The sequence below is a fragment of the Nocardia niigatensis NBRC 100131 genome, assembly GCF_000308655.1.
In the GTDB taxonomy this organism is placed as follows: domain Bacteria; phylum Actinomycetota; class Actinomycetes; order Mycobacteriales; family Mycobacteriaceae; genus Nocardia; species Nocardia niigatensis.
This window is the reverse complement of sequence record NZ_BAGC01000041.1, coordinates 339,925-385,926: the sequence shown is the minus strand read 5'-3', so window position 1 is coordinate 385,926 and position 46,002 is coordinate 339,925. Positions and strand designations below refer to the sequence as shown.

Annotated in this window: 58 protein-coding genes (1 of these 58 only partly in view); 46 read left to right on the top strand and 12 right to left on the bottom strand. The window is 68.7% G+C overall.

All coding sequences use genetic code 11. The annotated features are described in order from the left end of the window. The 18 genes from ftsY to ON33_RS16810 all read left to right on the top strand — a co-directional run. Positions 1-991 (top strand): signal recognition particle-docking protein FtsY (gene ftsY / locus ON33_RS16890; RefSeq protein ID WP_040859832.1); only part of this gene is annotated, 991 nt, incomplete at its 5' end. Positions 992-1,188: 197 nt separating this feature from the next. Next, positions 1,189-2,601, top strand: a complete 1,413-nt coding sequence (locus tag ON33_RS16885) for an ammonium transporter (protein ID WP_085996768.1) — start codon at positions 1,189-1,191, stop codon at positions 2,599-2,601. A 5-nt stretch (positions 2,602-2,606) separates the two neighbouring features. Continuing rightward, entirely contained in the window at positions 2,607-2,945 is a 339-nt protein-coding gene (locus tag ON33_RS16880) for a P-II family nitrogen regulator (RefSeq protein ID WP_040859831.1), read from the top strand. Between the two features lie 122 nt (positions 2,946-3,067). Then, positions 3,068-5,518: a [protein-PII] uridylyltransferase gene (locus ON33_RS16875; protein ID WP_040859830.1), complete on the top strand. Its 2,451-nt coding sequence runs from the start codon at positions 3,068-3,070 to the stop codon at positions 5,516-5,518. Positions 5,519-5,714: 196 nt separating this feature from the next. Then, positions 5,715-6,023 (top strand): hypothetical protein, encoded by a 309-nt coding sequence (locus ON33_RS16870; RefSeq protein ID WP_040859942.1) that lies wholly within the window; start codon positions 5,715-5,717, stop codon positions 6,021-6,023. A gap of 121 nt (positions 6,024-6,144) precedes the next feature. Further along, on the top strand, positions 6,145-7,716 hold the full coding sequence (gene ffh / locus ON33_RS16865) for a signal recognition particle protein (protein ID WP_040859829.1): 1,572 nt from the start codon (positions 6,145-6,147) through the stop codon (positions 7,714-7,716). A gap of 63 nt (positions 7,717-7,779) precedes the next feature. Continuing rightward, on the top strand, positions 7,780-7,947 hold the full coding sequence (locus ON33_RS41305) for a hypothetical protein (RefSeq protein WP_157184572.1): 168 nt from the start codon (positions 7,780-7,782) through the stop codon (positions 7,945-7,947). 45 nt (positions 7,948-7,992) lie between these two features. Further along, positions 7,993-8,265, top strand: a complete 273-nt coding sequence (locus tag ON33_RS16860; protein ID WP_040859828.1) for a fumarylacetoacetate hydrolase family protein — start codon at positions 7,993-7,995, stop codon at positions 8,263-8,265. 33 nt (positions 8,266-8,298) lie between these two features. Then, positions 8,299-9,036: an MBL fold metallo-hydrolase gene (locus tag ON33_RS16855; RefSeq protein WP_040859827.1), complete on the top strand. Its 738-nt coding sequence runs from the start codon at positions 8,299-8,301 to the stop codon at positions 9,034-9,036. 124 nt (positions 9,037-9,160) lie between these two features. Further along, on the top strand, positions 9,161-10,261 hold the full coding sequence (locus tag ON33_RS16850) for an amidohydrolase family protein (protein ID WP_040859826.1): 1,101 nt from the start codon (positions 9,161-9,163) through the stop codon (positions 10,259-10,261). A 93-nt stretch (positions 10,262-10,354) separates the two neighbouring features. Further along, positions 10,355-10,960: a hypothetical protein gene (locus ON33_RS16845; RefSeq protein ID WP_040859825.1), complete on the top strand. Its 606-nt coding sequence runs from the start codon at positions 10,355-10,357 to the stop codon at positions 10,958-10,960. Further along, on the top strand, positions 10,944-11,234 hold the full coding sequence (locus tag ON33_RS16840; RefSeq protein ID WP_040859824.1) for an LppU/SCO3897 family protein: 291 nt from the start codon (positions 10,944-10,946) through the stop codon (positions 11,232-11,234). Before ON33_RS16845 ends, ON33_RS16840 begins: the two co-directional genes overlap by 17 nt. A 427-nt stretch (positions 11,235-11,661) precedes the next feature. Further along, a complete protein-coding gene (rpsP, locus tag ON33_RS16835; RefSeq protein WP_040859823.1) occupies positions 11,662-12,105 on the top strand; it encodes a 30S ribosomal protein S16 in 444 nt (147 codons plus the stop codon). Continuing rightward, positions 12,105-12,347, top strand: a complete 243-nt coding sequence (locus tag ON33_RS16830; protein ID WP_029930032.1) for an RNA-binding protein — start codon at positions 12,105-12,107, stop codon at positions 12,345-12,347. Before rpsP ends, ON33_RS16830 begins: the two co-directional genes overlap by 1 nt. Continuing rightward, positions 12,348-12,884, top strand: coding sequence for a ribosome maturation factor RimM (rimM, locus tag ON33_RS16825; RefSeq protein ID WP_040859822.1), 537 nt, complete (start codon positions 12,348-12,350; stop codon positions 12,882-12,884). A 4-nt stretch (positions 12,885-12,888) separates the two neighbouring features. Beyond that, positions 12,889-13,572, top strand: coding sequence for a tRNA (guanosine(37)-N1)-methyltransferase TrmD (trmD, locus tag ON33_RS16820; RefSeq protein ID WP_040859821.1), 684 nt, complete (start codon positions 12,889-12,891; stop codon positions 13,570-13,572). Between the two features lie 24 nt (positions 13,573-13,596). Next, positions 13,597-13,923 carry a DUF732 domain-containing protein gene (locus ON33_RS16815; protein WP_040859820.1) on the top strand — a complete coding sequence of 109 codons (327 nt, stop codon included), beginning with the start codon at positions 13,597-13,599 and terminating at the stop codon, positions 13,921-13,923. A 181-nt stretch (positions 13,924-14,104) separates the two neighbouring features. Next, positions 14,105-16,417 carry a Tex family protein gene (locus ON33_RS16810; RefSeq protein ID WP_040859941.1) on the top strand — a complete coding sequence of 771 codons (2,313 nt, stop codon included), beginning with the start codon at positions 14,105-14,107 and terminating at the stop codon, positions 16,415-16,417. A gap of 180 nt (positions 16,418-16,597) precedes the next feature. Here ON33_RS16810 and ON33_RS16805 read toward each other — a convergent pair whose 3' ends face one another. Next, positions 16,598-16,807, bottom strand: a complete 210-nt coding sequence (locus ON33_RS16805; RefSeq protein WP_040859819.1) for a TOBE domain-containing protein — start codon at positions 16,805-16,807, stop codon at positions 16,598-16,600. Between the two features lie 166 nt (positions 16,808-16,973). On the opposite strand from ON33_RS16805, the gene ON33_RS16800 reads away from it, so the two are divergent. The 12 genes from ON33_RS16800 (at position 16,974) to ON33_RS16745 (ending at position 27,825) form a co-directional block, all read left to right on the top strand. Beyond that, positions 16,974-17,918 carry a hypothetical protein gene (locus ON33_RS16800; protein ID WP_373281040.1) on the top strand — a complete coding sequence of 315 codons (945 nt, stop codon included), beginning with the start codon at positions 16,974-16,976 and terminating at the stop codon, positions 17,916-17,918. 186 nt (positions 17,919-18,104) lie between these two features. After that, the gene (rplS, locus tag ON33_RS16795; RefSeq protein ID WP_040859818.1) at positions 18,105-18,446 is read left to right on the top strand and encodes a 50S ribosomal protein L19; all 342 of its coding nucleotides are present in this window, start codon (positions 18,105-18,107) and stop codon (positions 18,444-18,446) included. A 119-nt stretch (positions 18,447-18,565) separates the two neighbouring features. Then, positions 18,566-19,387 carry a signal peptidase I gene (lepB, locus tag ON33_RS16790; protein WP_373281036.1) on the top strand — a complete coding sequence of 274 codons (822 nt, stop codon included), beginning with the start codon at positions 18,566-18,568 and terminating at the stop codon, positions 19,385-19,387. 21 nt (positions 19,388-19,408) lie between these two features. Continuing rightward, entirely contained in the window at positions 19,409-20,164 is a 756-nt protein-coding gene (locus ON33_RS16785; RefSeq protein ID WP_281033219.1) for a ribonuclease HII, read from the top strand. A gap of 43 nt (positions 20,165-20,207) precedes the next feature. Continuing rightward, complete coding sequence (locus tag ON33_RS16780; RefSeq protein ID WP_040859817.1) at positions 20,208-20,513, top strand: DUF2469 domain-containing protein; 306 nt, start codon at positions 20,208-20,210, stop codon at positions 20,511-20,513. An 86-nt stretch (positions 20,514-20,599) separates the two neighbouring features. Next, positions 20,600-20,956, top strand: a complete 357-nt coding sequence (locus ON33_RS16775; protein WP_040859816.1) for a YraN family protein — start codon at positions 20,600-20,602, stop codon at positions 20,954-20,956. A 1-nt stretch (position 20,957) separates the two neighbouring features. Next, complete coding sequence (locus tag ON33_RS16770) at positions 20,958-22,466, top strand: YifB family Mg chelatase-like AAA ATPase (RefSeq protein ID WP_040859815.1); 1,509 nt, start codon at positions 20,958-20,960, stop codon at positions 22,464-22,466. A 236-nt stretch (positions 22,467-22,702) separates the two neighbouring features. Beyond that, positions 22,703-23,920 carry a DNA-processing protein DprA gene (gene dprA / locus ON33_RS16765; RefSeq protein WP_051152348.1) on the top strand — a complete coding sequence of 406 codons (1,218 nt, stop codon included), beginning with the start codon at positions 22,703-22,705 and terminating at the stop codon, positions 23,918-23,920. A 209-nt stretch (positions 23,921-24,129) separates the two neighbouring features. Further along, entirely contained in the window at positions 24,130-25,173 is a 1,044-nt protein-coding gene (locus tag ON33_RS39700; protein WP_218001447.1) for a ferredoxin reductase domain-containing protein, read from the top strand. A gap of 85 nt (positions 25,174-25,258) precedes the next feature. After that, a complete protein-coding gene (locus ON33_RS16755) occupies positions 25,259-26,182 on the top strand; it encodes a tyrosine recombinase XerC (protein WP_051152347.1) in 924 nt (307 codons plus the stop codon). 5 nt (positions 26,183-26,187) lie between these two features. After that, on the top strand, positions 26,188-26,979 hold the full coding sequence (locus ON33_RS16750) for an N-formylglutamate amidohydrolase (RefSeq protein WP_040859813.1): 792 nt from the start codon (positions 26,188-26,190) through the stop codon (positions 26,977-26,979). An 84-nt stretch (positions 26,980-27,063) separates the two neighbouring features. Next, on the top strand, positions 27,064-27,825 hold the full coding sequence (locus tag ON33_RS16745) for a siderophore-interacting protein (protein ID WP_040859812.1): 762 nt from the start codon (positions 27,064-27,066) through the stop codon (positions 27,823-27,825). 123 nt (positions 27,826-27,948) lie between these two features. On the opposite strand, the gene ON33_RS16740 is transcribed toward ON33_RS16745, so the two are convergent. After that, positions 27,949-28,629 carry an ankyrin repeat domain-containing protein gene (locus tag ON33_RS16740; RefSeq protein ID WP_040859811.1) on the bottom strand — a complete coding sequence of 227 codons (681 nt, stop codon included), beginning with the start codon at positions 28,627-28,629 and terminating at the stop codon, positions 27,949-27,951. A gap of 32 nt (positions 28,630-28,661) precedes the next feature. On the opposite strand from ON33_RS16740, the gene ON33_RS16735 reads away from it, so the two are divergent. Beyond that, entirely contained in the window at positions 28,662-29,024 is a 363-nt protein-coding gene (locus tag ON33_RS16735) for a GatB/YqeY domain-containing protein (protein ID WP_040859810.1), read from the top strand. A gap of 256 nt (positions 29,025-29,280) precedes the next feature. Here ON33_RS16735 and ON33_RS16730 read toward each other — a convergent pair whose 3' ends face one another. Both ON33_RS16730 and ON33_RS44415 read right to left on the bottom strand, forming a co-directional pair. Further along, complete coding sequence (locus ON33_RS16730) at positions 29,281-29,787, bottom strand: DUF1990 domain-containing protein (protein WP_085996775.1); 507 nt, start codon at positions 29,785-29,787, stop codon at positions 29,281-29,283. A 2-nt stretch (positions 29,788-29,789) separates the two neighbouring features. After that, positions 29,790-30,812 (bottom strand): M23 family metallopeptidase, encoded by a 1,023-nt coding sequence (locus tag ON33_RS44415; RefSeq protein ID WP_373281035.1) that lies wholly within the window; start codon positions 30,810-30,812, stop codon positions 29,790-29,792. Here ON33_RS44415 and ON33_RS16725 point away from each other — a divergent pair. Then, complete coding sequence (locus ON33_RS16725; protein ID WP_157184571.1) at positions 30,799-30,996, top strand: hypothetical protein; 198 nt, start codon at positions 30,799-30,801, stop codon at positions 30,994-30,996. The genes ON33_RS44415 and ON33_RS16725 overlap by 14 nt on opposite strands. Positions 30,997-31,023: 27 nt before the next feature. On the opposite strand, the gene ON33_RS16720 is transcribed toward ON33_RS16725, so the two are convergent. Continuing rightward, positions 31,024-31,527 (bottom strand): GNAT family N-acetyltransferase, encoded by a 504-nt coding sequence (locus tag ON33_RS16720; protein WP_051152335.1) that lies wholly within the window; start codon positions 31,525-31,527, stop codon positions 31,024-31,026. 257 nt (positions 31,528-31,784) lie between these two features. On the opposite strand from ON33_RS16720, the gene rpsB reads away from it, so the two are divergent. Together rpsB and tsf are read left to right on the top strand one after the other, a co-directional pair. Beyond that, the gene (rpsB, locus tag ON33_RS16715; protein WP_040859807.1) at positions 31,785-32,636 is read left to right on the top strand and encodes a 30S ribosomal protein S2; all 852 of its coding nucleotides are present in this window, start codon (positions 31,785-31,787) and stop codon (positions 32,634-32,636) included. Between the two features lie 108 nt (positions 32,637-32,744). Then, a complete protein-coding gene (tsf, locus tag ON33_RS16710; RefSeq protein ID WP_040859806.1) occupies positions 32,745-33,560 on the top strand; it encodes a translation elongation factor Ts in 816 nt (271 codons plus the stop codon). A gap of 72 nt (positions 33,561-33,632) precedes the next feature. Here the strand turns inward: tsf and ON33_RS16705 are convergent, their stop codons facing one another. Then, complete coding sequence (locus tag ON33_RS16705; protein WP_040859805.1) at positions 33,633-34,001, bottom strand: hypothetical protein; 369 nt, start codon at positions 33,999-34,001, stop codon at positions 33,633-33,635. Positions 34,002-34,081: 80 nt separating this feature from the next. Then, the gene (locus ON33_RS16700; RefSeq protein ID WP_218001446.1) at positions 34,082-34,606 is read right to left on the bottom strand and encodes a cupin domain-containing protein; all 525 of its coding nucleotides are present in this window, start codon (positions 34,604-34,606) and stop codon (positions 34,082-34,084) included. Between the two features lie 648 nt (positions 34,607-35,254). On the opposite strand from ON33_RS16700, the gene pyrH reads away from it, so the two are divergent. The 3 genes from pyrH to ON33_RS16680 all read left to right on the top strand — a co-directional run bounded on the left by pyrH (position 35,255) and on the right by ON33_RS16680 (position 37,590). Further along, positions 35,255-35,989: a UMP kinase gene (pyrH, locus tag ON33_RS16690; protein ID WP_040859803.1), complete on the top strand. Its 735-nt coding sequence runs from the start codon at positions 35,255-35,257 to the stop codon at positions 35,987-35,989. Positions 35,990-36,025: 36 nt separating this feature from the next. Then, on the top strand, positions 36,026-36,583 hold the full coding sequence (frr, locus tag ON33_RS16685; RefSeq protein ID WP_040859802.1) for a ribosome recycling factor: 558 nt from the start codon (positions 36,026-36,028) through the stop codon (positions 36,581-36,583). 125 nt (positions 36,584-36,708) lie between these two features. Continuing rightward, the gene (locus ON33_RS16680) at positions 36,709-37,590 is read left to right on the top strand and encodes a phosphatidate cytidylyltransferase (RefSeq protein ID WP_051152376.1); all 882 of its coding nucleotides are present in this window, start codon (positions 36,709-36,711) and stop codon (positions 37,588-37,590) included. 25 nt (positions 37,591-37,615) lie between these two features. On the opposite strand, the gene ON33_RS16675 is transcribed toward ON33_RS16680, so the two are convergent. Beyond that, positions 37,616-37,999, bottom strand: coding sequence for a LapA family protein (locus ON33_RS16675; RefSeq protein WP_040859934.1), 384 nt, complete (start codon positions 37,997-37,999; stop codon positions 37,616-37,618). 76 nt (positions 38,000-38,075) lie between these two features. On the opposite strand from ON33_RS16675, the gene rlmN reads away from it, so the two are divergent. The 5 genes from rlmN to ON33_RS16660 all read left to right on the top strand — a co-directional run bounded on the left by rlmN (position 38,076) and on the right by ON33_RS16660 (position 40,199). Then, positions 38,076-39,185, top strand: coding sequence for a dual-specificity RNA methyltransferase RlmN (gene rlmN, locus ON33_RS16670; RefSeq protein ID WP_040859800.1), 1,110 nt, complete (start codon positions 38,076-38,078; stop codon positions 39,183-39,185). A gap of 95 nt (positions 39,186-39,280) precedes the next feature. Beyond that, positions 39,281-39,427 carry a hypothetical protein gene (locus tag ON33_RS41300; RefSeq protein WP_157184570.1) on the top strand — a complete coding sequence of 49 codons (147 nt, stop codon included), beginning with the start codon at positions 39,281-39,283 and terminating at the stop codon, positions 39,425-39,427. A gap of 106 nt (positions 39,428-39,533) precedes the next feature. Then, positions 39,534-39,713 (top strand): hypothetical protein, encoded by a 180-nt coding sequence (locus tag ON33_RS16665; RefSeq protein ID WP_040859799.1) that lies wholly within the window; start codon positions 39,534-39,536, stop codon positions 39,711-39,713. Between the two features lie 118 nt (positions 39,714-39,831). Continuing rightward, positions 39,832-39,975: a low temperature requirement protein A gene (locus tag ON33_RS42770; RefSeq protein ID WP_218001445.1), complete on the top strand. Its 144-nt coding sequence runs from the start codon at positions 39,832-39,834 to the stop codon at positions 39,973-39,975. Continuing rightward, positions 39,972-40,199, top strand: coding sequence for a hypothetical protein (locus ON33_RS16660; RefSeq protein WP_040859798.1), 228 nt, complete (start codon positions 39,972-39,974; stop codon positions 40,197-40,199). The genes ON33_RS42770 and ON33_RS16660 overlap by 4 nt, the downstream gene beginning before the upstream one ends. On the opposite strand, the gene ON33_RS16655 is transcribed toward ON33_RS16660, so the two are convergent. Next, positions 40,196-40,630 (bottom strand): DUF8021 domain-containing protein, encoded by a 435-nt coding sequence (locus ON33_RS16655; protein WP_174391537.1) that lies wholly within the window; start codon positions 40,628-40,630, stop codon positions 40,196-40,198. The two genes, ON33_RS16660 and ON33_RS16655, sit on opposite strands and share 4 nt — an antisense overlap. Next, positions 40,627-41,031, bottom strand: coding sequence for an alpha/beta hydrolase (locus ON33_RS16650; RefSeq protein WP_040859796.1), 405 nt, complete (start codon positions 41,029-41,031; stop codon positions 40,627-40,629). Before ON33_RS16650 ends, ON33_RS16655 begins: the two co-directional genes overlap by 4 nt. A gap of 99 nt (positions 41,032-41,130) precedes the next feature. Here ON33_RS16650 and ON33_RS16645 point away from each other — a divergent pair, with 99 nt between their 5' ends. Then, positions 41,131-41,781, top strand: a complete 651-nt coding sequence (locus ON33_RS16645; protein ID WP_040859795.1) for a DUF3159 domain-containing protein — start codon at positions 41,131-41,133, stop codon at positions 41,779-41,781. 1 nt (position 41,782) lies between these two features. Here the strand turns inward: ON33_RS16645 and ON33_RS38285 are convergent, their stop codons facing one another. After that, the gene (locus tag ON33_RS38285; protein WP_051152330.1) at positions 41,783-42,100 is read right to left on the bottom strand and encodes a Rossmann-fold NAD(P)-binding domain-containing protein; all 318 of its coding nucleotides are present in this window, start codon (positions 42,098-42,100) and stop codon (positions 41,783-41,785) included. Positions 42,101-42,226: 126 nt separating this feature from the next. Here ON33_RS38285 and ON33_RS38280 point away from each other — a divergent pair, with 126 nt between their 5' ends. From ON33_RS38280 to ON33_RS16630, 3 genes are all read left to right on the top strand, one after another. Further along, a complete protein-coding gene (locus ON33_RS38280) occupies positions 42,227-42,445 on the top strand; it encodes a hypothetical protein (protein WP_157184569.1) in 219 nt (72 codons plus the stop codon). A gap of 119 nt (positions 42,446-42,564) precedes the next feature. Continuing rightward, positions 42,565-43,893 carry a hypothetical protein gene (locus ON33_RS16635; protein ID WP_040859794.1) on the top strand — a complete coding sequence of 443 codons (1,329 nt, stop codon included), beginning with the start codon at positions 42,565-42,567 and terminating at the stop codon, positions 43,891-43,893. 45 nt (positions 43,894-43,938) lie between these two features. Beyond that, the gene (locus tag ON33_RS16630) at positions 43,939-44,601 is read left to right on the top strand and encodes a DedA family protein (RefSeq protein WP_040859932.1); all 663 of its coding nucleotides are present in this window, start codon (positions 43,939-43,941) and stop codon (positions 44,599-44,601) included. Between the two features lie 28 nt (positions 44,602-44,629). Here the strand turns inward: ON33_RS16630 and ON33_RS16625 are convergent, their stop codons facing one another. Further along, a protein-coding gene (locus tag ON33_RS16625) for an MMPL family transporter (RefSeq protein WP_040859793.1) crosses the window boundary here: on the bottom strand, positions 44,630-46,002 show its 3' portion. The gene runs 799 nt beyond the window's last position; 1,373 of the gene's 2,172 nt are visible here — the last part of the coding sequence; its start codon lies off the right edge, out of view; the stop codon is at positions 44,630-44,632.

Here is a 46,002-nt window from a genome sequence, read left to right as displayed (position 1 = left end):
GCACGCGGGCGCTCCCGCCGCCGCACCCGAAACCGCGCCCCCCGCTGCCGCCCCCGCGATCGCCGAGATCGAGCCGACCGCGGGTCGCCTGACCCGGCTGCGCGGTCGCCTGTCCCGTTCTCAGAACGCCGTCGGCAAGTCGCTGCTCGGCCTGCTGGGCGGTGGCGATCTGGACGAGGACTCCTGGGAGGAGATCGAGGACACCCTGGTCATGGCCGACCTGGGCACCGCCAGCACCGCCGCCATCGTGGAACGCCTGCGCGAGGAGATGGCGGCCCGCAGCGTCCGCACCGCCGCCGACGCCCGTGCCCTGCTGCGCGAGGTGCTCGTCGAGGCGCTACGCCCGGAGCTGGATCGCTCCATCCGGGCCCTACCGCACGCCGATCACCCGTCGATCCTGCTGGTCGTGGGCGTGAACGGCACCGGAAAGACCACCACTACCGGCAAATTGGCGCGCGTGCTGGTGGCCGACGGCCGTCGCGTGCTGCTGGGCGCGGCCGACACCTTCCGTGCCGCGGCCGCCGATCAGCTGCAGACCTGGGGTGAGCGCGTGGGCGCGGAGACCGTGCGCGGCAAGGAGGGCGCGGATCCCGCGGCCGTCGCCTTCGACGCGGTGTCGGCCGGCATCGATCGCGGTGTGGACGCGGTGCTCATCGACACCGCGGGCCGCCTGCACACCAAGACCGGTCTGATGGACGAGCTGGGCAAGGTCAAGCGCGTGGTGGAGAAGAAGGCCGCGGTCGACGAGGTCATCCTGGTGCTCGACTCGACGGTCGGCCAGAACGGCCTGATGCAGGCGCGGGTCTTCGCCGACGTCGTGGACATCACCGGTGTCGCGCTGACCAAGCTGGACGGAACCGCGAAGGGCGGCATCGTCTTCCAGGTGCAGCATGAGCTGGGCGTTCCAGTCAAACTGGTCGGTTTGGGTGAGGGTGCGGATGATCTTGCTCCCTTCGAGCCCGGCGCCTTCGTCGACGCCCTGCTCGGTTAACCCGTACTGAACAGCATCGATATCGAATTCAACATCATCCTCACAATCTGGTCGTAACAGTGGTGCGGTTCGGGAAATGTGACCGCAACACTGCAAGCTCACCCGTTCACCTAGGCGAAACGCCGCAGGATCACGGCTGAAACACCGACTGGTGAATCTCATTGCAGGCTTATTCGCAGGTTGCTGCGGGGCCAGAGATGAGGAGGACAAAGGTGGCGTATCCACTCGTTGATTTGCCGAACACCGGCGACACAGCCTGGATGTTGGCGAGTTCAGCACTGGTGCTTTTAATGACCCCGGGGCTCGCGTTCTTCTACGGCGGCATGGTCCGTAGCAAGAACGTGCTCAACATGATCATGATGAGTATCAGCGCCATGGGCATCGTCGGCGTGCTATGGGCGATCTTCGGGTTCTCGGCAGCGTTCGGTGACAACAAGTTCGGACTGATCGGCAACCCGAAGCAGTTCTTCGGGCTCAAGGGCCTGATTGGCGCCGACTCTCACCCGGCCGTGGCCGCCGACCCGTCCAAGGGCGTCGACGCTGTCAAGGCGATCGGCATTCCACTGGCTGGTAACACCGCAATCCCGATGACCGTGTTCGTCGCGTTCCAGCTGATGTTCGCGATCATCACCGTCGCCCTGATCTCGGGTGCGGTCGCCGACCGACTGAAGTTCGGTGCCTGGGCGCTGTTCGCCGCGGTCTGGGCCACCGTCGTCTACTTCCCGGTCGCGCACTGGGTCTTCGACGCCAATGCCACCGACCCCGACACCGGCGATGTCATCCACGAGGGTGGCTGGATCCTCAACAAGCTGCACGTGATCGACTTCGCCGGTGGTACCGCGGTCCACATCAACGCCGGTGCCGCGGGTCTCGCGCTGTGCCTCGTCCTCGGCAAGCGCAAGGGCTGGCCGAAGACCCCGATGCGTCCGCACAACCTGCCCTTCGTCATGCTCGGCGCCGGTTTGCTGTGGTTCGGCTGGTTCGGATTCAACGCCGGTTCGGCGCTGTCCTCCAACGGCACCGCGGGTTCCACCTTCCTGACCACCACCTTCGCTACCTGTGCCGCCATGCTCGGCTGGCTGCTCGTCGAGAAGCTCCGCGATGGTCACGCCACCTCGCTGGGCGCCGCGTCCGGTGTGGTCGCGGGTCTGGTCGCCATCACCCCGTCCTGCTCTTCGGTGAACGTCCTCGGCGCGCTGGCCATCGGCGCGGTCGCCGGTGTGTCCTGCGCCCTGGCCGTCGGCCTGAAGTTCAAGCTGGGCTTCGACGACTCGCTCGACGTGGTGGGCGTTCACCTGGTCGGCGGCATCATCGGCACCCTGATGGTCGGCCTGGTGGCCACCAAGGAGGCGCCGGCCCATGTCGCGGGTCTGTTCTACGGCGGCGGTTTCGACCAGCTGTGGCGTCAGGCCGTGGGAGCCGGTGTGGTGCTTGCCTTCTCGTTCGTCGTGACGCTGATCATCGCCCTGGCCATCAAGTACACCATCGGCCTCCGCGCAACGGAGGAAGAGGAGTTCGTGGGCATGGACGAGTCGGACCACGCTGAAACGGCATACGATTTCGCTGCTGTGGGTGGTGCGGCGCGCACCGCCGCCGTCAAGGAGGCATGACGATAATGAAACTGATCACTGCGATCGTGAAGCCGTTCACCCTGGAGGACGTGAAGACCGGCCTGGAGCAGGCGGGCGTGCTCGGCATGACCGTCAGCGAGGTTCAGGGTTACGGCCGCCAGAAGGGCCACACCGAGGTCTACCGCGGCGCCGAATACTCCGTCGACTTCGTCCCGAAGGTTCGGGTCGAGGTGGTCGTGGACGACGCTTCCGTCGACAAGGTCGTCGAGGTCATCGTGGAGGCCGCCCGCACCGGCAAGATCGGTGACGGCAAGGTCTGGGTGACCCCGGTCGACGCCATCGTCCGGGTGCGCACCGGCGAACGTGGTTCCGACGCTCTGTAATTCCGTGACGCGGTAACCAGAGCGGAACCAGTGGCGGCCCCGGCCACCGTCGGTGTCGAACCGGCGGTGGCGGGGCCGCCCCCATGTGCGGCGACGAACTGAATTCATGAGGGGTGGTTGGTGTGGGTTTCCAACAGGCACGCGACGACAAGTCCGAAGGCGAGAAAGTCGCCGTCGGCGGAGCCTCGGACCTGGTCCGGGCCCGCGACCAACTGCTCGCCGAGCACAGCGTGCAGGGTCGCTCGTCCCGCCTGGACCCCGAGGCGCTGCGCGAGGCGCTGGTGGATCTGTACGAACTGTGGCTGACCACCAAGGGCCACGAGGTCGGCATCACCGCCGACAGCGGGCTCGCGCTCGTCGCCGTGGGCGGACTGGGCCGCCGGGAGATGCTGCCCTATTCCGATCTGGATCTGGTGCTGCTCTACGACGGCGTCGACCCGCAGCGGGTCGCCGAGGTCGCCGATCAGCTCTGGTATCCGCTGTGGGACGCCCACATCAAGCTCGATCACAGCGTGCGCACCGTCCCGCAGGCGTTGCGCGTGGCCGCCGACGATCTCACCGCCGCCCTCGGCATGCTCGAGGCCCGGCACATCGTCGGCGACGACGGTTTGAGCAACCTGCTCATCAGCGGCGTCCGCCGGGACTGGCGCGCCGGAATCCGGTCCCGTTTCGACGCCCTGCTGGAGCAGACCCAAACCCGCTGGCGCAGAAGCGGAGACGTCGCGCACCGCGCCGAGCCCGATCTCAAGAACGGGCGCGGCGGGCTGCGGGACATCCAGCTGCTGGACGCCCTCGCCATCGCACAGCTGACCGACGCCATGCCGGGGCTCGGTCCGGAGGTGCCCGGTGGCGGGTTGCGGCAGGCGCATCGCCGCCTGCTCGATGTGCGGACCGAGCTGCACCGCGTGGCCGGGCGGGCCCGCGACCAGTTGCGGGCCCAGGACGCCGACGAGATCGGGGCGGCCCTGCGCATCGGGGACCGCTTCGATCTGGCCCGCACGCTCAGTGATGCGGCCCGCACGGTGAGTTATTCGACCGACGTCGGGCTGCGGACCGCGGGAAACGCGCTGCCTCGGCGCGGGCTCGCGCGCTTGCGCCGCGCCCCGGTGCGCCGACCACTCGATGAGGGGGTGGTCGAGCATTCCGGGGAAGTGGTGCTCGCCCGCGATGCCCGGCCGCAGCGCGACTCCGGGCTGATACTGCGGGTGGCCGCCGCCTCGGCGCAGACGGGACTGCCCATGTCGGCGACCACCCTCAACCGGCTCGGCGAGGACGCGCCCGAGCTACGCGAGCCGTGGCCCAAGGATGCCCTCAACGACCTGCTGGTCCTGCTGGGCACGGGCCGCGGCGCCGTCGACGCTGTCGAGGCCCTGGACCGGACGGGCCTGTGGGGCAGGCTGTTTCCCGAATGGGGTGTGGTGCGCGACCTGCCGCCGCGCGACGCCATGCACACCTGGACCGTGGATCGTCACCTGATGGAGACCGTCGCCCAGGCCGGGGCGCTGTCCACCCGGGTCGCCCGCCCGGACCTGCTGCTGCTGGGCGCGCTGCTGCACGATATCGGCAAGGGCCGCACCGGGGATCACAGCGTGGTCGGCGCGGAGCTGGCCGTCTCCATCGGAAATCGCTTGGGGCTGTGGCCTTCCGACGTGCAGACGCTGGCGGGCGTGGTGCGTCACCACCTGCTGCTGCCCGATACGGCAACGCGCCGTGACACTTCCGATTCCGACACCGTGAAGATGGTGATCGACGCCCTCGGCGGCGATTCGAACCTGCTGGAGCTGTTGCACGCCCTGGCCGAGGCCGACGCGCTGGCCACCGGGCCCGGCGTGTGGAACGACTGGAAGGCCTCGCTCATCGGCGATCTCGTGCGCAACTGCCGCACGGCCATGGCGGGCGAACCGCTGCCCGAGCCCACCCCGATTCCCGACGAGCTGCGCGCCCGCGCGGAAGCCGGTGGCGTGCATGTGGATCTGAAGCCGGGGGAGGGCCGCTTCCACCATGTGGTGACCGTGGTCGCGCCCGACACGCCGGGTCTGCTCTCCGATGCGGCGGGTGTGCTGGCCGTGCATTCGCTGCGCGTGCTGTCGGCGGAACTCGCCGGCGTCGGCGACTCGGCCATCGACACCTTCGTGGTGGCGCCGCGTTTCGGTGATCCGCCGGACCCGGGCCTGCTGCGCCAGGAGCTGATCCGCGCCATCAACGGCGATCTGGATCTGGCCTCGGTGCTGGCCCGCAAGGAGCGCGACGCGGGTGGCACGCAGCCGAGTCCGTTCGCTCAGGCGCGACCGCGGGTGTTCTGGCACGAGACCGCCGATCCGGGGCGGGTGCTGCTGGAATTGCGTGCCGAGGATCGCATCGGATTGCTGAGCCGATTGGCCGCGGCGCTGGCCGCGGCCGGGGTGAATGTCTGCTGGGCGAAGGTGGTGACCATGGGTTCGGCGGTCGTCGACTCGTTCTGCCTGGATCTGGGCGATTCCGACACGCCCGGGCGGCGCGCGGAGATCGAGGCGGCGCTGCTGGCGGTGGTGCCGCCGCAGCAACCGAAGAAACCTCTCGAATCGGACAGCTGAATCGGATCTTCCAGCTATTTTCCAATGGTTTGCCAGGGATCGGTATTTGCTGGCAAACCAGCCGATTGCCAGTTAATCATAATGTTGCAGGCTATTTGCTGTAATACCGGTTGGGTGCTCGGCGGCAAACCCTAATATTCGCGTGCAAGGTCAAAAGGAGATCACCAGCTGTCGCGAGCATGAGGGGAGCAGGTCTGTGGCAATCGAAGTCGTGTCCGAGTCGATGATGACGAGTGATCTGACCGCACACATCGCCCGCTGCGTCGGCGGCGATCGCTGGGTGGTGTCCTGGCTGCCAGGGCGCACCCTCAGTGGTCAGCAGGCGGTGACCGCCATGACCATCGCCTCCACCGTCAGCGAGCAGGAGCCCACCCAAACGGAGTGGGCCATGCTCGACGGGCTCGCTCTTGCCCTGGGCCTCACCGCCCGCGAGGCCATCGGCATGGTGGCAAGCGAGGAGCACGACCTCCGGCGGCCGGGCCCACGGCCGCGCTCGCTCGAATAAGCGGCCCGGAACCGCTTGCGGCTGTACCCGGTTCGCGCAGGTCCGAGCCTGGCGCAACGGCATCACGCGGATCCCACTACCCTGGTATCTCGAGTGACGTCCCTCGAGATCAGGAGCATCGGTGTTCGAATCCCTTTCCGACCGGTTGGCCGGTGCCCTCAAGGATCTCCGTGGCAAGGGACGCCTGTCGCCGGCGGACATCGATGCGACCGCCCGTGAGATCCGTCTCGCCCTGCTCGAGGCCGACGTCGCACTGCCCGTGGTGCGCGGTTTCATCGCCAAGATCAAGGAGCGCGCCAAGGGCGCCGAGGTCTCCGCGGCGCTGAACCCGGCCCAGCAGGTCGTCAAGATCGTCAACGAGGAGCTCATCAATATCCTCGGCGGCGAGACCCGGCGGCTGCGCCTGGCCAAGAACCCGCCGACGGTCATCATGCTGGCCGGTCTGCAGGGTGCCGGTAAGACCACCCTCGCGGGCAAGCTCGCCAAATGGCTGAAGGGCCAGGGGCATACGCCGCTGCTGGTGGCCTGTGACCTCCAGCGTCCGGGCGCGGTCACTCAGCTCCAGGTGGTCGGCGAGCGGGCCGGGGTGCCGGTGTTCGCGCCGCACCCGGGCACCTCCATCGGCGGTGGCGAGAACCCGCTGGGCGTCTCGGCGTCCGACCCGATCGATGTGGCGCGCGCCGGTATCGAAGAGGCCAAGTCGAAGCAGTATGACGTGGTCATCGTCGACACCGCCGGTCGCCTCGGCATCGACGAGGAGCTCATGCGGCAGGCCGCGGGCATCCGCGACGCCGTCGACCCCGACGAGACCCTGTTCGTTCTCGACGCCATGATCGGTCAGGACGCGGTCTCCACCGCTGAGGCCTTCCGCGACGGCGTCGGCTTCACCGGTGTCGTGCTCACCAAGCTCGACGGCGACGCTCGCGGTGGTGCGGCGTTGTCGGTGCGTGAAATCACCGGCCAGCCCATCCTTTTCGCCTCCACCGGCGAGAAGCTGGAGGACTTCGACGTCTTCCACCCCGACCGCATGGCCTCCCGCATCCTCGGCATGGGTGACCTGCTCACCCTGATCGAGCAGGCCGAACAGGTCTACGACGCCAAGCAGGCCGAGGAGGCCGCGCGCAAGATCGGCTCCGGCGAGCTCACTCTCGAGGACTTCCTCGAGCAGATGCTGGCCATCCGCAAGATGGGGCCGATCGGCAACCTGCTGGGCATGCTGCCCGGCGCGGGCCAGATGAAAGACGTCCTCGCCCAGGTCGACGACAAGCAGCTCGACCGGGTCCAGGCCATCATCCGCGGCATGACCCCCGCCGAGCGCGCCAACCCCAAGATCATCAACGCCTCCCGCCGTCTGCGCATCGCCAATGGTTCCGGCGTCGCGGTCTCCGATGTCAACCAGCTCGTCGACCGCTTCTTCGAAGCCAAGAAGATGATGGGCGCGATGAGCCGCCAGTTCGGCCTGCCGGGCGCGGGCCGCGGCGGCAAGAGCAACAAGAAGGGCAAAAAGGGCAAGAAGGGCGGCCGCGGCCCCACTCCGCCGAAGGTGCGCGGCGGCTTCCCCGGCATGCCCGGCCTCCCGGGCGGTATGCCCGCCGGCATGCCCGACATCTCCAACCTCCCCGCCGGCCTCAACGAATTGCCGCCGGGCCTGGAAGGTTTCGATCTCAGCAAGCTGAAGTTCCCGAAGAACTGATCCGCCGCAACCTGATTCGGCCCCGCCCATCCGGCGGGGCCGAACTGCGTCGGACGGTCAGTTGTGGGTGAGGTCGGGGCCGAGGGCTGGGTTACGTGGCAGGCCAGGCACCTGTACGCCGACGACGACCACTGCGCCATGGGTCATGCCGTGCACTGGTCGGAATTGTCGGTACGGTTCCTGCGTGACCACTTGGTGTCCTCCGACACGGCAGAACCGGTGATGCGATGACCGACCCCGCTCCGCTTCCTCCTCGTCAGGGCCGCACCCTCGATCGTGGCGGTCGGCGCATCGTCCGCCGGATCGACACCGCTGACGGGTGGACCACGGTCGGCGAATCAGACGGCGGCACAGCCGAACTCGTGCTCCCTCGGCGAGGCCGTCGCGCACGCCTCGCGCTCCGGGCAGCTGTTCCCGGGCGAGCTGCCGGCCGCCGGCATCCTGCCGGGCGGCAGCGGTATGGAGCTGCGCCGCTGGCTGGCTCCGGGCGACGAACTGCGCCCGGAGATCGACGGCATCGGCGTGATCGACCATCGCATCCAGCCCTGACCGACCATCGAATCCAACTCTGAGGACAGGTACGTGAAGATCGACCAGGTTTCCGATTCCGTCTACGTCGTCGCGGGCACGAACGTCAACTGGGCGTTGGTGAGTGACGAGCGCGGTGTGACCGTCGTGGACGCCGGATATCCCGCCGATACCGAGTCGCTGCTGGACTCGGTGCGCCAGATCGGGCACGAACTCGCCGATATCCGCGCGGTCCTGCTGACGCACGCGCACCTCGATCACATCGGCGCGATCCCGACCCTGGTCGAGCGCCTGGGCGTGCCGGTCTACACCGGCGCCGAGGAGGTCCGGCACGCCAAACGCGAGTACCTGCAGCAGATCACGCCCGCGGACATGGTGCGGCAGTTGCGGACCCGGCGCGGCGCGGTCTGGGTGGCGCAGACCCTGCGCGCCTGTGTCGGTCACATCGGCATGACCGTGCCGACCGCCGAAACCGCCGACGCGGACACGCTGGCGGCGCTGCCCGGCGGGTTCGTCGAGGTGCCGACGCCCGGTCACACCAACGGTCACACCGCGTATCTGCTGCCCTCGGAGGGCGTGCTCTTCTCCGGTGACGCCCTGGTCACCGGTCACCCGCTCGCGCTGGAGACCGGGCTGCAACTGCTGCCCGGCGTGTTCAACCACGACGAGGCCGGGACCCTCGCCAGCGCCCGGACGCTCGCCACGTTGCAGGCCGGAATCCTGGTGCCCGGCCACGGATTGCCGATCCGGCACGACCTGTCGACTCTGATGGGAGCCTTCGCCCAGCCATGAGTCGCAGGGCCGGTGGTGGGCGATTCCGGGGATGCGCCGGGAACGGATGTCGCCGGGGCGGGCTCTGATGCGATAGTGGACCCGGCTTGTGTCGAGACATACCGTCCAGAGCGAGGAGGCCGGCATGCGGCTGCATTTCCGCGGCGTAGTCCTGCCCGACGGCGAGTTCCGCGACGTGTGGGTACGCGACGGCGTGATCTCCGACGAACCGCTCCGCGGCGCCGACACCGTGCACGCCTCCGGCTGGATCGTCCCCGGCCTGGTCGACGCCCACTGCCATGTGGGCATCAAATACGGTGGCGGGCACGAGGACTCGGAGGGCGCCATCGCCCAGGCCGAGGTCGAGCGGGATGCGGGCGCGCTGCTGCTGCGTGATGCGGGCTCGCCCATCGACACCCGCTTCCTCGACGACCGCGAGGACCTGCCGCGCATCATCCGCGCGGGCCGCCACATCGCCCGCCCCCGCCGCTACATCCGTGAACTGGGCATCGAACTCGACGACGAGCGCGACCTGCCCGAGATCGTGGCCGAACAGGCCCGCCGCGGCGACGGCTGGGTGAAGATCATCGGCGACTGGATCGACCGCTCGGTCGGCGACCTCGCCCCGCTGTGGTCCGACGACATCCTGAAGGCCGCCATCGACGCCGCCCACGCCGAGGGCGCCCGCGTCACCGCCCACGTCTTCGGCGAGGACGCCCTTTTCGGCCTGCTGAACGCGGGCATCGACTGTATCGAACACGGCACCGGCCTCACCGACGACACCATCGCCCTGATGGCGGCGCACGGCACCGCCCTGGTCCCCACCCTCGTCAATATCGACACCTTCCCCGGAATAGCCGACAGCGCAACCAAATTCCCCAGCTACGCCGCCCACATGCGCGAGCTCCACCGCCGCTCCCGCGACACGGTAGCCGCCGCCCACGCCGCCGGCGTCCCCATCTACACCGGCACCGACGCCGGCGGCTCCATCCGCCACGGCCGCATAGCCGACGAAATCCTCGCCCTGGCCGATTCCGGTTTCACACCCCACGCCGCTCTCGGCGCCTCCTCCTGGAACGCCCGCACCTGGCTCCTCCGCCCCGCCATCACCCCCGGCGCCCCCGCCGATTTCATCGTCTACCAGGACGACCCCCGCACCAACCTCGCCATCGTCGCCCACCCCTCCTGGGTAGTTCTCCGAGGCCGCGTCTACGACCGCCGCGACCCGGTCACGGCGTATAGGTAACCGAATCCGTCACCCCGGCACCCGAATTGCCGGATCTTACGATCGCCTCCTGCGCGGCCACAGAGATCGCCGCACCCGCCCGTGGGAGGACCCATGCCCGAACCATCCGACCCCACCGCCGACCCGGCGTCCGCCCAGCCGGGCAGCCCTGCCGTCGAGCCCGCGCCCGTGGTCGAGCCCGAGCCGGTCGTGGAGCCCGTGCTCGCGGCCAAGATCGGGTCCGGGGCGGAGGCCGTGAGTCCCTGTGCCGCTCCGGGGAATCCGGAGCCCGACGCTCCGTCCGCCGACGCGTCGACTCCGGACGGCCGGCCCTGGTGGCCGATGCCGGCGATGCCGGGTGCTCCGCAGCTGGCGGGACCGGGGGAGACGCCGGGGATGAATCCCGGTTGGGGGCAGCCGGTTCCGCCGGGCATCCGGCCACCGGGGGCGACCGGATATCCGCCGCCGGACGGGGGAGTGGTGCCGCCGCACGTTGCGGACGGGATCGCGCCGGAGGCGCCGCGGCTGCGGAAGCGCCGGTGGGCGGTGTGGTTCGCGGTGCTCGCGGTCGTGATCATCGGGGCGGCCGCCGCGTTGTTCGGGTGGGTGGCGACTCGGCCGGATCCGGTGGCGTATCCGGTGGGTGCCTGTGTCTCGCTGGAGGATTCCGCCAAGCCGGTGGTGTACGGGTGCGGCGACGGTGATGGTCCAGAGCAATGACAAGACGGACCTGTTCTTCGTGGTCTGCCTGGGCCCGGCGGACCAGAGTGACGCCCGCTACGCCGTGGTCGGTGACTGCATCTACGACAACAACGCCCGCACCGGTTCGGCCGCCGACACCACCCGCATCGACTGCGGCGACCCCCGGGCCGCCTACCAGGTGACCGACCGCCACGAGTCCAACGACAACCACTGCCCGTCCGGCACCGCGATCAGCCTCACCTACAACCCGGGCACCACGACGGGCCTCACGATCTGCATGCGCCGCCGCTAGGTATGGCGATTCGCCTGCGCAACCAAAGTGAATCGGTCATGCTTCAGACGTTTGTTGTTCAACTGATGAGGAGATGACCGTGGGGTCCATCGAAGCCCTGGCGATCGATATCTTGGCCGGCCTGATCGTGAAGCTGCTGACTTCCGGGAGCTCCGGCCCCGGCCCCGTCCAGCCGTAGACACGAACGCCGCACCCAGCCCATCGAGGGTCTCCCTCGGTGGGCTGTGGTGTTTCCGGAGCCGATCCGGGGCGATTTCTTCCCGCGTGCAGCGGTCTGGCAGAATGGTCGATCGTCCTCATCGAGGACAGTGTCAGCCCGTCCCCGGTTCCGTACCGCGCGGCGGTCACAGCACTTGACGCAAAACCGGGTCCACCTCGTGTGGGCCGCTGAATTGCGACGTGACCAACCTTTGAAAGGCATCAGCTCATGGCTGTTCGTATCAAGCTGACCCGTATGGGCAAGATCCGCAACCCGCAGTACCGCGTCGTCATCGCCGACGCCCGTACTCGTCGTGACGGCCGCGCCATCGAGTCCATCGGCAAGTACCACCCGAAGGAAGAGCCCTCGCTCATCGAGATCGACTCGGAGCGCGCTCAGTACTGGCTGGGTGTCGGCGCGCAGCCGACCGAGCCGGTGAAGCGTCTGCTGGAGATCACCGGCGACTGGCAGAAGTTCAAGGGCCTGCCGGGCGCCGAGGGCACCCTGAAGGTCAAGGCCCCCAAGCCGTCCAAGCTGGACCTGTTCAACGCCGCGCTCGCCGCCGCCGACAACGAGCCGGTCGCCGAGGCCGTCACCCCGAAGAAGAAGGCCGCCAAGAAGGACGAGGCCGAGGCTGCTGAGGCCGAGGCCACCACCGAGGCTGCCGAGTAATGTCCGCCGTTGTCGCCGATGCCGTCGAGCACCTGGTGCGCGGCATCGTCGCCAATCCCGACGACGTCCACGTCGAGCTGATCACCAGCCGTCGTGGCCGGACCGTCGAGGTGCACGTGCACCCGGATGATCTGGGCAAGGTGATCGGTCGCGGCGGTCGTACCGCGACCGCCCTGCGCACCCTGGTCGCCGGGATCGGCGGTAAGGGCATTCGCGTCGACGTGGTCGACACGGATCAGTAGATGGAACTGGTCGTCGGGCGGGTCGCCAAGTCACACGGTGTGCGTGGCGAACTCGTCGTAGAAGTCCGCACCGACGAGCCGGAACTGCGGTTCGCGCCCGGCAGCGTCCTGAAGGGGAAGCTGCCGCGCGCCGAGCAGACGCGGGAATTCGAAGTGGAGTCGGTCCGGGAGCACTCGGGCCGGCTTCTCTTGCGTCTGGATGGCGTCGCCGACCGCACGGCCGCGGATGCGTTGCGAGGCATGCTCTTCGTCGTGGATACCGCGGATCTGCCGCCGTCGGAGGATCCGGACGAGTACTACGACCACGAGCTCGAGGGCCTGCGCGTCGAACTGACCGACGGCACCCTCGTCGGCACCGTCAGCGAGGTGCTGCATTCCGCTGCGGGAGAACTGCTTTCGATCAAGGCCGGGGATGCCTTCCCGCCGGCGGGCCGGGAGATCCTGGTGCCGTTCGTGCTGGCCATGGTGCCGACGGTGTCGGTGGCCGACGGCCGGATCGTCATCGACCCGCCCGAGGGCCTGCTGGACCCGGAGTAGCGGCGTGCGAATCGACGTAATCACGATCTTCCCCGAATACCTCGAGCCGATGCGAGCGGCCTTGCTGGGCAAGGCGATCGACAAGGGCCTGCTCGAGGTGGAGGTGCACGACCTGCGCCGCTGGACCCACGACGTCCACAAGGCCGTCGACGACACCCCGTACGGCGGCGGGCCGGGCATGGTCATGAAACCGACCGTCTGGGGCGACGCCCTCGACGAGGTGTGCCCGGACGACGCGCTGCTGGTGGTGCCCACCCCGGCGGGCGTGCCGTTCACCCAGGCGACCGCGCAGCGGTGGTCCACCGAACAGCACATCGTGTTCGCGTGCGGCCGCTACGAGGGCATCGACCAGCGCGTCTTCGACGATGCCGCCCGGCGCGTGCGCGTCGAGGAGGTCAGCATCGGCGACTACGTCCTCATCGGCGGCGAGGCCGCCGTGCTCGTCATGACCGAGGCATTCGTCCGGCTGATCCCGGGCGTCCTCGGCAATCAGCAATCCCACGAACAGGATTCGTTCTCCGACGGACTCCTCGAAGGTCCCTCCTACACCCGCCCGGTGTCCTGGCGCGGCCTCGACGTCCCCGAGATCCTGTTGTCCGGCAACCACGCCAAGATCGCGCAGTGGCGGCACGAACAGTCGCTGCACCGTACGGCCGAACGCAGACCGGACCTCCTACCGGAGGACTAGGTCATGCACGAAGAAGGGACAGTCATGCGTGAAACCCGGGGATTTCTCGGTGCGACACTGGCCGGGCTGGCCCTGTTCGCCGCCCTGTTCGGCGGCGGCAAGGCGGTCGCGGACAACCTCGATGCGCTCTTTCTGAGCCACCTGGGAGACCAGACGGTCGCGTCCCCGGGCTACGAGGACACCGCGGACGGACAGCATCTGATCGCCGAGGGCAAGGACATCTGCGCCCGGCTGCGCGCGGGCACGCCCGTGGTGGCGACCGATCAGTGGGGTTTCGAGAACAACCTGATCCGCGCGGCCGTCACCGTGTACTGCCCCGAATTCAAGGCCTCCCCAAGGGATCTCGGCTGATCGTGATCTTTCGCCACGCAATGGTGAACGAATCGTGCGTGGGCCTTGCACGGACTGTCGGGTGACGGCGGTAGTGTCTGCGGGCGTGACGACAGCCTCCGAAACCGTCAGCGCAGCATCCGCAGGTGCCGCATCCGCGGGTGCAACGAGCACCGTCCGCCTCGCCAGCGTCGGCCGGCGTATCGCCGACGAGCTCGGGGTGCGCGAGGAGCAGGTGCGCTCCGCCGTCGAACTACTGGACGCCGGGTCGACCGTGCCGTTCATCGCCCGCTACCGCAAGGAAGTCACCGGCGGGCTCGACGACGCCCAGCTACGCACCCTCGACGAGCGTCTGCACTACCTGCGCGAACTCGACGAGCGCCGAGGCTCGATCATCGAATCCATCCGTGGCCAGGGCAAATTGGACGACGCGCTGCACGCGCAGATCATGCTCGCCGACACCAAGGCCCGCCTCGAGGACATCTACCTGCCCTACAAGCCCAAGCGGCGCACCAAGGCGCAGATCGCGCGCGAGGCCGGGCACGAGCCCGTCGCCGACGCGCTGCTGACCGACCCGACCACGGATCCCGCGCAGTACAACGCCGAGCAGCTCGACGGCGCCCGTGCCATCCTGGTCGAGCGTTTCGCCGAGGACGCCGACCTGGTCGGTGAACTGCGCGAGCTGATGTGGGAACGCGGACAGATCACCTCGTCCGTGCGCGCCGGCAAGGAGGAGGCGGGCGCGAAGTTCGCCGACTACTTCGAATTCTCCGAGCCCTTCAGCAAACTGCCCTCGCACCGCATCCTGGCGCTGCTGCGCGGCGAGAAGGAAGAGGTGCTCAACCTGCACCTCGAATCCGAAACCGAGGAGCTCGAGGACGGGCAGCGCTCGATCTACGAGGGCCGCATCGCCATCAAGTTCGGCATCGCCGATCAGGGCCGGGCCGCCGATGCCTGGCTGCTGGACACCGTGCGCTGGGCGTGGCGGACCAAGCTGCAGGTCAGCATGGGCATCGACACGCGAATGCGGTTGCGGCAGTCCGCCGAACGCGATGCCGTCGACGTGTTCGCCGCGAACCTGCGCGACCTGCTGCTGGCCGCGCCCGCCGGCACCCGCTCCACCATGGGCCTGGATCCGGGTTACCGCACCGGCGTGAAGGTCGCGGTCGTGGACGCCACCGGCAAGGTCGTCGCCACCGAGGTCATCTACCCGCACAAGCCGCAGGGCCAGACCGAGAAGTCGCTCGCGGTGCTGGGCGCACTGGTCGCCCGCTTCAATGTCGAGCTCATCGCCATCGGCAACGGCACCGCCTCCCGCGAGACCGACGCCCTTGCCGCCGAACTGATCTCGCGCATCCCGGAGAACAAGCCCACCAAGATCGTGGTCTCCGAGGCGGGCGCGTCGGTGTACTCGGCGTCGGCCTACGCCTCGGCGGAACTGCCCGATATGGACGTGTCCCTGCGCGGCGCGGTCTCCATCGCCCGCCGCCTGCAGGACCCGCTGGCCGAGCTGGTGAAGATCGACCCGAAGTCCATCGGCGTCGGCCAGTACCAGCACGACGTCTCCGAAACCCTGCTGGCCCGCTCGCTGGGCGCGGTCGTCGAGGACGCGGTGAACGCGGTCGGCGTCGACGTGAACATCGCCTCGGTTCCGCTGCTGTCGCGGGTCTCGGGTATCTCGAACTCGATCGCCGAAAGCATTGTGGCCCACCGCGATGCCAACGGACCCTTCCGCAGCCGGGCCGCGCTCAAGGACGTCCCGCGCCTGGGCCCCAAGGCCTTCGAGCAGTGCGCCGGCTTCCTCCGCATCCGCGAGGGCGACGACCCGCTGGACACCTCCGGTGTGCACCCCGAGGCATACCCCGTGGTCCGGCGCATCCTCGACGCCAGCGGCAAGAGCGTGAAGGAGATCATCGGCAACACCTCCGCCCTGCGCGCCCTGCGCCCCGAGGACTTCACCGATGAGCGGTTCGGTGTCCCCACCGTCACCGACATCATCGCCGAGCTCGAGAAGCCGGGCCGCGACCCGCGCCCCGAGTTCAAGACCGCCGAATTCGCCGCGGGCATCGAGAAGGTCGCCGACCTGAAGCCCGGCATGGTGCTCGAGGGCGTCGTCACCAATGTGGCGGCCTTCGGCGCCTTCGTCGACGTGGGCGTGCACCAGGACGGCCTGGTTCACGTCTCGGCCCTGTCCCACAACTTCGTCAAGGACCCGCGCGAGGTCGTGAAGTCCGGCGACGTCGTCAAGGTCAAGGTCCTCGAGGTCGACGTCCAGCGCCAGCGCATCGGCCTGTCCCTGCGCCTCGACGACGAGCCCGGCAAGCCCAAACCCGAACGCGGCGACCGCGGTCCGCGCAACAACCAGGGCGGCGGCCAGCGCGGCGGCGGCAACCGCGACAACCGCCAGGGCGGCCAGCGCCAGGGTGGTCAGCGCCAGGGCGGTGGCAACCGTAACCAGCCCGCCCCCAGCGGCTCGATGGCCGACGCCCTCCGCCGCGCCGGCTTCGGCAAGTAACCGGCTCCGAACCACCCGTCCGGCCGAACCCGCATCCCGGGTCCGGCCGGACGGCTGTTTTCAAGGCCCGCAACCGGATCCGCCGGAGCGGCAAACCTATTCGGCTGATGTCGGTGCGCGCGATGAAGCGGCCGAGGGTGGTTCCGGGGTACGGATCCAGCTCGGCCGGTGGTGGGGTGCTTACTCGACGCCGAGCGAGACCTCGGTCGATTTGATCAGGACCTTGACGGGCTTGCCGTCGGCGAGACCGAGGTCATCGGCGGCCTCGCGGGTGATGGAGGAGGTGATCTCGTCACCGCCGGCGAGGCGGATGCGCACGACCGCCATGGCCTCGCCGCGGGTGACCTGGGTGACTGTTCCATCGAGTTGGTTTCGTGTACTCAGTCGCATGATCGTGAGCCTAGTCACAGGCAACCCCGTTTTCGATGGTCGCTGCGCGGTTGCTCGGTCCCGTCGCGAGTGCGGGTGATCGCTACGCGCCGGTCTCCGGCGCGGGTAGCGTGGCTGGGGTTGGCGTTCGCGCGAGGGTTCCGGAGGCGGCACGGGCATGCATGAGGTGCGTCGATGGTGGGCAGATGTCGTGGTGGCGCATGGCCGTTTGCCGCTGGCATGCCTGCTGCTGGGGTTCATCGTGGGGTTCCTGCTGATCCGAATCAGCGTGCGGCTCATCCGAAAACAGGTCCGCTGGTGGCCGGGCAACGTCCGGGCCGGGGACGTGCACATCCATCACATGGTGTTCGGCGTGGTCCTGGTGCTCGGCTCCGGCATGGGGCTGGTGGCGCTGTATCAGAGCACCGTCGGCGTGATCAGTACGCTGGCCGCGGTTTTCGGCCTCGGCGCCGCGCTGGTGCTCGACGAGTTCGCCCTCATCTACTACCTGCGCGACGTGTACTGGGAGGAGCAGGGCCGGACCTCGGTCGACGCGGTCTTCGTGGCCTTCGCGGTGACGGGGTTGCTGCTGCTCGGTTTCCATCCGCTGTGGTTGCTGGACATCGGCGAGGTGCGTGACCTCCGCTCCGACCCGAATGTGCCCGAGCGATTGTTCACCGTCGCGTTCGCGTTGATGAACCTGCTGCTGGCGGCCATCGTCATCGCCAAGGGAAAAATCTGGACCGGTCTGTTCGGTATGTTCTTCCCGCCGCTGCTCTTCATCGGCGCCCTCCGGCTCAGCCGCCCCGGCGCGCCCTGGGCCCGCTGGCGCTACGCCCCCCGCTCGAGCCTGATGCGCCGCGCCATGCGGCGCGAACGCCGCTACCGCCGGCCGATGATCCGCGCCAAGATCTTCGTGCAGGACCTGTTGGCGGGCAAGCCCGATGCCGCCCACGTCCTCCGCGCCGCCGAGGAGGAGCTGGCCCGCACCGTGGTCCCGGCCCCGCCCGCCCCGCCCTCGGCGCACCTGCACCTCATCCCCGGCTTCAAGCCCTTCGAACGCGCTGCGGAGCCGAGTTCCGTGGAGCCCGGGGCCGCGGAGCGTCCTCCGGAACCTGTCGATAGCCAATGAGTTGCCAATCGTGCGGGCCCGACCCCGATTCACACCCGGTCCGCGCGGTCTGGCACAATGCTCAGGTTGCCTTGGGCGTACCTTGCCCGGGCACCGCCCAAATATCCGGAGCACGAACCGGTAGAGCACCCTTCCCCGGGTAGCCGCCAGGTTCCTCTGTTCGCGCGAACTCCAATAAGGACGGAAATGAACACCCTCGACTTCGTCGACGCAAGCTCGCTGCGCAACGACATCCCGGACTTCCGCCCGGGTGACACGGTCAACGTGCACGTGAAGGTTATCGAAGGCAACAAGGAGCGCATCCAGGTCTTCAAGGGCGTCGTCATCCGCCGCCAGAACGGTGGCATCCGCGAGACCTTCACCGTGCGCAAGGTGTCGTTCGGTGTCGGCGTGGAGCGCACCTTCCCGGTGCACAGCCCCAACCTCGACAAGATCGAGGTCGTGACCCGCGGTGACGTGCGTCGCGCCAAGCTGTACTACCTGCGCGATCTGCGCGGCAAGGCCGCCAAGATCAAGGAAAAGCGCTGAAGTAGTCGACGCTCCCGCCGAGCCGCTGAACGGCTCGGCGCGGCCTCGGCCGTCGGCTCGCCGACAACGAGTAGCCCGGCACCGCATGGATCTTCGTGGTGCCGGGCTACTCTGTTCCGGTGGCAGACGAGAGCGAGTCGGTGACGAAGTCCGGCGATGGCAACAGGGCGCACACCCCTGAAGGTCCCGAGCCCCCTCAGCCGAAGCCGAAGAAGAAGCAACGCCCGTTCTGGCAGGAGCTGCCCATCCTGATCGGTTTCGCGGCGCTGATCGTGGCGCTGCTGGTGACCTTCATCGGCCGCCCCTACGTGATTCCTTCGCAGTCGATGGAACCCACCCTGCACGGGTGCGCGGGCTGCACCGGCGACCGCATCTACGTGGAGAAGCTCAGCTACTACTTCGGTGATCCCGAGCCGGGCGACGTGGTGGTGTTCGTCGGCCCGACCAGCTCGTGGAACAACCACTACAAGTCGATTCGCTCCTCCAACACCGTGGTGCGCGGGGCGCAGAACTTCCTGTCCTTCTTCGGCCTGGTGCCGCCGGACGAGAACGACCTGGTGAAGCGGGTCATCGCCACCGGCGGCCAGACGGTGAAATGCTGTGACGCGCAAGGCCGGATCCTGGTCAAGGACGACACCCCCGGCGCCGACTGGAAGCCACTCGACGAGCCGTACGTGAAGTTCAACAATCCTTTCGATCCGCAGCACCCCGACGTGCAGTTCAACGCGGGCGGCCGCGCCTTCCCCGAGGTCAAGGTGCCCGCCGGGAACCTGTGGGTGATGGGTGACAACCGCGCCGAGTCCGCCGACTCCCGCTACCACATGAAGGACGAGCTGCAGGGCACCGTTCCGGTGAAGGACGTGCGCGGCAAGGCCGTGTTCAAGATCTGGCCGCCGAGCCGGATGGGTCCGGTCCGGGCGCAGGACCCGCAGACGAACTGAGAATCGCGGGATAATCGACCGGTGGGGAAGATGGCGAGGGCCGCCGAGCCCGGTGTGAGCCGGAAGGCGCGCGGCGGCAAGAAGATTCAGCGGATCGACCGCGGTGACTGGCCGCCGCGCGTGGTCATGCGGCAGGCGGGCGGGCTGCGCACCCTCGAAGCCGCCCTGATCCGCAGCGGTCTGGGTCCGGTCGCGGGTGTCGACGAGGCCGGGCGCGGCTGCGCGGCCGGCCCGCTGGTGGTGGCCTCCTGCCTGCTGCCACCCAAGGCCTACACCTCCCTCGCGGGCCTCGACGACTCGAAGAAGCTCACCGAGAACGCCCGCGAACAGCTGTTCCCGATCATCAAGCGGCTCGCGCTGGCCTGGGAGGTGGTGGTCATCCCGGCCTGGGAGATCGACGCCATCGGCATCCACGTGGCCAATATCGAGGGCATGCGGCGCGCGGTGGCCGGGCTGGACCCGGTGCCCGGCTATGTGCTCACCGACGGTTTCCGGGTGCCGGGCATCCCGGTGCCGTCGCTGCCGGTGATCGGCGGCGACGCCTCGGCGGCCTGTATCGCCGCGGCCAGTGTGCTGGCCAAGGTGACCCGCGACCGCATGATGGTGCAGCTGGACGAGCAATACCCGGGCTATGGATTCGCCGCTCACAAGGGCTACAACACCCCCGAGCACAATGAGGCGCTGAGCCGCCTCGGCATCACCCCCGAACACCGCCGTTCGTGGCGAAACGTCCGGGAGACCGGCCGAGTGGCTACCGACACGGCGTATGCGGGATGATGTCTCTACACCCAGTTGGGCGATAAGGAGGACGTTCCACCCGATGAGCGCCGAGGACCTCGAGAAGTACGAAACCGAGATGGAGCTATCCCTGTACCGCGAGTACAAGGACATCGTCGGCCAATTCTCGTACGTGGTGGAGACCGAACGTCGCTTCTACCTCGCCAATTCCGTCGAGCTGCGGCCGCAGAACGCCGATGGCGAGGTGTACTTCGAGGTGCGGATGTCGGATGCATGGGTGTGGGACATGTACCGGCCGGCGCGCTTCGTGAAGCATGTTCGCGTGATCACCTTCAAAGACGTGAATATCGAGGAGCTGGAGAAGACCGACCTGCGGCTTCCCGACTAGTCCACAGGCCGCAGGTTATCCCCAGGCTCACTGTTTTCCCAGTTCGGCATGGCCGGGCCCATCGCGGGCCCGGCCATGCTGGCTGAATGGCACAGCATCTGGCGCTGGGAGCGCAGGGGGAGGAACTGGCCGCGGATTTTCTCCGCGCCGCTGGTATGGAGATCATCGCCCGCAATTGGCGATGCCGCTTCGGCGAGCTCGACGTCATCGCCCGCGACGGCGAGATCACCGCATTCGTCGAGGTCAAAACCCGCCGCACCCTGACCTGCGGCCCACCCGAGGAAGCCGTCACCTACCTCAAACAACGCCGAATCCGCGAACTCGCCACCCGCTGGCTCCGTGAACAGACGGGCCCCTGCCAGCGCATCCGCTTCGACGTGGTCGCCGTCCTCCTCCGCCCCGGCCGCACCCCGGAAATCCGCCACCTCAAGGCGGTGTTCTGAAATGCCTTTGGGCAGAGCCTATTCCGTCGCAGTCAACGGTGTAGAAGGCCAACTCGTCGAAATAGAAGCCGACATAGGCCAGGGCCTCCCCTCGGTCCACCTGGTAGGCCGCCCCGACACCACCCTCCAGGAATCCCGCGACCGCGTCCGCGCGGCCATCACGAACACGGGCGAGAAATGGCCCGACGGCCGCGTCATCCTCGCCCTGTCGCCGGCCACGCTGCCGAAGGTCGGCAGCGTTTACGACCTTGCCCTGGCCGGTGCCGTACTGGACGCGGCGGGGGCGGTCCCGTCGAACCGTCTCTCGGAGTCGGTGCTGCTGGGCGAGCTGGCGCTCGACGGGCGCGTGCGCCGGGTTCGTGGCATTCTCCCGGCGGTGCTGGCGGCTCGGAGCGCCGGTCGGCGCATCGTCATCGTCCCGACCGCGGCGCTGCCGGAGGCGGGCCTGGTCGACGGCATTCGCGTGCTCGGGGCATCGACCCTGCTCGAGCTGCTGGATTGGCTGCGGGGCGGTGGTGAGCTCGTGCCGCCGGATCCCGTCCAGCCGACCCCCGAGACCGCGATCGGGGACCTGCGCGAGGTGGTGGGGCAGGACGAGGCGCGCTGGGCCCTGGAGGTGGCCGCGGCGGGCGGGCATCACCTGCTGCTCACCGGTCCGCCCGGCATCGGGAAAACCATGTTGGCGCAACGGCTCCCGGGATTGCTGCCGCCGCTGCGCGAGCGCGATTCCCTGGAGGTGACCGCGATCCACTCGGTGGCGGGCACGCTTTCCGACGATGCGCCGCTGATCACCGCACCGCCGTTCGTGGCGCCGCATCATTCGTCGTCGGTCACGGCGATGATCGGCGGGGGTTCGGGCACGGCCCGGCCCGGGGCGGTGAGCTGCGCACATCGCGGCGTCCTGTTCCTGGACGAGTGCGCCGAGATCGGCACCAAGGTCCTCGAGGCGTTGCGAACTCCCTTGGAGGAAGGCGAGGTTCGCATTGCGCGCCGGGATGGAGTGTCCCGTTTCCCGGCTCGTTTCCAACTCGTCCTCGCGGCAAACCCATGCCCGTGCGCCCCCGCTCGCGATATCGACTGCATCTGCGCACCGCTGGCTCGGCGCCGCTACCTCGGCAAACTCTCCGGCCCGCTGATGGATCGCATCGATCTCACGGTTCAGATGCACGCTCAGGCCGCCGGAGCCTTCACCGGCGACGAGGTGGAGAGCAGTGAGGAGGTCCGCGCTCGGGTGACGGCGGCCCGGAACGCGGCCGCGAAACGATGGGTCGAACTCGGCATGACCACGAATGCCGAGGTGCCCGGGCACGTGCTCCGCCAACGCTTTCGGTTGCCCCGCGAGGCGCTCGCCCCGGTCGAGAACGCGCTCCAGCACGGCCGTATGTCGGCTCGGGGCGCCGACCGCGCGATCAGGGTCGCCTGGACTGTCTGCGACTTGAGGGGTGGCGAGGTGCCCGGCGCCCAGGATGTCCTGCAGGCATTGAGCTTTCGACAGAGAGGCGGAGCATGAGCGAGATGACGGACGACCAGGGCTCGGCCCGGCAGATCGGTTCGCACCACGAATCAGATTCGGCCCCAGTCGATGTGGCGAAGATGGGCGCGGCGGAGGAGGCCGTCCGAGGTGCTGCCGCTGCGTCCGAGGCGTTGCCGGTCTCCCGGTCTGCTGCTGTCGGCGTGACGGATTCGGGGTCGTGCCGCTCGCTGGGAGGCGGCGGGTTCGGGCGTGGGTCGGGGTGGACGGGGGCGATGCATGGGGTGAAACCGGTCGGTGGGGGCGGGGTTGGGGGTGGGAGTGCGGATGAGCGGAGGTTGGCCTGGGTGTATTTGTCTCGGGTGGTGGAGGGGCCTTGCGCGGCGTTGTCGGCGTTGATCGGGTCGGTGGGGGTGGTGGAGGCGGCGCGGGCGGTGCGGGAGTGTGCGTTGCCGGAGGTGTTGCGGGGAGCGACCGAGTTGCGGCGGGGGATTGATCGGGCGGAACGGGATCTGGCGCATATCGAGCGGCTGGGTGGGCGCGTGGTGACACCGGATGATGCGGAGTGGCCGGCTTGGCGGGTGCTGGGGTTGGGGCAGTTGGATCCGGCGCAGGATGCGGATGCGGCTGTGCCGCTGGTGTTGTGGGTGCGGGGACGGCGGTCGCTGCTGGAGACGACCGAGCAGGCGATCGCGGTGGTGGGGGCTCGGTGCAGTACCGGTTACGGGAATCATGTGACCGGCGAGATCGCCGGCGAGCTGGCGGCGCGGGGGTGGACCATCGTGTCCGGGGCGGCATTCGGTATCGACGGGATGGCACACCGGGCGGCGCTCGCCGTCGGCGGCATGACGATCGCGGTGCTCGGCTGCGGCCCGGACAAGCCGTACCCGGTTCAGCACGATCAGCTGCTGGCCGAGATCGTCGACGCCGGCCTGGTCGTCACCGAGTACCCACCCGGCACGTCCGCGCGCAAACACCATTTCCTTGCCCGAAATCGGCTGATTGCGGCATTCGCGGACGGAGTCGTGGTGGTGGAAGCCGGAATGCGCAGTGGTGCCCGCAACACGGTGAAATGGTGCCGCCGCCTGGGCAGGCCCGCGATGGCCGTCCCCGGCCCGGTCACGTCGGCCGCTTCGGTCGGCTGCCACCGCATGATCCGCGAGGGCGAGGCCTTCATTGTCACCCGCGCCGAAGACATTCTCGACGAAGCGGGCCCGCTGCGACTGTCCCTGCCGAACACTGTCCCACCCAACCCGGAGGACAACCTCTCCGGCGAGGAGGCCCTGGTCTTCGCCGCCCTCCCGACTACCGGTTCCCGGCTGCCCCGGGGCCTGGCCGCGGATACGGGCCTGCCACTGCCCGCGGTCCGGGCCACCCTGTCCGCCCTGGAAATCGCGGGCCTGGTCGCTTGCGACGCCAACGGCTGGTACCGCACCACCCAGGGAACCTCGCCCACCGCCGCCATAGTCGCCGCCCACGAACGACATCGCTGACCGGCTCTGTCTGCCCCCACGCGACCGGGGCAGACGACCGGTGCGCGGCACGGCATTACGACATGCCGCACTGAATTACGGATACGTCGATGCCGCCGAGTTCGACCGTATCGTCGAGCGAGCGGTGATGACCGGCTCCCCGACCGCGCCCCTGCGGTCACATCGTTCGGAGTCGAGGAGATGTCGGATCGGGCTGTCGGGAGGTCTTCGTGGCATTGGTTGCTCGCGGTGTTGCCTGGGTCGGCCTGTATCTCGCGGTGGCCGCCGGTCCGCTGGTGTTCGCCGTCGTCGGTCCGAATTCTCCGGGGCGAGGGTTCTGGACGGAATTCTCGATCGCTCTGGGATTTGTCGGAATGCCCATGCTGGGAATGCAATTCGCGCTGGTGGCACGATTTCAGGCGGTCGCGGCTCCGTTCGGTGAGGACGCCCTGATTCAGTTCCACCGGCAGATTTCCTACGTGGCGCTCGTCTTCATACTCGCGGTCGTCGATCGATCACCTTTCGCGATCACCTCGCACCCGTCCTCCTTCTCCTCCAGCGCCGAATACACCGACACCGTCCAGATGACGATCAAAGCACTCGGCGACTTTACTTCCCGTGTCGGCGAGCTCCGGCCGGGCACCCGCGCCTACCTGGACGGCCCGCACGGGGTGTTCAGCCCGGACCTCAACGAAGGACCCGGGTTCGTACTGATCGCCGGAGGCGTGGGAATCACACCCATGATCAGCATCCTGCGCACAATGGCCGACCGCGGCGACAGCAGGCCGGTGCTGCTGCTGTACGCGAGCAACTCGCTCGCGGGGGCCACGCTCTTCGACGAACTCGAAGACCTGGCACACAAGCTCGTTCTGACCGTCGTTCACATTCCAGAGAACGCCGATCCGGACTGGACCGGCGAGCAAGGATTCATCGACGCCCATGCTCTCCCGCCATCTGTCCGCGCAATACCTGCGCCGGCAGTACTTCATCTGCGGTCCGGCGCCGATGGTCGCCGCTGTCGAAGACGCGCTGGCGTCGGCGCGCGTACCGGCGGAGCGAATTCACACCGAGCGCTTCAACTTCGTCTGAGAGGACGACATCGTGCGCCACACCTACACCACACGCGGTGTTGTCGTGATCAGCCTGATCCTGCTCGCCGCCTGCACCTGGTTCGCTCTAGCGGTCGGCTAGCGTCGACTACGACCGATCGAACGCCGCTGTCGCACCCCGGGGATGCTGTGGTGTGGGTTGCCTGTGCCGCCACACGCCGATGAATGATCAGGCATGGCATCCGCTTTCGGAAGGGGCGCGGGCGTCCGGGTGCTTGAAATTCGGCGGGATTCGGGTCAGCGTGGGGAGATGAGTGAGCTGCCTGAGGACTTGGAGGCGTTGCTGGCCGAGTATGGGCGGCATCTGCGATTGGGGCGGAATCGGTCGGAGCATACGGCGCGGGCGTATGTGGGCGATGCGCGTGGGTTGCTGGAGCATTTGCTGGGGCGGGCGGTGGATTCCGGTGTGGGGGAGGTCGATCTGCCGTTGCTGAGGTCGTGGCTGGCGGCGCAGGCGGCGGGGGGAGCGGCGCGGACCACCATGGCGCGGCGTGCCTCGTCGGCCCGGACGTTCACGGCGTGGCTGACACATACGGGTCGGTTGGCGGTGGATCCGGGGCCGCGGCTGGGGTCGGCGCGGGCGCATCGGGTGCTGCCTTCGGTGTTGGGGCGCGAGCAGGCCAAGGCGGCCATGGAGGCGGCGGAATCGGGTGCGGCGCAGCATGATCCGATGGCGTTGCGGGATCGGCTGATCGTCGAGATGTTGTACGCGACCGGGATTCGGGTGAGCGAGCTGTGCGGGCTCGACATCGAGGACGTGGATCGGGAACGACGGCTGGTGCGGGTGCTCGGCAAGGGCAACAAGGAGCGCGCGGTGCCGTTCGGTGCACCCGCCGAGCAGGCCCTGGAGGCCTGGCTGCGGTTCGGGCGCGGCGCCTTCGCCACCCCGGAGTCGGGCCGGGCGCTGCTGCTCGGCCGCCGGGGCCGCCGGATCGACCAGCGGCAGGCCAGAATGGTTGTGCACGAGGTGGTTTCCGCTATTCCGGGCGCACCCGACATGGGCCCGCACGGTCTCCGTCACACCGCTGCCACCCACCTGCTCGAGGGCGGCGCCGACCTGCGCGTCGTGCAGGAGATCCTGGGTCACGCCAGCATGGCCACCACCCAGCTGTACACACATGTGTCGATCGACCGGCTCAAGAAGGTGCACGACCAAGCCCACCCGCGCGCCTGACCCACATGCGCATTCCCGACTCTGCCGACCTGCTGACCGGCGCCGCCGATTCGCCGGTGGTGCTGCATGTTCCGCATTCCGCCCGCACGATTCCCGCCGCCGTCCGCGCGGACCTGCTACTCGATGACCACGCCCTCGACCGTGAGCTCGACGCCATCACCGACGCCCACACCGCGCAACTGGCCGAGGCCGCCGCACGCCTGTCGCCCACCCGGCCATGGCAATTCGTGAACCGCCTGTCGCGCCTGGTCGTCGACCCGGAGCGGTTCCCGGACGAGCGCGAGGAGATGCGCGCAGCCGGCATGGGCGCGGTATACACCGCCACCACGGATCGGATACCCCTGCGCGCAGCCGATTTCGATCCGGCGCCCCTCCTCGACCGCTACTTCTACCCCTACGCCCAGGCCATGACGGATCTGGTCGCCGATCGCCTGGCGGCGGCCGGCCGCGCGGTGATCATCGATGTCCACTCCTACCCGGTCGAGCGCCTGCCCTACGAACTGCACGGTGACGGCCCGCGCCCGCCGATCTGCCTGGGCGCGGACGATTTCCACACGCCGCCCGAACTGCTCACCCGGGCCACGGAGGCCTTCGCGGACTTCGGGGGCGCGGGCGTCAACAGCCCGTTCGCGGGAACCTATGTGCCGCTGGACTTCTACGGCGCCGAACCCCGCGTCTCCGCCGTGATGGTGGAGATCCGCCGCGACCTCTACCTCCCCGAACCTGGCGGCCCACCCGGCCCCGGAATCGATCGCCTGGCCGCCGCCCTGGCCGCGCTCATCGCCGATATCCGGTGACCGACGGCCTATCGAAATACTATCGACGACCTATCGGAACTCATGCTAGCGTCACTTAGGTAATCCTAATTATGGAGGTGTCCTTTGGCACGCACACGCATCACGCTGGTGGTCCAGAACACGATCCGCTTGACCGATCACCTGATCCGCGTCCGCCTCGGCGGCCCCGGCTTCGCGTCCTTCCAGACCAACGACCGCACTGACGCCTACGTCAAACTGGTCTTCCCCGGCGCCGACGGCGACACCGTGCGCACCTACACCGTGCGCGAGGTGGATCCTGCGGCGCGGGAGATCGCCATCGACTTCGTCTACCACGGTGACGAGGGCGTCGCCGGGCCGTGGGCCGCCGCGGCACAGCCGGGCGACACCATCGACCTGATGGGCCCGGGCGGCGCCTACGCCCCGCGCGCCGACGCGGACTGGCACCTGCTGGCCGGCGACGAGTCCGCGCTTCCCGCCATCGCCGCGGCCTGCGAGTCCCTGCCCGCCGATGCGGTCGGCCGAGTGTTCGTGGAGGTCGCGGGCCCCGCCGACGAACTCGCCATCGCGCACCCGGAGGGCGTGGAGCTGACCTGGATTCACCGTGGCGAGGCCGAACCGGGTGAGCGGCTGGCCGCCACCGTGCGCTCCGCGCCCTGGCGTGAGGGGCAGGCCCACGTCTTCATTCACGGTGAAGCCCAGGCCGTCATGCACGACCTGCGTCCCTACATCCGCAAGGAGCGGGCCGTCCCCGCCGAGTGGGCGTCCATCTCCGGTTACTGGCGCCGCGGCCGCACCGAAGAGGGCTTCCGCCGCTGGAAGTCCGAGCTCGCCGAACGCGAAAAGGCCATACCCGCAGGCATTTAACCGGTCCGCTCCTCCCGGCCAGGGTGCTCCCGCGGCCCGCCCGCATCTGCGGCGGGCCTCCGGGCCCATCCAGAGCGTTCCGGCAGCGCATAGCGCACGCCGCGGGTCTCGCTGCGTGAGGGATCAGGCAAATCCCTCGTCGACGAGCTCGAATCCGTTGGGGCGGACAATATGTCGTTGCCCGGATCCGCCGACGACGCGGCACCAGCTCTCGACCGTCAGCTCGGGTGTTTCGCCGGGGCGAGACAGTTCGATGCTGAACCCGCCGTACATACCGGGTACGGCCATCCACATCGACGGCGTCTCGACCTCGGTGAGTGGACCGAGTTGCGGCAGCCGCATCCGTATTTCGCGGACGAAATCGTAGGCCCGGCCGGTGATCACGGCGTGCAGAACGTGTTCGAGCTGATCGAGCTGCGGTTGCGGAACCGCGTGGCGCACACGCGGAGTGAGGATCGCCAGCAGATGCTCATGTCCGCGTTCAGCGGCGATGTCGAGGGGTGTCTGACCGATCCCGCAGCGCAGGGTGCGCCACGCACCCAGCTCGATGAGTCGCTCCGCGACCGCCACCGGACCGCCGTGCCAGGCCACCTGATGCAGCGGTGCATAGCCGGACGGCCCGCCGACCCGCGTCGAATTCACCACGTCACCAGGCGCCCTCAGTGCCCGAGGCCCCTCCGTCATGAGGTTCAGGACCTGATCCCAGTTTCCGATCCGCGCGGCATCGGCGATCGCGTCCATGTGCCCGACTACCGGCTCGGACAAAGCCTTTCGATCCCGTGCACCCCACCACCGCAGCCCCATGCGCGACACCCTAGCGGGTAGCGTCGATGATCATGACGACCGCATCCGCGCTGCGTGAACGCCTCCGTGCCGCCCTCCCCGTCGCCATGAAGGCCCGCGACCGCAATGCCACCGCGGCTCTCCGCTCGGCGCTGGCCGCCATCGACAACGCCGAAGCCGTGGACGCATCCGATATTCGCGCCGGCGCCATCGAGAACAGCGCCGTCGGCCTCGGCGCCGCCGAACGCCCCCGCCGCGCCCTCACCGAATCCGAGATCGCCGACATAGTGCGCGCCGAAATCAACGAACGCCTAACCGCCGCAGCGGAATACGAATCCCTCGTCACCGGCACCGACCGCGCCACCTCCCTCCGCGCCGAAGCCGCCGCCCTCACCGCCCACCTCACTGACGACTGAGATCACTCACCTCGTGGACGACTGAGTTCGCCCGTCTTGTGGGTGGCTGAGTTCGCCCGCCTTGTGGATGACTGAGGTTGCCCGTCTTGTCGATGACCGAGTTCACCAACCTCGTGGGTGGCTGAGGTTGCCCGCCTCACGAACGACTGGGCCGCCCGGCTCGTGTGGTTGAAGTCGCCCGTTTCGTAGATGGTTGAAGTTGCTCGTCTCGCGGCTGGGGGGGTCGCATCACACATGGACGACCGGGGTTGCGCACTCAGCGGGGGCGGATCGTTCCGATGTACCGGTGCGCAAACCAGCGCTGAATAAGCCGCACGACCGGTCCCCCGACGCGGGTGTACCAGGCGCCTGGTTTCGAGAACGCGGCGACGATGCCGTAGACCGAGTCATCGGCCGGGTCGTATTCGACCGCGAACAGTTCCTCACCGCTTTCGGGATGGCCGGGCAGCGTTCCGTAGGCGAAGCCGCGTCGATCCGGCTCGTCGAGCACATAGACGACTCGGCACGGCGCGGTCACACCGATCGGCCCCAGCCCGAGACGCACCGTCAGCTCGGTTCCGGGTTCGGCAACCGGTGTGGTCGCGGTCTGGAAGATCCCGGTGCCGCGCTGCATCCCGTAATCGAGAACCTGCGCGGCCGCCTGCTCGAACAGCCTTCGTCCGGAACCGATCCGGCGGCGCAGCCGGAAATGGTGATAGCCCGGCGGGAATTCGCCCTCGGTCGCGCCGACGTCGGAGTACGTGAAAGGCACCTGCTGCGACATGATCACCATCTTTCCTCGGTTTCCGGCAGTCCGTTGTGCGGTGCTACGACAGGCCGAGATGCCGCCGCTGAACGGCAGCAGCGGAGAGAACTCGCTCCACGGTCCTGCTTGTGGTCGGCGACTCGCCTCGCCGGCGACCGGGGATCATGGCGGCCCAGAGATCTTACGGACATGGTCGTCCGCTTGTCGTTGGCTCTGATCGAGGCGCAGGCGTGCGGGTGGGTCGCGGCGGCGCGAACACATTGGTTCGCTGATCCGATCGTGGCCTCGTGCGACATGGCGGTGAGGACTCCACATCGAATCGGAGCCGACTGCGCCTCAGCGATGAATGGCGGAACGGTGCCTGCCACAGCAGATTCGGAAGCTACTCGGTGGCCGACCCCCAGCACGATGCGGTTCTGTTGGCTCACAGGGTTTTCGTTCCTCACGGGGGTTGAAATCGCCGCGGCAGCGAGCGGCTTCAGCCGGATAGGCGTGCGGTGCAGCAGTCCGAGCGGGTCGAGGTATTCGCGGTTGCGCCGGGCGCCCCAGTGCAGGCAGGGGGAGCAGGTGGGGTGGCCGGGTTCCAGGAGGCCGATCGGATCGCCGCGAGTCAGCCTGCGGCCCACCGGAATTGACGCTGTGACCGGCTCGTAGGTGGTGCGCAGTCCGCCTGGATGATCAATCGAGACAACCGGTTTGCCGGCGACGGTTCCAGCGAAGACAACGATGCCGTCCCCGGCCGAGAGGACCGCCTGCCCTTGGGACGCAGCCAAATCCACGCCGCGATGCCCGGGCAGCCAATCGTGTTCGGGTTTGTCGAACGCGCGCACCACCTCGGGCCGCGGACGCAGCGGCCAGTCGAAGTCACCGCCGGGCGCCGCCGAACTCATGGCAGCCGACGGGACACCGCACAGCCCGATCAGCCCGGCCGCCCCGGCTCCGGCCATCACTTTGACGAGCAGTCTGCTCGTGCGTTGTGCACGCGATACGGCTCGCGGGATATGCGCGTCCGGCACGGTCCGAAAGACCGTGCGGGCACTCATGGGCGACCCGATCGGGATGGTCGCGCACCCCATGGTCGAGGCCCTCGTGAAGCCCGAGGTCGCGACGGCGGTGCTCCGGGTGGGCGAGGCGCAAGCAAGGGGTCTGTGCGGTGCAGTAGGCATGGAAGTCAGCCTGCGCCCCGGTGACGCGGTGGTCGAGAGGGCTTACGGCGAGTGTGGATGACACGACCACTTGTGAACAGCACGAATGTCAGTCGCGGGGCCGTTCCAGGGCGTAGTGGATCATGGGCCCGATCACCCCCGGAACCGTCTCGAAGGGCCGCATTCCCAGGCGCTCGACGACAGCCCGCGACGCGGTATTGGCTTCGTCGATCTCAGCCAGAACGCGGTCCAGCCCGAGCGTCTCGAACGCGTGGCTCAGGACGGCCGCAGCGGCCTCGCTCGCCAGTCCCCGGCCCCAGCAAGCAGGGCTCGAGCTGTAGATGATCTCCAGGTCGCTCCCGCCGTCGAGTTCGCGCAATCCGGCCGTGCCGAGCAGCGGCCCGCCAGAGTTTTCGCGGATCGCCCAGAGCCCGAAATTCGCGGCGGCGAAACCCTTTTCGGAATTCGTGATGATCTGCGCCACCCGATCCGCCGAGAGCTTTTCCCCGTCGTAGAGGAATTCGCGGACGCGAGGGTGGTGCCAGAGCGCTACAAGTTCCGCGTGATCGCTCGCGCACACCGGTGTCAGTACCAGTCGCCCGGTTCGGAGCATTTCCCCACGGTAGGCTGCTGACCTGCGGTTGTACATCTGGTTATCACCTGTCCCAAGGCCCCGATTTCGGTCTGAGCCCTCCGCTGCGTAAACTGATCCAGCGGTTTGCGTGAACGCAGACCGACTTCGCGCGCCCACAGTGAGCGTCGCCGGCTGGTCCCCCTGATTCGTTTTCGGAGGGTTCCGGTGGCCGTGAGCGCCAGGGCAGGGATCGCCGATTCCTGTGTCAACCAGCAACGAGAGGAAGTTACGGAGCCATGGCTGTCGTAACAATGAAGCAGCTGCTCGATAGCGGCGCGCACTTCGGTCACCAGACCCGCCGGTGGAACCCGAAGATGAAGCGGTTCATCTTCACCGACCGCAACGGCATCTACATCATCGACCTGCAGCAGACGCTGACCTACATCGACAAGGCCTACGAGTTCGTCAAGGAGACCGTTGCCCACGGCGGCACCGTCCTCTTCGTCGGCACCAAGAAGCAGGCCCAGGAGTCGATCGCCGCTGAGGCGACCCGCGTCGGCATGCCCTACGTGAACCAGCGCTGGCTGGGCGGCATGCTCACCAACTTCTCGACCGTCCACAAGCGGCTGCAGCGCCTGAAGGAGCTGGAGTCGATGGAGCAGACCGGCGGTTTCGAGGGTCGCACCAAGAAGGAAATCCTCATGCTGACGCGTGAGAAGAACAAGCTGGAGCGCACCCTGGGCGGCATCCGGGACATGGCCAAGGTTCCCTCGGCCATCTGGGTTGTCGACACCAACAAGGAGCACATCGCCGTCGGTGAGGCTCGCAAGCTGAACATCCCGGTCATCGCGATCCTGGACACCAACTGCGACCCCGACCTGGTCGACTACCCGATCCCGGGTAACGACGACGCGATCCGTTCGGCCGCGCTGCTGACCAAGGTCGTCGCCTCCGCCGTCGCCGAGGGCGTGCAGGCTCGTGCCGCGCGTGCCACCGGCGATGCGAAGCCCGAGGCCGGCGCCGGCGAGCCGCTCGCCGAGTGGGAGCAGGAGCTGCTGGCTCAGGCCACCCCGGCCGCCGAGCCGGAGACCGCGGCCGAGGCCGAGCTGAAGGAAGAGCCGGCCCCCAAGACCCCGGCCGACTTCTGATTTCCAGCCGCGAGGCATCTGTTCACCTTGCCGACCGTTCTCGTTCGATGACGGTCGGCAAGGTGTGACCCCCACAGACTTTCACTCACAAAGGGAGGCTCGCCCGAGATGGCGAACTACACCGCCGCCGATGTGAAGCGGCTCCGCGAGCTCACCGGCTCCGGCATGATGGACTGCAAGAAGGCGCTCGAGGAGAACGCGGGCGACTTCGACAAGGCCGTCGAGTTCCTGCGTATCAAGGGTGCCAAGGATGTCGGCAAGCGCGCCGAGCGCGCCACCGCCGAGGGCCTGGTCGTCGCGCAGGACGGCGTCCTGATCGAGATCAACTCCGAGACCGACTTCGTGGCCAAGAACCAGGAGTTCCAGGACGTCGCGAACGCCATCGTGGCCGCCGCCGCGAAGGCCCGCCCGGCCGACCTGGACGCCCTGAAGGCCGTTGAGGTCGACGGCAAGACCGCCGACCAGGTGCTGCAGGAGCTGGCCGCCAAGATCGGCGAGAAGCTCGAGCTGCGCCGTGTCGCCTCGTTCGACGGCACCACCACCGTCTACCTGCACAAGCGTGCCACCGACCTGCCGCCCGCCGTCGGCGTCCTGGTCGAGTACACCGGCACCGACTCCGACGCCGCCCGTGCGGCCGGCATGCAGGTCGCGGCCCTCAAGGCCAAGTACCTGACCCGCGAGGACGTCCCGGCCGAGCTCGTCGCCAAGGAGCGCGAGATCGCCGAGGCGACCGCCAAGGAGGAGGGTAAGCCGGAGGCCGCCCTCCCGAAGATCGTCGAGGGTCGCGTCAACGGCTTCTACAAGGACGTCGTCCTGTTGGAGCAGGCGTCGGTCACCGACTCCAAGAAGACCGTCAAGCAGCAGCTGGACGACGCCGGTGTCACCATCACCCGCTTCGCCCGCTTCGAGGTCGGCCAGGCGTAATCGCCTGAAGCATCGAAAGGCCCCTCGCCCATCGGTTTCCGATGAGCGGGGGGCCTGCTCGTATCCGCCGCGCTACGACACGACGGGGTTGCTGGTGCAGTTCCCCCAGCCGCCGCCGGAGGAGCCGTTGATCAGCAGCCATCCCAGCTGCCCCAGCCCGCTGCTGCCCTGACCGCACGGAAAGCTGTAGCCCGAGGCGGAGAGGAGCAGCTCTGCCAGGGTTCCGTTGCCGACCGGGGCGGAACTGAAGGGGTAGATCAACTGCTGGCTGCCGGTCACCCCGCTGCCGCTCGAGGTACCCGCGATATCGGAGGTGCTCGTGGTCGGGGGCGCGGCCGGCTCGAGGGTGATGTCGGCTGTGGCGGGGCCCGCGTCGGCAATGACCCCGGCGATCGCGAGGGCGGTCAGTCCGGTCCGGACGGTCCGGTTCTTGGTGTTCACGGCCCGAAGATATGTGAAATGTGTTTATTTGAAACAGGATTGAGCGCCCCCGGTTACTTGGGCAGCGCTTCCGGGGGATGTCAGTCGGTGGGTCGGTTCTGCGACGGGGTCAGCTGGTGGATGTCGTGTTTCAGGTGTAGCTCGGAGATTGCGTCGATGGTTGCCGAGCCGGACATCAGAAGCTCACCGAGTTCCGCCTGGTACCGCTCGTGGCCGGACGCGGTGACCATGAAAAGCATTCTGGCGGTGGTGGTTCCGGGATTGCGGAAGGCGTACGGGCAGCCCGCGGGCACGTACATGAAGCTACCGGGGCCGCCGCGGTGGACGGGCGTGCCGTCGGCGGCGTGCCAGGTCAGCCGGTCGCCCACGGCCCCCTGGCCTCGGGATGGGAGGCCAGCAGGTCGAGTTCGCCGTCGACGATGTACCTCCTCGGCGTGCCCGTGCCAGTGGGCGCCGATGTCGAACCCGGGCGGGACCTCGGCCTCGAAGGCGGACCAGGCGTCGGAATGATCCGCCCCGACCTCGAGCGTCATGGTGGGCTGCACCTTCTCGCCCGCGCTGGGCGGCAGCAGCAGGCCGTCGGCGGCCAGGAGTCCGTCGGTCATGGTGTGCTCCTCACCGGGGCGGCCACGCGCCGAGGGTCAGCAGGTCGGGCATGGCGTCGCTGCTCCCGCGTGTGGCGATCTCGTTTCGACGGTAGGAAGCCGCGCACGGTCCCGTCCTGCCGGCGATACTGCCAGGCAGGTCTCTGTACGGCGGCCGATGGCCCATCGGGAGCGGGACGCACGCGCAGTGGTCAGTCAATTGCGCGATGCGGTGGGCGTCGCCCCGATGATCCTCGCCTCGCCGCACGGTGTCGGGATTATCGGTCGCCGGCCCGGAATTCCGGCGGTGGTGGTCCGAATAGCCGGTGCGCCGATTCCGTCCCGCCGCCATTACCGTGCGCCAACCGCTCGCCGGCCCGATCGAACTCGAAGTGTTCCAATTTGCGCCCGTCCGAGGACCCGAACCTGCTGATGGTGGTGCAGGCCCCCGTCACGCCGGTCGCCGCCGGGCGAATCGCCGCTGTCCTGGCGGCCGGGCAAACGGGTGGAGATGTCGCGAATCGGTAGGCCGTATCGAGGGCCGGGTCACGCTCGCCGCCGGTCGTGAGGCAGGATAGATGGAGCTTTGTTGCCGTCCCGTGCAATTCGTCGGCCGGGATGGTCTTTTCATGTGCGTGCGCACGCTCGACCGCCGAGACAAGGAGACCGATGACGGACCCGGATACCGCCCCCGATCGCAAGGGCTATCGCCGAGTGCTCCTCAAGCTGGGTGGCGAGATGTTCGGCGGTGGCCGGGTGGGTCTCGATCCCGACGTGGTCCAGGCGGTCGCGGAGCAGATCGCCGAGGTCGTCGAGACCGGTGTCCAGGTGGCGGTCGTCATCGGCGGCGGCAACTTCTTCCGCGGCGCCGAGCTCGAGGAGCGCGGCATGGAGCGGGCCCGCTCGGACTACATGGGCATGCTCGGCACAGTTATGAATTCGCTTGCGCTGCAGGACTTCCTGCAGAAGCAGGGCATCGACACCCGGGTGCAGACCGCGATCACCATGGGCCAGGTCGCCGAGCCGTACCTGCCGCTGCGCGCCAAGCGGCACCTGGAGAAGGGTCGCGTCGTGATCTTCGGCGCGGGCATGGGCATGCCCTACTTCTCGACCGACACCACCGCCGCCCAGCGCGCGCTGGAGATCGGCGCCGAGGTGGTCCTCATGGCCAAGGCCGTGGACGGCGTCTTCACCGCGGATCCGCGGGAGGACCCGGACGCCACCATGTTCACCGAGATCACCCACAAGGAGGCGCTGGAGCGCGGCCTGAAGGTCGCCGATGCCACCGCTTTCAGCCTGTGTATGGACAACCAGATGCCCATGCTGGTGTTCAATCTGTTGACCAAGGGAAATATCGCCCGCGCGGTCGCCGGTGAGAAGATCGGCACGCTGGTCCGGTCATGACCGCGACAAGAACGATGACGCAGTGGAGGAATCGCCGTGATTGAAGAAGCGCTCTTCGACGCCGAGGAAAAAATGGAGAAGGCCGTCTCGGTGGTGAAGGAAGACCTCGGCTCCATTCGGACCGGGCGCGCGAATCCCAGCATGTTCTCTCGAGTGGTGGTCGACTACTACGGTTCGCCGACCCCGATCACCCAGATGGCCTCCATCACGGTGCCCGAGCCGCGCATGCTCGTCATCAAACCGTATGAGCAGGCCCAGTTGCAGCCGATCGAGACCGCGATCCGCAACTCGGACCTCGGGGTGAACCCGACCAACAATGGCGACATCATCCGCGTCAGCGTCCCGCAGCTCACCGAGGAGCGCCGCCGGGAAATGGTGAAGCAGGCCAAGTCCAAGGGTGAGGACGCCAAGATCTCGATCCGCAATGTCCGCCGCAAGGCCATGGACGAACTCGGCCGCATCCAGAAGGACGGCGAGGCCGGCGAGGACGAGGTCGGCCGCGCGGAGAAGGAACTCGACAAGACGACGCAGAAGTACGTCGCGCATGTCGACGAATTGGTGAAGCACAAGGAAGCCGAGCTGCTCGAGGTCTAGGGCTGCTCGAGCGCTAGGACGGCCGACGGCGGCCGGGGGCAGGGACGAACGGACGACAAGTGAGCGACGGGACAATCGTGGCCGAAGAGACTGCCGCCACCGGCAAGACGCCGGAGGACGCCATCGTGCCGCCGGCGAAGGCGGGTGCGGAGTCGGCAGTACCGGAAAATGGTGAGGGGAAGCCGCCCGCGTCGAAGGCGGGCCGCAACCTGCCGGCGGCGCTGGCGGTCGGATTCGGGCTGGGGTTGTCCCTCATCGCGATTCTGCTGTGGGCGCCCAAGGTGCTGGTCGGCGTGATCGCGGTGGCGATCGCGGTGGCTACCTGGGAGGTGGCCAAGCGGCTGCGCGAGGCCGATGTGCTGGTGCCGCGGATTCCGCTGCTGATCGGCGGGCAGGCGGTGGTGTGGCTGGCCTGGCCGTCCGGGCCGCAGGGGGTGCTGGGCGCGTTCGGCGCGACCGCGCTGACCATCATGGTGTGGCGGCTGTTCGACCACGGCCTGCGGGCCACCCCGCGAAACTACTTGCGCGACACCGCGATCGCGGTGTTCGTCCTGGCCTGGATTCCGCTGCTGGCCGCCTTCGCGGTGCTGATGCTGCAGGAGGACAAGGGCAACCTGCGGGTCCTCACCTTCATGATCCTGGTGGTCTGCTCCGATGTGGGCGGCTACGTGGCCGGGGTGCTGTTCGGCAAGCACCCGATGGTGCCGCACATCAGCCCGAAGAAGTCCTGGGAGGGCTTCAGCGGATCGCTGGTGTTCTGCGTGATCGGCGGCCTGCTCACGGTGACGCTGCTGCTGCAGGCGAATTCGATGATCGGCGTGCTGCTCGGCGTGGGCCTGGTGCTGGTGGCGACCAGCGGCGACCTGATCGAATCGCAGATCAAGCGGGAGCTCGGCATCAAGGACATGGGCACGCTGCTGCCGGGGCACGGCGGGATCATGGACCGCCTGGACTCCATGCTGCCCTCGGCCTTCGTGGCCTGGCTGGTGCTGACCGCGCTGCTCTGACCGGGCTGCCGGATGCTCCGGCGGCCTACCGGGCCTTCTTGGCGGCCCGGCGCAACTGCACGATGCGGGTGCCGCCGACGAGCGCGGTGAACAGGGCACCGACGATCACCGACAGCAGCACCAGAATGCCCTTGGGCAGATTCCATTCCCAGAGGAAGACATTCACGCTGACCTGTTCCAGGTTCTGCAGGATGAAGACCAGCACCAGAATGCCGAGCAGCGCGGCGACGACCAGACTGACCCACGCGTAGCCGGCGCGCGTCTTGAGGACGTTCTGTCCGGGCGGCTTCGCGGTGCTGTGACTCGGTGGCCGAGCGGTTCGGCCCGGGGTCCGATCGCTCGTGGCCGGTGGCGAATCGCTCTTGGCCGGGGTCTGATCGGCCCCGGATCCGGACGCTGGGGATGTCATAGTCAAATCGTATGTGACGTGCGCATCGCACCCCGCGGCCCCGAACGCGCGTTTCGGATGGAACACTGGAAGGGTTATGACTACCCCCTTGCCCCTCGTTTTCGACGCCCCTCGTCGCGGCATGCCGCCGCGGCACCTCGCCGACCTCGATTCGCAGGAGCGCAAGGCGGTGGTCGAAGAACTCGGCCTCCCCAAGTTCCGTGCCGACCAGATCGCGCGCCAGTACTACGGCCGCCTGGTCGCGGACCCCGAGAAGATGACCGACCTCCCGGAGGCCATGCGGTCCAAGGTCGCCGAGGCGCTGTTCCCGCCGCTGCTGACCGAGATCCGGCACATCGAATGTGACGACGGCACCACCCGCAAATCCCTCTGGCGGGCGAATGACGGCACCCTGCTCGAGTCGGTCCTCATGCGCTACCCCGACCGCAACACCCTGTGCATCTCGTCGCAGGCCGGTTGCGGCATGGCCTGCCCCTTCTGCGCCACCGGCCAGGGCGGCCTCAACCGCAACCTGTCCACCGCCGAAATCGTCGACCAGGTGCGCGCCGCCGCGGCCGCCCTGCGTGACGGCGAGGTCGCCGGTGGCCCCGGCCGCCTCTCCAACATCGTTTTCATGGGTATGGGTGAGCCGCTGGCCAACTACAAGCGGGTGGTGAACGCGGTGCGCCGCATCACCTCTCCGTCGCCGGAGGGTTTCGGCATCTCGCAGCGGTCGGTGACGGTCTCCACGGTCGGTCTGGCCCCCGCTATCCGCAAGCTCGCCGATGAGGACATGTCGGTGAGACTCGCTGTGTCCCTTCACACTCCGGATGACGAGCTGCGAGACACCTTGGTGCCGGTCAACAATCGCTGGCCGGTGGCCGAAGTCCTCGACGCCGCACGCTATTACGCGGACAAGTCGGGCCGTCGGGTGTCGATCGAATACGCGTTGATCCGTGATGTCAACGATCAGGGCTGGAGAGCCGACATGCTCGGCAAGAAACTGCACAAGGCTCTCGGCCCCCTCGTCCACGTCAACCTGATCCCGCTGAACCCGACGCCGGGCAGCAAGTGGGATGCCAGCCCGAAACCGGTCCAGGACGAATTCGTCCGCCGAGTCCAGGCCCAGGGCGTCACCTGCACCGTCCGCGACACCCGAGGCCAGGAAATCGCCGCCGCCTGCGGCCAGCTGGCCGCCGAGGGCTAGCGATCCGGGTTCAGCCCAGGGCGTCGAAGCCCGCTCGCGCGCAGGCGTGGGAGCGTTCGTCGCCGATTGCCCGACCTTCCGGTTCGGGTGACAACGTGATCCGCACCAGCCTGCTGGCCGCCCGCTTCGCCGCCCTCGGCCTCATGCTCGAGGAATTCCGCATCGAGCTCTTCTATCCGCTCGACTCCGACTCCGACTCCGGGGAATTCATTAGGCCGTGCTGTAGCGCCGACGGATTATGAAGTCGCTGTGGGGGTGCGAAGTCTGCGAACCGCCGCGGTGCGATGCGGGTCGTCATCAGCATTGAGGACCATGACGATCAAGGGGAATCGAAGTGGCTCGGCGGCAATGCCTTTGAAGCGAGCGGCCGCGGCGGCGCGGTTGAACATTGCGGTGGGTGATTTGCCCGAGTTGGGGCGTGGGTGGACGGTCGGGGAGGTGTTGCGGCTGCGGCGGGAACGGCCCGACTGGCTGATCGAGGCGCGGCGCAGATTCACGCGGGCCGAGATCGGCGCGCGGTGGCGGTGATTGCCTAATCGTGATGCGGGCGCATGGGCGTTCGGTCGGCCTGCGCGTCAACCGCGGCCGGTCGGGATGCGGCTACAGTGATCGCGCTGGATGTGGAGCTAGGCAGGGATTTACGGGTGTGACTGAACCTCTACACGAGGCGCATGAGCGGGCCAGCTGGGCCGAGTTGTTCTTCGATCTGGTGCTGGTGTTCGCGGTGACGCAGGCCGCGCACGTGGCGGTCGCGGGCCAGAGCTGGGGTTCGGTCGGGCAGTCTACGTGACCACCTTCCTGTTCACCCGCTGGCGTATGTTCGGCGCGGCCACCCTCGGCCGGTTCGTCACCGCGGTGGTGCTGGCGGTCGTCACCGCCGCCGCGCCGCTGCTGCCGGAGATCGTGACGCTGGCGGCGGTGACCGCGATTCTGGCCGGCCTCAACGCCTTCGAATACTGGGTGGTGTCGACGGGACGGCCGCTGCTGCTCATGCAGCGCACCCGGGCGAGCTAGCCGACCGGCACGATGGTGGCCTCGATGGTCTGGATGAGACCGTCACGGATGACGAAGGTTTCGGTGATGTCCACCGTCACCAGCCGCACCCCGGCGACACCGGAATCCAGCAGGTAGCGCGCCGTCACCACCCCGTCCGTCTCGGTGAAGTGCAGGTTGTAGAAGCGCTGGACGAGCGAATACTGCGGCCCGTGCTCGAGGTCGTCGGTGAGCTGCGGCCCCGAGAACCCGGTCTGCAAACCGGCTTCGACCCGCGTAGCGTCCGGCGCGAACGGCACCGCCGACGCGTCGTGACTGACCAGCGCGTCGAGGTAGGCCATCGCGATGGCGGTGTCGCGGGTGTGCATCGGCGTCGCACCAGCACTGCCCGACGCGATCCCGATCGCTGCCGCCACCGTTCCCGCCACCACTGCAACCTGTCGCATTGTCATCCGCTGATGCTGGCTCGAGACGCGATGCCGCGCAAGCATTTCCAGCTGTGGGTCAGACGGTCGCGCAACCCCTGCCGCAGGGGCGGCGCCCCGAGCCAGTCGGCGATATCGCCGATCACCGCCGGATCGACATGCCGAGGCCGCAGGTAGCCGGCCGGTGTGGACGGTCCGGCGCCCGAGCAGAGCATGTGGTCGACCGTGGGGTGGACCCGCACGGTGACCTCGGGTCGCCCGGCCAGCCCGGCCTCCCACAGTGGGAGATCCTCGTCGGCGGTGACCTGATGGTCGCGGCCGCCCTGGAGAAGAAGAATCGGCCGGTCCAGCGCGGCCGAGGTGGCGACCTGGTCGTAATCGCGCAGGTCCAGCCAGTACGACGCGGGCCAATCGAAAAGCAGCCCCACCCGGCTCCGACCTGTCCGAGCTAGCGGGAATCCGCCCGGGGCCGTGGTATCTCCCCGTACCAATCGGCATTGCAGTACTTCTGCAGTAGGTTCTGCCGCATGAGTGGTACAGGTCACGGGCGCACCGACCTGAAGGACGCGTGGAGCAAGTTCCTCGAGCATCACGGGCCGCGGCACATCGCCGATGGCGCCGCGCCCGCAGTCGGATTCCTGCTCGGATACCAGCTGTTGGACCCGTGGATCGGGATCGCGGCCGCGCTCGCGGTGGCGGTCGCGCTCGGCGGCCACCGGGTGGCCCGCGGTGACTCGGCCAAGGTGGTCGGCGGTTCCATCGCCGTGGTCGCGCTCTACTCGGTCTTCGTGCTGTGCACCGGCCGCGGCCGCGACTTCTACCTGCCCGACCTGCTCGGCTGCGTCCTGCTCTCGGCGGCCTTCGGCGGCAGCCTGCTCGCGCGCCGCCCGCTCAGTCTGTGGTGCGCCCGCAAGCTGCGCATGGAACCCGACCACCCGTCCGACGGGCATCCGACCCTGCACCGCCGGATCACTCTGGGCTGGCTGGTCTTCTGGCTCGTCCATCTCGCCGTGATCGTCCCGCTGTACATCGCCGACAAGGTGGTGCTGCTCGGGATGGCCACCCTGATCCTGGGCAAGCCGTCCATCATCGTCATGATCCTGGCGACCTGGCTGCTGCTGCGGCGTTCCGGGCGGCATCACCCCGCGGCGCAGCGGACCGCGGCCGAAACCGGTTGAGCTAGGCCGGAATCCGGAAGCACTGCCCGGCCGCCAGATCGGCGAGGAGCCCGGGCCGCTCGGGATGCCGACCGAAGCGCTCCGCGGTCAACGTTCCAGAGGCCGGGAGGTCGGCTCCGGCGAAGAAGTCCGGCCACTCGAAATGACCCGCTGCCTCTTCCGGTGACAGACTCACCGCCGGCAGGCCCAGCCGCTCGCCGATCGCTTCCGCGATGGCGCGGAACGGAATCCCCTCGTCGTCGATCGCGTGCGGCCGCGACCTCGCGGGCGCGGACTCCAGCGCGGCCAGGAACAGCGCGGCGGCGTCCAACCGGCGCACCGCTGGCCGCCTCTCGTCGAGGCTGCGGCGACCACCAGCGGCCGATCGGATCCGGCGTGGAATGCGTTCTGGCGCATCGATCCCCGGCCCGACCGCCGTCCCGCGCCCGACGGCCCGCTGGCGGCGGTGATGGAGGACAAGCTGGAGCTCATCGCGGCGGGAGGGGCGGTCGCGATCGTCCCGGGCGGCGACCTCGGTGTCCGGCTGCGCCCCGACCTCATCGCCATCCCGCTCGCCGGCGTCCCGCCCAGCCACGTCGTGGTGGTCAGCCGCGCCGATGACCGCAGTTGGCTGGTGGCCGCTTTCCGCAGATACGCCCAGACCATGCTTTCCCGTCCGGAGTAGGCGAATCGCGGGCGGGTGAGCCGTGCCGCCGACCTCCCGGATCGATAGCCTTACGATTGCTAATCTGACGCGGTGAATGCTGGTCAGCGGCGTGGCGAACCCAGGTCCACCGGTCCCCGATGAGGGTCCGGACCGGTAGTGACGCTGTCGATGCGGGCACGGCGTTCCTGGCGGCGCTGATCGCCGGGCTGTCGCTCATAGTGCCCATCGACTTCGCGTGGACCTCCCGCAGTTCGGTACTGCACCTGGATCTGCTGGTGTTCAGCCTCCCGCAGGCGATCGCGGCGGGAGCACTGGTCGCGGTCGTGGTCGCGGTGCTGTCCACCGCGCTGGGCGGGCAGAGTCTGCGCTGGGGCGTGGCGCTGGGCGGGGCGGCGCTGCTGTTCGTCAATCACCTGCTGGGGCAGCACGCCGTGCTCGGCACCTCGCTGGCCACGCTGAACTTCCTGGATTCCATCGCGGGTGGACTCATTCTGGGCGGTTCGGGGGCGGGGGTGCTGTCCCGTTCCCGTGTCGAATCCCGGTACTCCTGGGCGACGTCGGCGTGGCTGCTGGGCGCGATCTGCGGTGTGGTCGCCGAGGAACTCATCCCGGACACCCACTCCAAGGCGGCCGACCAGAACTTCCCGCAGAACTGGCCCGCCCTCGACGCGCCGCCGCTGTGGCTGATCGCGCTGGCGCTGGTGGCCATCGGGCTGCGGTTCCTGCAGGAGCCGGGCGCGTATCCGCAGGAACCGCATTCGATGCGGCTGCCCATCGTCCCGATCATCGCGGGCGCGTTCATGATCGGCGTCAATCTGGTCGGCTCGGGCGCGCTGGCCCGGCACGGTGACAACATCCTGGCTATTGCGGCGACCATCGCGGCCACGGCGGTGGCAGCGGTGCTGACCGCGCTGATGCTGCCGGCCCGCGACGGCGCCCAGGTGCTGCTGGCGGTCGCGGTCGCCGGTGCGGGCAGCGTCGTCCTCGCGACGGGCATTCCGGGATGGTCGATTCCGGGACTCGTGGTGCTGGTGGCCGCGGGCCTGATCGCGGGCATCCGCTGGCCCGGCGTGCGGGTCGCCGCGGCGGGCATCATCGGGCTGTCCGTCTACGCGGTGCTGGTGGTGGCGGCCGGGCATCCGGTCGTCCTCACCGGTCTCGGGCACGCCCTGCTCGCCGTGCTGGCGGGCTACTGCTTCGGGGCGGTCACCCCGCGCTACGGGTCCACCCGGGTGCTGGGCATCGCCCTGATCTACGTGCCCTCCCCGGTGCTGGCGCTGCGCGATTACACCCGGCGCGGGCACTGCCTGCTGATCGATCCCGGAAGGCATTGTGCCATCACCGATTTCACCTCCTACACGCCCGGCTGGGCGGCGACCGCCCTCGCGGTGGGCTGCGCGCTGGGCCTGTGGGCGCTGCTGCGGCGGCGTCCCGGGCGCGATGTGGTGGCGGCCTCCTCGACCTGAGCGCCCTGAGCCGGTGACCCGAGCGCCCTGAGTACCGTGGCGGACATGAACTCGCTGTTGCACCGGATATTGGATATCGCGCCGGTCTGGGTGTACCTGGTCGTCACGCTGCTGGTGTTCGCCGAGGACGCGATCTTCGTCGGCTTCGTGATCCCCGGCGAGACGGCGGCGGTGCTCGGCGGCGTGGCGGCCAGTCAGGAACATGTGCTGCTGTGGCTGATGATCCTGCTGGTGGTGGCCGCCGCCATCATCGGTGACAGCGTGGGCTATGAGGTCGGCAAGCACGTGGGTCCGCGGCTGCTGCAGGCCTCGATCCTGGACCGCCATCGCGGCCGCCTCGATCGCGCGCAGGAGTATCTGGCCCGCCGCGGCGGCTGGGCGGTGTTCCTCGGGCGGTTCACCGCGTTCTTCCGGGCCATGATGCCGGCGCTGGCGGGCACCTCGCGCATGCCGTACCCGCGCTTCCTGCTGTTCAATGCCGCCGGTGGAATCGTCTGGGGCACAACGTTCGTGGTGCTCGGCTTCGTGGCCGGCCAGTCCTACGAGGCGGTGGCCAAGACGGTCGGCCGGGACCTGGCCATCGGTGTCGCCGCCATCGTCGTGCTCGCCCTGATCGTGTGGAAGCTGCGCGAACGCCGCCGCGAGCGGGTGTTCGAGACCGAGTACGAGGCGACCCACCAGGGGCTGATGACGCCCGAAACCGATTGATTGTCAACGGTTCCGGGCGTCGCCCGGCTCAGACGGAGGTCAGCTCGCGCTGCGGTTCCGGCTCGCTGTCCTCCACGGGCCCTTCGATGTTCAGCTTCGGCAGCACCCGGTCCAGGCCGCGCGGCAGCCACCACGCGCGCCGGCCGAGCAGCGCCAGCACCGCCGGGACCAGGGTCAGCCGGACCGCGAACGCGTCGATGAGCACGCCCACCGCGAGCGCGAACGCGATCGGCTTGACCATGGCGTCGTCGGTGAAGACGAAGGAGGCGAATACCGCGACCATGATGGTCGCCGCCGCGGTCACCACCCGGGCGTTGTGGCGGGTGCCCGCCACGATCGCCGCCCCGGCCCCGCGGCCGTGCAGCCACTCCTCGCGGATCCCGGACACCAGGAACACCTGGTAGTCCATGGCCAGCCCGAACAGCACGCCCACCAGGATGATCGGCAGCACGCTCACCACCGGCCCGACCTTCGCGACCCCGAACAGGTCGGCGGCCCAGCCCCATTGGAACACCGCCACCGTCGTGCCCAGCGCCGCCGCGACCGACAGCAGGAAGCTCAGCGCCGCCTTCACCGGCACCGCGACCGACCGGAACACCACGACCAGCAGCACCAGGCTGAGCCCGACCACGATCGCCAGGAACGGCGCCAGCGAGGTCGAAAGCCGTTGCGAGACATCGATGGTGACGGCGGTGTCACCGGTGACGGCCACCTCGGACCCCGGTACCGCGGCGGGCACCCGGTCGCGGATGGCGTGCACGAGATCGGCGGTCTGCTGGGACTCCGGCGCACTGGCCGGAACCACCATGACCAGCGACTGCCCCGCCCGCTGCGTTGCCTGCGGCGGCGCGACATACGCGACGTCGGGCAGCTTGCGCACCGAATCGGCGACGATGGACGCGGCCTGCGGGTCGCCGTCGGCCGTGTCCACGACCAACACCAGCGGGCCGTCCAGCCCGGGACCGAACTTCTCGGCAATGGTGTCGTAGGCCGCCCGCTGCCCCGTCGAGGTGGTCGCGGAACCGTTGTCGGGCAGGGCCGTTCGCAGCGAGAGCACGGGCAGGGCCAACAGGAGCAGCGCCCCGGCCACCGCCACGACGGTGACTATCGGCCGTGCGGTGACCAGCCGCGCCCAGCGCGCGCCCATGCTGTCGGACCCGGTGGCGGTGACCCGCCGATGCGTGCGCGAACCCGGCCGCGGCTTCATCCGGAGCCCGGCGAATCCGGACAGCGCGGGCAGCAGTGTGAGCGCCACCGTCACCGCGATCAGTACCGCCCCCGAGGCGGCCAGGCCCATCACGGTCAGGAAGGGAATGCCGATCACGCTCAGCGCGGCCAGCGCGATGATCACCGTGGTGCCCGCGAAAACGACCGCGCTGCCCGCTGTTTCATTGGCCCGGC

Excerpts from the sequence above, each read along its gene's own strand:
- ON33_RS16645 (WP_040859795.1), top strand. The coding sequence starts at position 41,131 with ATGAGTGGTACAGGTCACGGGCGCACCGACCTGAAGGACGCGTGGAGC.
- rlmN (WP_040859800.1), top strand. The coding sequence starts at position 38,076 with ATGACTACCCCCTTGCCCCTCGTTTTCGACGCCCCTCGTCGCGGCATG.
- ON33_RS16700 (WP_218001446.1), bottom strand. The coding sequence starts at position 34,606 with ATGACCGACGGACTCCTGGCCGCCGACGGCCTGCTGCTGCCGCCCAGC.
- ON33_RS16880 (WP_040859831.1), top strand. The coding sequence starts at position 2,607 with ATGAAACTGATCACTGCGATCGTGAAGCCGTTCACCCTGGAGGACGTG.
- ON33_RS16770 (WP_040859815.1), top strand. The coding sequence starts at position 20,958 with ATGCCTTTGGGCAGAGCCTATTCCGTCGCAGTCAACGGTGTAGAAGGC.
- ON33_RS16780 (WP_040859817.1), top strand. The coding sequence starts at position 20,208 with ATGAGCGCCGAGGACCTCGAGAAGTACGAAACCGAGATGGAGCTATCC.
- ON33_RS16665 (WP_040859799.1), top strand. The coding sequence starts at position 39,534 with ATGCCTTTGAAGCGAGCGGCCGCGGCGGCGCGGTTGAACATTGCGGTG.
- rpsB (WP_040859807.1), top strand. The coding sequence starts at position 31,785 with ATGGCTGTCGTAACAATGAAGCAGCTGCTCGATAGCGGCGCGCACTTC.
- ON33_RS16755 (WP_051152347.1), top strand. The coding sequence starts at position 25,259 with ATGAGTGAGCTGCCTGAGGACTTGGAGGCGTTGCTGGCCGAGTATGGG.
- ON33_RS16720 (WP_051152335.1), bottom strand. The coding sequence starts at position 31,527 with ATGCTCCGAACCGGGCGACTGGTACTGACACCGGTGTGCGCGAGCGAT.
- ON33_RS16840 (WP_040859824.1), top strand. The coding sequence starts at position 10,944 with ATGGTCCAGAGCAATGACAAGACGGACCTGTTCTTCGTGGTCTGCCTG.
- ON33_RS16830 (WP_029930032.1), top strand. The coding sequence starts at position 12,105 with ATGTCCGCCGTTGTCGCCGATGCCGTCGAGCACCTGGTGCGCGGCATC.
- ON33_RS16730 (WP_085996775.1), bottom strand. The coding sequence starts at position 29,787 with ATGTCGCAGCAGGTGCCTTTCACGTACTCCGACGTCGGCGCGACCGAG.
- rimM (WP_040859822.1), top strand. The coding sequence starts at position 12,348 with ATGGAACTGGTCGTCGGGCGGGTCGCCAAGTCACACGGTGTGCGTGGC.
- ON33_RS44415 (WP_373281035.1), bottom strand. The coding sequence starts at position 30,812 with ATGAGTGCCCGCACGGTCTTTCGGACCGTGCCGGACGCGCATATCCCG.
- ON33_RS16805 (WP_040859819.1), bottom strand. The coding sequence starts at position 16,807 with ATGCGACTGAGTACACGAAACCAACTCGATGGAACAGTCACCCAGGTC.
- ON33_RS16850 (WP_040859826.1), top strand. The coding sequence starts at position 9,161 with ATGCGGCTGCATTTCCGCGGCGTAGTCCTGCCCGACGGCGAGTTCCGC.
- ON33_RS16885 (WP_085996768.1), top strand. The coding sequence starts at position 1,189 with ATGAGGAGGACAAAGGTGGCGTATCCACTCGTTGATTTGCCGAACACC.
- pyrH (WP_040859803.1), top strand. The coding sequence starts at position 35,255 with ATGACGGACCCGGATACCGCCCCCGATCGCAAGGGCTATCGCCGAGTG.
- ON33_RS16675 (WP_040859934.1), bottom strand. The coding sequence starts at position 37,999 with ATGACATCCCCAGCGTCCGGATCCGGGGCCGATCAGACCCCGGCCAAG.
- ON33_RS16845 (WP_040859825.1), top strand. The coding sequence starts at position 10,355 with ATGCCCGAACCATCCGACCCCACCGCCGACCCGGCGTCCGCCCAGCCG.
- ON33_RS16635 (WP_040859794.1), top strand. The coding sequence starts at position 42,565 with ATGAGGGTCCGGACCGGTAGTGACGCTGTCGATGCGGGCACGGCGTTC.
- ON33_RS16750 (WP_040859813.1), top strand. The coding sequence starts at position 26,188 with ATGCGCATTCCCGACTCTGCCGACCTGCTGACCGGCGCCGCCGATTCG.
- dprA (WP_051152348.1), top strand. The coding sequence starts at position 22,703 with ATGCATGGGGTGAAACCGGTCGGTGGGGGCGGGGTTGGGGGTGGGAGT.
- tsf (WP_040859806.1), top strand. The coding sequence starts at position 32,745 with ATGGCGAACTACACCGCCGCCGATGTGAAGCGGCTCCGCGAGCTCACC.
- ON33_RS16655 (WP_174391537.1), bottom strand. The coding sequence starts at position 40,630 with ATGACAATGCGACAGGTTGCAGTGGTGGCGGGAACGGTGGCGGCAGCG.
- ON33_RS16735 (WP_040859810.1), top strand. The coding sequence starts at position 28,662 with ATGACGACCGCATCCGCGCTGCGTGAACGCCTCCGTGCCGCCCTCCCC.
- rpsP (WP_040859823.1), top strand. The coding sequence starts at position 11,662 with ATGGCTGTTCGTATCAAGCTGACCCGTATGGGCAAGATCCGCAACCCG.
- ON33_RS16775 (WP_040859816.1), top strand. The coding sequence starts at position 20,600 with ATGGCACAGCATCTGGCGCTGGGAGCGCAGGGGGAGGAACTGGCCGCG.
- ON33_RS16740 (WP_040859811.1), bottom strand. The coding sequence starts at position 28,629 with ATGGGGCTGCGGTGGTGGGGTGCACGGGATCGAAAGGCTTTGTCCGAG.
- rplS (WP_040859818.1), top strand. The coding sequence starts at position 18,105 with ATGAACACCCTCGACTTCGTCGACGCAAGCTCGCTGCGCAACGACATC.
- ON33_RS16815 (WP_040859820.1), top strand. The coding sequence starts at position 13,597 with ATGCGTGAAACCCGGGGATTTCTCGGTGCGACACTGGCCGGGCTGGCC.
- ON33_RS16630 (WP_040859932.1), top strand. The coding sequence starts at position 43,939 with ATGAACTCGCTGTTGCACCGGATATTGGATATCGCGCCGGTCTGGGTG.